Source organism: Shinella sp. GW821-FHT10F02 (genome assembly GCF_058809275.1).
This window is the reverse complement of record NZ_JBXASL010000001.1, coordinates 1,128,155-1,184,898: the sequence shown is the minus strand read 5'-3', so window position 1 is coordinate 1,184,898 and position 56,744 is coordinate 1,128,155. Positions and strand designations below refer to the sequence as shown.

The 56,744-nt window shown below is 65.3% G+C and carries 51 protein-coding genes (2 of these 51 running past the window's edge); 24 read left to right on the top strand and 27 right to left on the bottom strand.

What is annotated here, in order from left to right; translation table 11 throughout:
- From AC1RWL_RS05470 to AC1RWL_RS05455, 4 genes are all read right to left on the bottom strand, one after another.
- Positions 1-942, bottom strand: the 5' portion of a protein-coding gene (locus tag AC1RWL_RS05470; protein ID WP_493092892.1) for an ABC transporter ATP-binding protein. The gene continues 213 nt to the left of window position 1, outside the view; 942 of the gene's 1,155 nt are visible here — the first part of the coding sequence; it begins with the start codon at positions 940-942; its stop codon lies beyond the left edge, outside the window.
- 19 nt (positions 943-961) lie between these two features.
- On the bottom strand, positions 962-1,744 hold the full coding sequence (locus tag AC1RWL_RS05465) for an SDR family NAD(P)-dependent oxidoreductase (protein ID WP_493092893.1): 783 nt from the start codon (positions 1,742-1,744) through the stop codon (positions 962-964).
- A gap of 171 nt (positions 1,745-1,915) precedes the next feature.
- Entirely contained in the window at positions 1,916-2,854 is a 939-nt protein-coding gene (locus AC1RWL_RS05460) for a substrate binding domain-containing protein (RefSeq protein WP_493092894.1), read from the bottom strand.
- A gap of 170 nt (positions 2,855-3,024) precedes the next feature.
- The gene (locus AC1RWL_RS05455; protein WP_256114533.1) at positions 3,025-3,927 is read right to left on the bottom strand and encodes a LysR family transcriptional regulator; all 903 of its coding nucleotides are present in this window, start codon (positions 3,925-3,927) and stop codon (positions 3,025-3,027) included.
- A 112-nt stretch (positions 3,928-4,039) separates the two neighbouring features.
- Between AC1RWL_RS05455 and AC1RWL_RS05450 the strand changes: the two genes are divergently transcribed.
- On the top strand, positions 4,040-5,104 hold the full coding sequence (locus tag AC1RWL_RS05450; RefSeq protein ID WP_493092895.1) for an SDR family oxidoreductase: 1,065 nt from the start codon (positions 4,040-4,042) through the stop codon (positions 5,102-5,104).
- 72 nt (positions 5,105-5,176) lie between these two features.
- Here the strand turns inward: AC1RWL_RS05450 and AC1RWL_RS05445 are convergent, their stop codons facing one another.
- The 15 genes from AC1RWL_RS05445 to AC1RWL_RS05375 all read right to left on the bottom strand — a co-directional run bounded on the left by AC1RWL_RS05445 (position 5,177) and on the right by AC1RWL_RS05375 (position 19,024).
- Positions 5,177-5,473, bottom strand: a complete 297-nt coding sequence (locus tag AC1RWL_RS05445; protein ID WP_492647334.1) for a NifU family protein — start codon at positions 5,471-5,473, stop codon at positions 5,177-5,179.
- Positions 5,473-6,480, bottom strand: coding sequence for an amidohydrolase family protein (locus tag AC1RWL_RS05440; RefSeq protein WP_493092896.1), 1,008 nt, complete (start codon positions 6,478-6,480; stop codon positions 5,473-5,475). Before AC1RWL_RS05440 ends, AC1RWL_RS05445 begins: the two co-directional genes overlap by 1 nt.
- 115 nt (positions 6,481-6,595) lie before the next feature.
- On the bottom strand, positions 6,596-7,402 hold the full coding sequence (locus AC1RWL_RS05435) for an inositol monophosphatase family protein (RefSeq protein WP_493092897.1): 807 nt from the start codon (positions 7,400-7,402) through the stop codon (positions 6,596-6,598).
- A gap of 10 nt (positions 7,403-7,412) precedes the next feature.
- Entirely contained in the window at positions 7,413-8,312 is a 900-nt protein-coding gene (locus AC1RWL_RS05430; RefSeq protein ID WP_256114539.1) for a MurR/RpiR family transcriptional regulator, read from the bottom strand.
- Between the two features lie 71 nt (positions 8,313-8,383).
- Positions 8,384-9,262, bottom strand: a complete 879-nt coding sequence (locus AC1RWL_RS05425) for a sugar phosphate isomerase/epimerase family protein (protein ID WP_493092898.1) — start codon at positions 9,260-9,262, stop codon at positions 8,384-8,386.
- 10 nt (positions 9,263-9,272) lie between these two features.
- Positions 9,273-10,058 carry an SDR family NAD(P)-dependent oxidoreductase gene (locus tag AC1RWL_RS05420; RefSeq protein WP_493092899.1) on the bottom strand — a complete coding sequence of 262 codons (786 nt, stop codon included), beginning with the start codon at positions 10,056-10,058 and terminating at the stop codon, positions 9,273-9,275.
- A 3-nt stretch (positions 10,059-10,061) separates the two neighbouring features.
- Positions 10,062-11,384: an arsenate reductase/protein-tyrosine-phosphatase family protein gene (locus AC1RWL_RS05415; protein ID WP_493092900.1), complete on the bottom strand. Its 1,323-nt coding sequence runs from the start codon at positions 11,382-11,384 to the stop codon at positions 10,062-10,064.
- Positions 11,381-12,304 (bottom strand): phosphoglycerate dehydrogenase, encoded by a 924-nt coding sequence (locus tag AC1RWL_RS05410; RefSeq protein WP_493092901.1) that lies wholly within the window; start codon positions 12,302-12,304, stop codon positions 11,381-11,383. Before AC1RWL_RS05410 ends, AC1RWL_RS05415 begins: the two co-directional genes overlap by 4 nt.
- Positions 12,305-12,317: 13 nt before the next feature.
- Entirely contained in the window at positions 12,318-12,890 is a 573-nt protein-coding gene (locus AC1RWL_RS05405) for a glucose-6-phosphate isomerase (protein ID WP_493092902.1), read from the bottom strand.
- A 12-nt stretch (positions 12,891-12,902) separates the two neighbouring features.
- Positions 12,903-13,850, bottom strand: a complete 948-nt coding sequence (locus AC1RWL_RS05400; RefSeq protein ID WP_493092903.1) for a shikimate dehydrogenase family protein — start codon at positions 13,848-13,850, stop codon at positions 12,903-12,905.
- Between the two features lie 10 nt (positions 13,851-13,860).
- Positions 13,861-15,360, bottom strand: a complete 1,500-nt coding sequence (gene glpK, locus AC1RWL_RS05395) for a glycerol kinase GlpK (protein ID WP_493092904.1) — start codon at positions 15,358-15,360, stop codon at positions 13,861-13,863.
- A 19-nt stretch (positions 15,361-15,379) separates the two neighbouring features.
- Entirely contained in the window at positions 15,380-16,429 is a 1,050-nt protein-coding gene (locus AC1RWL_RS05390) for a galactitol-1-phosphate 5-dehydrogenase (protein WP_493092905.1), read from the bottom strand.
- A complete protein-coding gene (locus AC1RWL_RS05385; RefSeq protein WP_493092906.1) occupies positions 16,429-17,484 on the bottom strand; it encodes a zinc-dependent dehydrogenase in 1,056 nt (351 codons plus the stop codon). Before AC1RWL_RS05385 ends, AC1RWL_RS05390 begins: the two co-directional genes overlap by 1 nt.
- Positions 17,485-17,488: 4 nt before the next feature.
- Positions 17,489-18,322, bottom strand: a complete 834-nt coding sequence (locus AC1RWL_RS05380; RefSeq protein ID WP_439622193.1) for an SDR family oxidoreductase — start codon at positions 18,320-18,322, stop codon at positions 17,489-17,491.
- Between the two features lie 57 nt (positions 18,323-18,379).
- Positions 18,380-19,024, bottom strand: a complete 645-nt coding sequence (locus AC1RWL_RS05375; RefSeq protein ID WP_493092907.1) for a bifunctional 4-hydroxy-2-oxoglutarate aldolase/2-dehydro-3-deoxy-phosphogluconate aldolase — start codon at positions 19,022-19,024, stop codon at positions 18,380-18,382.
- A 183-nt stretch (positions 19,025-19,207) separates the two neighbouring features.
- On the opposite strand from AC1RWL_RS05375, the gene AC1RWL_RS05370 reads away from it, so the two are divergent.
- From AC1RWL_RS05370 to AC1RWL_RS05360, 3 genes are all read left to right on the top strand, one after another.
- Positions 19,208-19,843: an HAD family hydrolase gene (locus tag AC1RWL_RS05370; protein ID WP_493092908.1), complete on the top strand. Its 636-nt coding sequence runs from the start codon at positions 19,208-19,210 to the stop codon at positions 19,841-19,843.
- 96 nt (positions 19,844-19,939) lie between these two features.
- Positions 19,940-21,544 carry a GMC family oxidoreductase gene (locus AC1RWL_RS05365; protein WP_493092909.1) on the top strand — a complete coding sequence of 535 codons (1,605 nt, stop codon included), beginning with the start codon at positions 19,940-19,942 and terminating at the stop codon, positions 21,542-21,544.
- Between the two features lie 39 nt (positions 21,545-21,583).
- Positions 21,584-22,267 carry a GntR family transcriptional regulator gene (locus tag AC1RWL_RS05360; protein WP_435264924.1) on the top strand — a complete coding sequence of 228 codons (684 nt, stop codon included), beginning with the start codon at positions 21,584-21,586 and terminating at the stop codon, positions 22,265-22,267.
- A gap of 3 nt (positions 22,268-22,270) precedes the next feature.
- On the opposite strand, the gene AC1RWL_RS05355 is transcribed toward AC1RWL_RS05360, so the two are convergent.
- A complete protein-coding gene (locus AC1RWL_RS05355) occupies positions 22,271-23,803 on the bottom strand; it encodes an aldehyde dehydrogenase (protein WP_493092910.1) in 1,533 nt (510 codons plus the stop codon).
- A 66-nt stretch (positions 23,804-23,869) separates the two neighbouring features.
- On the opposite strand from AC1RWL_RS05355, the gene AC1RWL_RS05350 reads away from it, so the two are divergent.
- The 5 genes from AC1RWL_RS05350 to AC1RWL_RS05330 all read left to right on the top strand — a co-directional run bounded on the left by AC1RWL_RS05350 (position 23,870) and on the right by AC1RWL_RS05330 (position 29,590).
- Positions 23,870-24,733 carry a transketolase gene (locus AC1RWL_RS05350; protein WP_493092911.1) on the top strand — a complete coding sequence of 288 codons (864 nt, stop codon included), beginning with the start codon at positions 23,870-23,872 and terminating at the stop codon, positions 24,731-24,733.
- A gap of 1 nt (position 24,734) precedes the next feature.
- Positions 24,735-25,724 (top strand): transketolase family protein, encoded by a 990-nt coding sequence (locus tag AC1RWL_RS05345; RefSeq protein ID WP_493092912.1) that lies wholly within the window; start codon positions 24,735-24,737, stop codon positions 25,722-25,724.
- 80 nt (positions 25,725-25,804) lie between these two features.
- A complete protein-coding gene (locus tag AC1RWL_RS05340; protein WP_492647350.1) occupies positions 25,805-27,046 on the top strand; it encodes a sugar ABC transporter substrate-binding protein in 1,242 nt (413 codons plus the stop codon).
- Between the two features lie 62 nt (positions 27,047-27,108).
- Complete coding sequence (locus tag AC1RWL_RS05335; RefSeq protein WP_493092913.1) at positions 27,109-28,602, top strand: sugar ABC transporter ATP-binding protein; 1,494 nt, start codon at positions 27,109-27,111, stop codon at positions 28,600-28,602.
- Positions 28,592-29,590, top strand: a complete 999-nt coding sequence (locus tag AC1RWL_RS05330; RefSeq protein ID WP_493092914.1) for an ABC transporter permease — start codon at positions 28,592-28,594, stop codon at positions 29,588-29,590. The genes AC1RWL_RS05335 and AC1RWL_RS05330 overlap by 11 nt, the downstream gene beginning before the upstream one ends.
- Positions 29,591-29,643: 53 nt before the next feature.
- On the opposite strand, the gene AC1RWL_RS05325 is transcribed toward AC1RWL_RS05330, so the two are convergent.
- Complete coding sequence (locus tag AC1RWL_RS05325; protein ID WP_493092915.1) at positions 29,644-30,426, bottom strand: shikimate dehydrogenase family protein; 783 nt, start codon at positions 30,424-30,426, stop codon at positions 29,644-29,646.
- A gap of 98 nt (positions 30,427-30,524) precedes the next feature.
- Here AC1RWL_RS05325 and AC1RWL_RS05320 point away from each other — a divergent pair, with 98 nt between their 5' ends.
- Genes AC1RWL_RS05320 through AC1RWL_RS05310 form a run of 3 tightly spaced genes read left to right on the top strand, consistent with a single transcriptional unit; the run spans position 30,525 to position 33,348 of the window.
- A complete protein-coding gene (locus tag AC1RWL_RS05320) occupies positions 30,525-31,649 on the top strand; it encodes a glycerol dehydrogenase (RefSeq protein WP_493092916.1) in 1,125 nt (374 codons plus the stop codon).
- A 1-nt stretch (position 31,650) separates the two neighbouring features.
- Positions 31,651-32,361: an SDR family NAD(P)-dependent oxidoreductase gene (locus tag AC1RWL_RS05315; protein WP_493092917.1), complete on the top strand. Its 711-nt coding sequence runs from the start codon at positions 31,651-31,653 to the stop codon at positions 32,359-32,361.
- 12 nt (positions 32,362-32,373) lie between these two features.
- Positions 32,374-33,348, top strand: a complete 975-nt coding sequence (locus AC1RWL_RS05310; protein ID WP_493092918.1) for an alcohol dehydrogenase catalytic domain-containing protein — start codon at positions 32,374-32,376, stop codon at positions 33,346-33,348.
- A 5-nt stretch (positions 33,349-33,353) separates the two neighbouring features.
- On the opposite strand, the gene AC1RWL_RS05305 is transcribed toward AC1RWL_RS05310, so the two are convergent.
- Both AC1RWL_RS05305 and AC1RWL_RS05300 read right to left on the bottom strand, forming a co-directional pair.
- Positions 33,354-36,482: an efflux RND transporter permease subunit gene (locus tag AC1RWL_RS05305; protein ID WP_493092919.1), complete on the bottom strand. Its 3,129-nt coding sequence runs from the start codon at positions 36,480-36,482 to the stop codon at positions 33,354-33,356.
- Between the two features lie 3 nt (positions 36,483-36,485).
- On the bottom strand, positions 36,486-37,616 hold the full coding sequence (locus AC1RWL_RS05300; RefSeq protein ID WP_493092920.1) for an efflux RND transporter periplasmic adaptor subunit: 1,131 nt from the start codon (positions 37,614-37,616) through the stop codon (positions 36,486-36,488).
- Positions 37,617-38,084: 468 nt separating this feature from the next.
- On the opposite strand from AC1RWL_RS05300, the gene AC1RWL_RS05295 reads away from it, so the two are divergent.
- The 8 genes from AC1RWL_RS05295 to AC1RWL_RS05260 all read left to right on the top strand — a co-directional run bounded on the left by AC1RWL_RS05295 (position 38,085) and on the right by AC1RWL_RS05260 (position 46,465).
- On the top strand, positions 38,085-39,350 hold the full coding sequence (locus AC1RWL_RS05295) for a BtaA family protein (RefSeq protein ID WP_493092921.1): 1,266 nt from the start codon (positions 38,085-38,087) through the stop codon (positions 39,348-39,350).
- Between the two features lie 5 nt (positions 39,351-39,355).
- Entirely contained in the window at positions 39,356-40,015 is a 660-nt protein-coding gene (locus tag AC1RWL_RS05290; protein WP_493092922.1) for a class I SAM-dependent methyltransferase, read from the top strand.
- A 121-nt stretch (positions 40,016-40,136) separates the two neighbouring features.
- On the top strand, positions 40,137-41,612 hold the full coding sequence (locus AC1RWL_RS05285) for an NAD-dependent succinate-semialdehyde dehydrogenase (RefSeq protein WP_493092923.1): 1,476 nt from the start codon (positions 40,137-40,139) through the stop codon (positions 41,610-41,612).
- Positions 41,613-41,728: 116 nt separating this feature from the next.
- Positions 41,729-43,483 carry an alkaline phosphatase gene (locus tag AC1RWL_RS05280; protein WP_493092924.1) on the top strand — a complete coding sequence of 585 codons (1,755 nt, stop codon included), beginning with the start codon at positions 41,729-41,731 and terminating at the stop codon, positions 43,481-43,483.
- Positions 43,484-43,597: 114 nt separating this feature from the next.
- Entirely contained in the window at positions 43,598-44,023 is a 426-nt protein-coding gene (locus AC1RWL_RS05275) for a hypothetical protein (protein ID WP_493158247.1), read from the top strand.
- 2 nt (positions 44,024-44,025) lie between these two features.
- Complete coding sequence (locus AC1RWL_RS05270) at positions 44,026-44,712, top strand: ABC transporter ATP-binding protein (RefSeq protein WP_493092926.1); 687 nt, start codon at positions 44,026-44,028, stop codon at positions 44,710-44,712.
- A complete protein-coding gene (locus AC1RWL_RS05265; protein WP_493092927.1) occupies positions 44,709-45,974 on the top strand; it encodes an FtsX-like permease family protein in 1,266 nt (421 codons plus the stop codon). The genes AC1RWL_RS05270 and AC1RWL_RS05265 overlap by 4 nt, the downstream gene beginning before the upstream one ends.
- A 281-nt stretch (positions 45,975-46,255) precedes the next feature.
- On the top strand, positions 46,256-46,465 hold the full coding sequence (locus tag AC1RWL_RS05260) for a hypothetical protein (protein ID WP_439622239.1): 210 nt from the start codon (positions 46,256-46,258) through the stop codon (positions 46,463-46,465).
- Positions 46,466-46,573: 108 nt separating this feature from the next.
- Here AC1RWL_RS05260 and AC1RWL_RS05255 read toward each other — a convergent pair whose 3' ends face one another.
- Complete coding sequence (locus AC1RWL_RS05255; RefSeq protein WP_493092928.1) at positions 46,574-49,717, bottom strand: CHAT domain-containing protein; 3,144 nt, start codon at positions 49,715-49,717, stop codon at positions 46,574-46,576.
- A gap of 96 nt (positions 49,718-49,813) precedes the next feature.
- Positions 49,814-50,059 carry a hypothetical protein gene (locus tag AC1RWL_RS05250; protein ID WP_493092929.1) on the bottom strand — a complete coding sequence of 82 codons (246 nt, stop codon included), beginning with the start codon at positions 50,057-50,059 and terminating at the stop codon, positions 49,814-49,816.
- Between the two features lie 179 nt (positions 50,060-50,238).
- On the opposite strand from AC1RWL_RS05250, the gene AC1RWL_RS05245 reads away from it, so the two are divergent.
- From AC1RWL_RS05245 to AC1RWL_RS05230, 4 genes are all read left to right on the top strand, one after another.
- Complete coding sequence (locus AC1RWL_RS05245) at positions 50,239-51,348, top strand: PspA/IM30 family protein (protein WP_493158245.1); 1,110 nt, start codon at positions 50,239-50,241, stop codon at positions 51,346-51,348.
- Entirely contained in the window at positions 51,348-52,004 is a 657-nt protein-coding gene (locus tag AC1RWL_RS05240; RefSeq protein ID WP_256114577.1) for an OB-fold-containig protein, read from the top strand. The genes AC1RWL_RS05245 and AC1RWL_RS05240 overlap by 1 nt, the downstream gene beginning before the upstream one ends.
- 6 nt (positions 52,005-52,010) lie before the next feature.
- Entirely contained in the window at positions 52,011-53,711 is a 1,701-nt protein-coding gene (locus AC1RWL_RS05235) for a flotillin family protein (RefSeq protein ID WP_435264900.1), read from the top strand.
- Between the two features lie 77 nt (positions 53,712-53,788).
- Positions 53,789-54,391 (top strand): HI_0983 family protein, encoded by a 603-nt coding sequence (locus AC1RWL_RS05230; protein ID WP_493092931.1) that lies wholly within the window; start codon positions 53,789-53,791, stop codon positions 54,389-54,391.
- Between the two features lie 4 nt (positions 54,392-54,395).
- Here AC1RWL_RS05230 and AC1RWL_RS05225 read toward each other — a convergent pair whose 3' ends face one another.
- Both AC1RWL_RS05225 and AC1RWL_RS05220 read right to left on the bottom strand, forming a co-directional pair.
- Positions 54,396-55,679: a cystathionine gamma-synthase family protein gene (locus tag AC1RWL_RS05225; RefSeq protein WP_439615201.1), complete on the bottom strand. Its 1,284-nt coding sequence runs from the start codon at positions 55,677-55,679 to the stop codon at positions 54,396-54,398.
- 82 nt (positions 55,680-55,761) lie between these two features.
- Positions 55,762-56,744, bottom strand: partial view of a GMC family oxidoreductase gene (locus AC1RWL_RS05220; protein ID WP_493092932.1) — the 3' portion only. Its footprint extends 601 nt past the window's final position; the window shows 983 of its 1,584 coding nt (coding positions 602-1,584); the start codon falls outside the window, past its right edge; its stop codon occupies positions 55,762-55,764.

Below are 56,744 nucleotides of genomic sequence, written 5' to 3'. Positions count from 1 at the left end.
CAGCGTCTCCACGGCAAAGACCGTGCCCTGCACGCGGCAGGGATGTGTCGTATCCGGCGGGCAGAGGTGAAGCTGCTGCGGCCGCAGCCCCAGCAGATAGTTGCCGCCGGGTTTTACCGCCTCGCCGTCCTGCATCCAGTCGTGGTCGACCTCGATATAGGCGTCGCCGACGCGCAGCGAATGGCAGCCATTGGCCTCGGAAATCACCGCTTTCATGACATTCATCGGCGGCTCGCCGACGAAGGTGGCGGCAAACAGCGTTTCCGGCCGATCGAACAGGTCCTGCGGGGCCGCGATCTGCTCGATGCGGCCCTTGTTGATCAGCACGATCCGGTCGGCCATCGTCATGGCCTCGAGCTGGTCGTGCGAGACATAGAGCATCGTCGCCTTGAACTCGCGCTGGAGCCGCTTGAACTCGACACGCATGCGGGCGCGCAGTTTTGCATCGAGATGGGAGATCGGCTCGTCGAGCAGGAAGACATCCGCATCGCGCACAAGCGCCCGGCCGATCGCGACGCGCTGCATCTGCCCGCCGGAGAGCTGGTTTGGCCGGCGTTCCAAGAGCTTCTCGATCTGCAACGTCTCGGCGACACCGGCGATGTGGCGGCGGATCTCGGCCTCCGCCATCTTTCGGATCCGCAGCGGATAGGCGAGGTTTTCGAAGACGCTCAGATGCGGAAAGAGCGAGTGTTTGTCGTAGACCATGGCGAGGTTGCGCTCGCGCGGCGTCCACTGCGTCACGTCGCGGCCGCCGATCATGATGCGGCCGGCGCCCGCCTCTTCCAGCCCGGCGACGAGGCGCAGCGTCGTGGTCTTGCCCGCACCGGACGGACCGAGCAGAAACACAGCCTCGCGGTCGGCCACATCGAGCGAGATGCCGCGCACCGCCTCAAAGCCGCCCTTGAATGTTTTTGCCAGGTTGTCGATCTGAAGGTCAGCCATTGTCTTTTCCGGTTGAAGATCAAAGAATTGCGCGAATGGTGCCGCCTTCGGCCCGCATCGCCATGCCGTTCAGCGCGGGCGAGGCCGCAAGGTGCACGACGCTGGCGGCAACCTCCTCCGGCGCGATCATCCGGCGGATGAGCGAGGTCGGTTCGGTCTCGTCGAAATAATCGGCGACCACCTGCTCGCGGGTGACGCCTTTTTCGCGGGCGATCTGTTCGTGGTAGCGCCGCACGGCCAAGGTATCGGTCGGCCCGGGCAGGATGGTGTTGACCCGCACGCGTGTACCCTGGGTGAGTTCGGCAAGTGCCCGCGAAACACCGAGAAGGCAGGCTTTCATCGCGCCGTAATGCGGCATCCAGGCCTGCGGCTTCACCGCGCTCTCGCTGCTGATGAAGACGATGGACCCCTCGCCCCGCGCCAGCATGTCCTGCAACAGCAGCCGCGACATGCGCACGCCCGTCATGACGTTGACGTCGAAGAAGCGGAACCAGTCCTCGTCGCGCGTTTCAAAAAACGGCCGTACTTCGAAGATGCCGACGGAGTTGATGAGAAAATCAACGGGCGCTGCGGCTCGCGCGAAATCGGCAAGACGCCGGTCCTCGCCGGTGACGGTGAGGTCGCAGACCATGCCGCGCGCATCAGGCCCGAGCTTTGCGACCGCATCGGCAACTTCCGCCTCGGCAAGCCCGCTCACCGTCGCCCTTGCGCCCTCGGCGACGAAGGCCTCGGCCACCGCGAGGCCAATGCCCGTGGCGCCGCCGGTGACCAGCACATGCTTGCCTTTAAGACCATAATCCATTGCCCAAACCTCCCATGGCAATCGGGGACCAGCCCCGGCGCACCACCCCTCCAGGCGGTCCGCTCACTCCCTCCATCCGGCCTACCCGGCCGCCAGCCCTGTCGGCCGGAGGGAACTTGCCTCGGCCGATAGAACTAATTTCTTTTCATAACTTTTGCAAGAAAATAAATTTTACACTATTTCGCAGAGACTGCCCTGCGACGACATCGCCAGATTTCCCCGCACGCCAAGCGGCGCCCGGACATGGGCCTGGGCGAAATCGATGAATTCCGACGTCCTGGCCGGCAGCCGGCGCCGGCTGTCGCTGAGCAGGCAGACCGTCTGCGGCTCCGGCTCGAACGCACCGAGCACCGGCACCAGAAGACCGGAAGCCAGTTCCGTTTCGACATCGGCCAATGCCGTTCGCAGGATACCAAGGCCTTGAACAGCAAAGTTTTTCAGCGTGGCGGGATCGCTCGCCCGGAAACGCCCGCCGACCGAAATGGCGCCCGCGCCCTCGCGAAAGGCCCAGTCATTGCCGGCAAACCCGGAACCGTCGAGCCGCAGGCATTCATGCCGACAGAGGTCGGCCGGGCGAGCGGGAACGCCGTGTTCCGCCAGATAGGCGGGCGCTGCACAGGTCACCGTTTCCATCGAAAACAATTTCCGGATCGTCAGGTTCGAATCCCGCACCGGCCCGACCCGCAGCGCCGCATCGAAAGGAATTTCATGCAGGCTGCCCGGCGGATCGAATCGGAGCGAAAAGTGCAGATCCGGGTGGGCGCGCGAAAAGCTGCGCACCAGCGAGAGAAGCTGCACGCGGCTGATATCCGCGGCACAGGAGAGCACGAGGCCGCCCGAGACGGCCGTGCGCCGGCCACCCATGTCGCGTTCCAGATCGGCAAAGCCCGACAGCACCGGCCTCGCCCGCTCCAGCAGCAGCTTGCCCTCCTCCGTCAGCAGCAGCGAGCGTGTCGTGCGCCGCACCAGCGCCACGCCATAATGATCCTCCAGCGCCTTCAGCCGTCCGCTGATCGTTGCCGGCGCCATGCCGAGGCGATTTGCGGCGCTTGCCATGCTCTGCGAGCGGGCGATTTCCGAAAACATCCTGAGATCGGCCAAACCATTCATTCCGGATCCTCCTGTCAGGCATGTCTGCCTGGCGGCTCCGGATGCCCGGCGCCCGCAGCGGGGCGCCCTCCTTCAGGGCAGGCGGAACCTCTGATCCAAGGAGTAACACCACAGCCCGGCCAGGTGCGGTGAAGATTGGTCATTTGATCCTGTACGTTTCGTCACAAATCCTAAGCGACGATATGTCGGGCCAGATAGTCAATGAAGGCGCGGATGCGCGGGGCAAGCGGCGACTGGTCGGCATAGATGATCGAGACCGGCTCGCGATCGCCTGGATTATAGGTATCGAGCACCGCGACGAGCCGCCCCGTCTTCAGGTCCTGGCCGATGTGGAACTCGGACAGGCGCGCCAGCCCCACGCCATCCAGCGCGAACCGCCGCAGGCTCTCGCCATTGTCGAGGCTGAGATTGCCCTTCACCGCGAGGTCGAGCTGCGTGGGAATGCCGTCCTGCTCGATGCGGAACGGCCACTTGCCGTAGCTGCGGCTGAAGCCGAGCGTCAGGCAATTGTGCTCCAGCAGGTCGCGCGGTTCGGCCGGGATGCCGTGTTTGTCGAGATAGGCGGGCGAGGCCACCACCCTGCGCGGCGAGGCGACGATGCGCCGGGCGCGAATCGTGGAATCTGTCAGAACGCCGGTGCGGATCGCCACGTCGATGCCATCGCCGATGAGATCGGTGGTGCTGTCGGACAGCGAAAATTCCAGGCTGATCTCGGGATAGGTCTCCAGAAAACCGGGCACCAGCGGCGACACGCAATGCAGGCCGAAGGGCACGTTGCAACTGACGCGCAGCACGCCGCCGACCTGGCCGGCACTCTCCTTCACGCCGCGCTCCAGGCTGGAAATATCCTTGAGGATCTGCTTGCCGCGGGCGAAATAATCCTCGCCCTCCGAGGTCAGCCGCAGCTTACGCGTCGAGCGCACGGCGAGCGGCAGGCCGAGCCGCGTTTCGATGCGGGCGATGATCTTGCTGACCGCCGACGGCGAGAGATGTAGCGCATCGGCGGCTGCGGTGAAGCTGCCCGTCTCCACCACCTTCACGAAGACCTCGATCTCGGAAATCCTGCCGGCCATGATCCGTCTCCATTCATGAACCTTTGTCACCTCACTTATGCCAGTGCTCCGCTTTTCGGCACAAGCGAGAAATGACAGACACGAGGTCGAACATCATGGAGGAGACATCAGCATGTATCAGAAGCGGGCACTCATCGCCGGCGCCACCGGCATTGTCGGGCTCAATGTGGCCGAACACCTGCACGACAGCGGCGGGTGGGAGATCACCGGCCTCAGCCGCCGACCACCAGCCGGCGCGTCCTACATGCGCTCGATCGCCGTCGACCTTCTCGACCGCGAAGCGGCGCTCAAAACGCTCGGCGCGCTCAGGCCCACCCATGTCTATTATTGCACATGGACGCTCGGCCGCAACGAGGACGAAAACATCCGCCTGAACGGCGGCATGCTGCGCACCCTGCTGGACGGCGTGGCGGCGGCGGGCACCGTCAAGCACGTCGCGGTCGTCACCGGAACCAAGCACTATCTCGGCCCCTTCGAGGACTACGGCAAGGGGACGCCCGTCACACCCTTCCGCGAAGATGCCCCGCGACTGGAAAAGAAGAACTTCTATTACGAGCTGGAAGACATCGCGATGGATTATGCCGCGCGCCATGGTTTCGGCTGGTCGGTGCATCGCTCGCACACGATCATCGGCTATGCGGTCGGCAACCTCATGAACATCGGTGCGACGCTCGCCACCTATGCCTCGATCTGCAAGGCGACCGGCGCACCCTTTATCTTCCCCGGCACGCCGACCGCCTATCACGGCATCAACGACATCACCGATGCGCGACTGCTCGCAAAACACATCGTCTGGGCCTCCACCGAGCCCAACGCCCGCAACGAAGCCTTCAACGCCACCAACGGCGACGTCTTCCGTTGGCAGCAGCTGTGGCAGCGCATCGCCGACTATTTTGGCGTGGAAGCGGCCTATCCCGGCGAATACAACTCACTGACGGAGCGCATGAGCAGCCTCGGCTCGCAATGGGAGGCTCTCGTCGTAGAACACGGCTTGCAGCCGAACGCGCTCGACCGCCTCGCCTCGCCGTGGCACACCGACCTCGACCTCGGCCGCCCGATGGAATGCCTGCACTCCATGGCCAAAAGCCGCGCGCTCGGTTTCTCCGATTTCCAGGACACCGAACAGTCCTTCATCGACGTCTTCGACCGGCTGCGCGCCGAGCGGATCATTCCCTGATCAATAAGACGCGCGCAAGAAAGAGCCCGGAGGATCCAATCCTCCGGGCTTTTTTGCATTCCGTGGCGATGATTAGGCGACGGGGTAAGGATGCGCGTGCAGCAGGTTCGCCAGCCGTGACAGCGCGCGTGGCCCGGCCTTCACCTGCTCGCAGCGAACCTCCGACACGCCGGGAACCGCCATGAGATAGCTGCGCACAGGGCCGACAAAGGTCATGGCAAGGTTCGGGCACGCGCGGCATGCGCCCGAGAGGGCGACGTGCACGACACCCTCTCCGGTCACATCGGTGATCTCGATATCGCCACCATGGCCGAGGACGAGCGGCCGCGCCCGATCGAGCGCGGCTTCAAGAGCGTAAGGATCGATCATCAGACGAGCCCCAGTTCGCGTTTCTTGGCTTCCAGATCGATACCCATGCCGCGGGCAAAGGCCTTGCCGAGAATGTTCTCCTTCATCTCGCGGGTGATTTCCGGATAGCCGTATTTGTCCTGAAGCTCGTCGGGCATGACGAGGTTGGCGAGCGTGTCGATATAGGTCTGCACATGCGGCCAGATGAACGCTTCAGAACCGTAGCAGATGCGCTCCGAGCCGACGTAGAGCAGCGCTTCGCCGAGACGCTGGAGCATCTTGTAGGGCTGCAGGTAGTACTGGTTGAACCAGAGCGGCAGGATCAGGTAGACGTTCTCGAAGCGGCTGGCGATGGAAATGGTTTCGTCGACATAGGGATCGCCGAGGTGGTGGATGCCGAAATTCAGCTCCGGAAAATCGGCCGCCGCATATTGCAGATCGTTCGGCTTGAAGGCTTCGACGGGGCCGAGTTCCAGCGGAAACCCCTTGTGGAACTGCACCATCTTGATGCCGAGTTCCATCGCCTTTTCCCAGAGCGGATAGGCGATGTCGCGGTCGTCGGCGCGCCAGGCGGAGCCGCGCGACTGGTACTGGTAGAATTTGAAGCTGACCGCCCCGAGTTCGTGCACTTGCCTCTCCATCTCCTTCAGCGCCGGGCCGAGGCCGTGATAGACCGGATCGACGCCGCCGGTCAGCACGATGCGAGCCGGGTCCTTCTGGGCCAGCGCATGGCTGAGTTCGACGGGGCCGAGGCCGGCGCGCCAGTGGGAAAACAGCGGCACCGAACAGGCACAGGCCATGTCCGTGTCGGCCTTGCCGAACAGCATGTCGACGCCCCAGTCGAGGTCCGGGTCGGAAAAGGTTTCCGGCTCCGGCGGCGGCCCGCGGCGGCCGGTCAGGTTGATGAAACCGGTCAGCTGTTCGCGCAGGATGCGCACCCGCCTGCCATCGCTTCCGTCCTTGATCTGGCCATCGCTGAAATCCTGGCAATGCACCGCCGCATCAAAGACAAACATTCCGTCCTTCATGAAGTCTCTCCCATCGATCCGAAGGCGCGTAAGCGCCGTGGCTGGCTTGAAAAGCCAGTCGGATCAATACCATGGGGAGAAGAGCGCCGGTCTTCGGATTATCGGAAGACTGCCTTCAGGCAACGTCGAAAAGGTCTGAAAGCGCGCCGAACAGACTCGGCCCACTCGCCAGCACGAGGCCACCCGCCGCAAGCGATATCTCGCCGGACGGATAGGGCGCAAAACGTCCGCCGGCCGCCTTGATGAGGGCAAGACCGGCAACCGCATCCCATGCCCACATCTGGCGCTCGAAATAGCCATCCACCCGTCCGGCCGACACATAGGCCAGCATCAGCGCACCCGCGCCGACCTGCGAAAAACTGCCGCCGGCCGACAGGAGGCGCTCGGCATCGGCCGCAAAGACGGCCGGCGGAACGCGGTGGTTATGGCCGATGCCAAGCCGTGTCCGGTCGATGCTGTCGATGGTGCTGACCGCGATCGGCACGCCGTTGATCGCGGATGGAATGCCTTCGGCGCCGGCAAAGAGCTCGTCGCGCAGCGGGTCATAGATCACGCCGAGAACCGGCGCACCCTTCGACCAGAGGCCGATGGACACGCACCAGTTATGCGCGCCCTTCAGAAAATTCGTGGTGCCGTCGAGCGGATCGACGCACCAGACAAACTCGGCGCCTTCGATGGCGGAGGCACCCGTCTCCTCACCTAGAAACCCATCCTCGGGAAAAGCCGGCGTGAGGATGGCGGCGATCGCGTCTTCCGCCTCGCGGTCGGCGTTGGAGACAAAATCGTTCAGCCCCTTCTGCTCGATGGCGAGCCCCTCGCGGCGGCCGTAATGGGCGAGCAGCAGGCGGCCGGCTTCGCGCGCGGCGCGTTCGGCAACGACCAGGCGCGGCTTCAGCCGCTCGGCGAAAAAGGTGTCGGACATCGGATTTCCTTCAATAACGGGTCAGGGCGGTGACGTCGGAGGTCTTTTCCAGGCCCTCGATGGCGCGGCCAAAATTGCGCACCGCATAGAGCGAATAGAGCACGTCGATGACCTGGAGCTGCGCGATCTTCGACACCATGGATTCATGGTATTCGCCCGGGCCGACGACGCCGGTAATCGTCGGCGTGAACAGGCAGATGTCGGCGTGACGGACGATCGGCGAATCCGGGAACGAGGTGATGGCGAGCGTCGTCGCGCCCTGCAATTTCGCCTGCTGGAGGCTGTCGACGGTCGAGATGGTGCGCCCGGAATTGGAGACGCCGATGGCGAGCGATTTCGGCCCGAGCGTCGAGGTGGAGATCTGCCTGATGCCGAGGTCGCGGAAGAACAGGCAGCGCTTGCCCACCCGCATGAACCGCAGCAACGCGTTTTCCACGCAGATCAGCGAGGCGCCCATGGCGAAGAAGCCGAGCACATCCGCCTCCTCGATCGCCGCGACCGCGCGTTCCAGTTCGCTTTCGGCGAGCCCCGCCCGCGTGTCGGAGACCGTCATCGCATAGCGTGCGGCGACCTTCGACAACACAGAGCCGACGTCGTCCTCGGCGGTGATGTCCTCATAGACGTGGCGTTCGGAGGGCGGCTGGGCGGTTGCCGTGCCCTGCGACAATTCCTCGGCTATCAGGATCTTGAACTGCTGGAAACTCGGCACCTCGATCTCGCGTACGAAGCGGGTGACGGTCGATTCCGAGACGTCGCATTGCAGGGCAAGATCCTTGATGGAGATCGACTTGATCTCTTCCGGCGCTTTCAGCACCCGGTCCGCGATGCGGCGCAAGGCCGGGTTCATGTAGCCCGCCTTCCAGCGGATCCGCATGAGGATGGATTGCCTGTTGTCCGCTGAACTGTCCATCGGACCATCACTCCCGTTGCATCGTCGCAATTCTATAGCTTGCAACGAGGGGAAAATGAAATTCCTTTTTGTTACCACACAGTGCACCCGGCCCGCGCGCTTTCCCGCGACACGCGCAAGACATCATAGGCCGCCTTCGCCGCTGCCAGCGAATCCTGCCACGCCTCCCGCCACAGCCGCACGCCGCCGACCAGCCCCTCGCCGAGCATTTTGGAGGAAAACGCCTCGACGGTGAGATCGCCGCGATAGCCGGCGGATTCGAGAGCGCGGCAATAGCCGAGCACATCGAAATGCCCGCCGCCGAGCAGGCCGCGGTTGCTGTCGGCGACATGGGCGTAGCCGAGCAGCGCGGCATTGCGGTGGATGGCGGCCGCAATATCCCCCTCCTCGATGTTCATATGGAACGTGTCCATGTGGATGAAGACGTTGGAGCCGCCGGAGGCGCGGATCAGGTCGGCCGCCTCATCCAGCGTGTTAACGAGGTAGCTCTCGTAGCGGTTGACCGGTTCGAGGCCGAGGCGCACGCCGAGTTCGCCGGCGCGCCGATCGAGGCGGGCAAGGCTTGCCGCGACCTGCGCGCGCTGCGCCTTCGTTGCCGGTACCGCATAGTTGGCGAAAGCGGCATAGGTGATGCCGGAAACGGCAGGCGCCTCCAGTTCCGCGGCGATCTCCAGGCAGCGGGCGACGCTCGCCTCGCCTCGCGCCGCAATCTCCCGATCGCCCGAGGCGATATCGGTATCCGGCCCGAGCGCCATACCGAGGCGAAGCTCCAGCCCCGCTTCCCGCGCCACCCGCCTGGTCAACGGAATGTCGAGTGCGGCCGGGTCGAACAGCAGCACCTCGATCAGTTCGAAGCCGATCTCGGCGGCAGCGCGGCAACTCGCCTCCGCCGCGGCGGGCGACCAGTCATCGGTGAAGACCAGGCTGTGAATGCCGAGTTTTCCGCTCATGTCGCGCTCCTCAGCCGAAAATGGAGCGGATGGTGCCGCCGTCGGCACGGTGGCAGACGCCGTTCATCGCGTTGTTCGTCATCAACTGCACGACGCCGCGCCCGTGCATGGCCGGGTCGATCAGTTTTTGCGTGAGGTTGGAGGGCTGGACGTCGCGGTAGAAATCGGCGAGCGCCTGCTCCACGGTCTTGCCCTGCTGGGCGGCGAGATCGGCGAAATAGGTCTCCACCGATTCCGTCGCGGTGCTGCCGGGCATGTAGCTGTTCACCCGCACATTGGTGCCGCGCGTCAGTTCGGCGAGTGAGCGGCTGAGGCCGAGCATCGCCGTCTTCGTCGTCGAATAGGGGATCATGTTGCCGATGGAGCGGATCGCCGCTTCCGAGGAGATGAAAACGATGCTGCCGTCGTTGCGCGCCAGCATGTCCTTCAGCACGATGCGGGAGATGCGGATCGCCGTCATCAGGTTGTGCTCAAAATATTCCCGCCAGCGCTCGTCGCTGACCTCGAAGAAGTCGTTGACGTCGAAGACGCCGATATTGTTGACGAGGAAGGAGATCGGGCCGAGCTTGCCGGCGACGTCCGCAAGCGTTGTGGCACCCTCGGGCGTCAGCAAATCGGCGACGACGCCATGGGCGCGCGGGCCGATCGAGGCGCAGGCCTTGTCGAGCTTGGCCTGGTCGCGGCCGTTGATGACGACGACGGCGCCCTCGTCATGAAATGTCTTGGCGATGGCATAGCCGATGCCCGTGGCGCCACCGGTGACGATGGCGATCTTGCCGTTGATCCCGAAATCCATGTCCTATTTCCTCTCCCTGTTTGTCGTGCTGCCCGCGCGGGCGAACTGCGCGAGCCGGTCGCAGACCGTCTTGATCTGGTCGAAGACGGCCTCGAAGGTCGCGCGGGGTTCGCCCCACGGGTCGGTGATATTGGTTTCCTCGCCGGGTGCCGCGAAGGCGCCGAGCCGTCCGATCCGCGCCCGGCTCGTTGCGGGCCGCAAGGCGTGGATCGCGTCCATGTTGTGATCGTCCATGCCGAGGATCAAGTCGAATTCTTCGAAGTCTGTCTCTCGGATCTGGCGTGCCACCAGCGTGTCGAGGCGGATGCCGCGACCCGCCGCCACCGCGATGGTCTCGCCATGTGGCGGCTTGCCGACGTTCCAGTCCATGATGGCCGCGCTGTCGATGCGATGATCCGGCAAGGCCGCCCGCAGGATGCCGTCGGCCGTCGGCGAGCGGCAGATATTGCCGCGGCAGACGATCAGCACCGACAAGGGTGGGCGGGCGACCGGGGCAACATGATAAGCCGTCCCCGTCTCGACGAGGCGCGTTTCCGCCTCCGGAGAGAGAGGGGTGAGCCGGCGGGCGCCGTCCTCGGGATCGAGCGTGTTAAAATCGAAAAGCCCAAAATGGTGGCCGAGCATGGCGCGCGCGCCGAGTTCGTCGGCAAGCGCCACCGCTTCTTCCAGCGTGAGGTTGCCGGGCACGCCGTTCGCCGCGCGCTCCGCATCACGGCCATTGACCGGCAGCAGGGCGAGATCGACGCGGAACGGCATCAGCCATTCCGCAAGCCCCGGAAACGGGATCGTATCGCCGGAATGCCAGAGCGTCACGCCGCCGCCCGTGAGCACGTAGCCGAGGAACAGATGGCCGTCCTCGGTCTTGCGCAGATCCTCGTGCGCCGCAGGCGTGGCGGTGGCCAGCACGCCGCCGAGATCGATGCTTTCGCCGGCATCGATCAGCACGAGCCGGTCTTCCGGCACGCCGCGTTCGATGGCACGCGCCCGTTCCGCCCGCGGGGCGAGGACGCGCGCAGCGGGATTGGCCGCCAGCAGGGCCGGGATCGTGCCGGGGTCCATATGGTCCGTGTGGCCATGGGTGCAGAGCAGCCAGTCGATGCCGGTGAGATCGCCGGGCGCGATGATCGGGGGCGTCATGCGCGTGTGCGGGAAACGCGTGCCGCGGTATTTTTCCGCAAGCGAATCCGAAAGATAGGCATCGATTACGATGCGCAATCCGCCCTGAGCGATCAGGAAACCCGCCTGCCCCAGCCAGGCCAGCGTGGCGCCGTCGCCCGGTTCAAGGCGATCGACGCTGGCAAGGGGGCAGGTCTCCAGAATGCTCATGGGCACACCAGGTTCTTCAAGAGATTGTCGACGGCGACGCTGGTGGCGCGGTAGACGCTTTCCTCGGTGAAACCGCCGGCATGGGGCGTCAGGATGACCCGCTCGTGGCTGAGCAGCGCGGAGGCGGAGGGCGGTTCCTGGTGAAAGACATCGGTCGCCAGCGTGGAAACCTGCCCGCTTTCGAGCGCCGCCAGCATGGCGCCGTCGTCGATGAGTTCCGCCCGCGCCGTGTTGACGACGATGACGCCCTTGCGCATCCGCGAAAACATCGCGGCGTCGAGCATGGGCCTTTCGCCCGGCGGGCAATGGAAGCTCACGGCATCCGCCCCGCACAGCGCCTCTTCCAGGCCGACATAGCGAAAACCCGGCCGCACGAAGCCCGCATTCGGATAAGGATCGTAGCCGACCACCTCCATGCCGAGGCCGAGTGCCATGTCGGCGACTTCGCGGCCGATGGCGCCACAGCCGATGACGGCGAGCGTGCGCCCCTTCACCTCGCAGCCGATGCGCCGGCGCCATTCCCCCTTGCTGAGATGCTGGTGCGACCAGGGGATATGGCGCGAGGCGGCGAGCAGCAGGCCAACGGCAAGCTCGGCCACGCCGCGGGCATTCGCCCCCATCGCCCGCTCTACGGTGATCCCGCGCGCCTCGGCTTCGAAAATGTTGATATTGTCGACGCCCGTGCCGTTGCGGCTGATGACCCGCAGGCCGCTCGCCGCATCGAGCACGCGCAGGCTGATCGGCTCGACGCCGGCAAGCCAGCCGACGCAACCCGGAATGCTGCGCAACAGGTCCTCCTCCGACGGCATCTTGCCCGGCGCGGGATAGACGATTTCGAACCCCTGCTCCACGAGCCGCGACAGGACGGGATGGCCCGCGCCGGAGAGCGAGCGGGGCGTGACGGCGATCTTACCGGTCATCGGCCTCGTCCGCTCAGCCGTTCCAGCGGGGATTGTCGATGACGGTCGGCTTGCCGTCGCGCTCGACCATCAGCTTGCGGAAACCCTTGCTCTCGATCGTGCCATAGTCATGGCCGGCATTGCCGGGAAAGGCGAAGAAGGTGACGAGCGGCTCGGTCGGGTGCACGTTGATCGAGCGGTGCGCCCAGCGGCCGGGCACATAGACGGCTTTGCCCGGCAGGAACTGCAGCCACTGCGTCTCGCCTTCCGGCGTCTCCATCATCATGTAGCCGTGGCCGCGCAGGCAGTAATAAACTTCTGCGGTGTCGATGACGGTGTGAAAATGGCCCTTGGTCATGTGGTACTCGTCGCCCACCTTGCCGGGATAGGTGATCGAGGTGCCGTAGGCGACATCCTTCTCGCTATCGGGAACGCCCATGTCGTAGAATTCGTAGAGCAGGCTGTCGCCCTTGGCGAGCTGCGCCTCGAAGGCCGCCTCGTCGTGGAACATGCCCTTCATCTTGGAGAGCGTGCGGCGGATCGGCTCGCGGGTGGAGCTCAGGCCGTTGTTGAGGTTGAATTCATGCAGGCTTGGCAAAACGGTCATGTCCTGTTCCTTTCAGGCGGTGGCGTCGCGGGCGATGCGGCTCAAGTCGTCGAAGGCCGGCCCGGACATGGGGATGTCGATGTCGAAAACTTCCGCGATCACGCGGGTCCAGCCGTGGATGAAGTAGACCCATCCATCGTGGACCGTGAGGTTGCGCTCCCTGGCTGCGGCGCGCGCCTGGTCGAGGAACACGAGGTCGCCGCGATAGTTGAATTCCCAGACGAGCCCGTCCTGCGGGAATTTGACCGCGTCCGTCAGCGGCGAGCCCGGCCCGTCCTTGCCGAGCCCGGTGGCGTTGACCACCATGGAGCCCGGCGGCAGGTCAGCGACCACCGCGTCAGCCTCCGTGGGCGTCGGCGCGAGGCGATACTCGATGGGAATGCTAAAACCGATTTCTTGGTGAACGTGGCGCATCTCGGCCAGCGAAGCTTCGCGCCGCGCCGTCACGACGATGCGCTGCGGCGTGTCGCCTCCGGCCAGCATCTTGTTGTGCAGGTAGAGCGACAAGGCGAGCGAGGAGCCGCCGGCGCCGAGGATGCAGAGTGTCGCCCCCGTCCTGGCCCAGTACCCTTCCGGTGCAATGGCCTCGAAACTCGCGCCGGCCGTGATCGGATCCTTGGCGTGACCGGCAATACGCGGGCCGCGCTTGGAGATCGAGCTGATCTCGTGCAGGGTCTCGGCATAAGGGTCGAGGTCGTCGAAGAGATCGCGCGCGGCCTTGAGCAGGTTGACCTTGTGGGTGGTTATCAGCGCGCCAAGCGACAGCGGGTCGTGCTTGATGAAATCCACCGCGCCGCGATAGGCCGATGGCTCCGAATTCGGCGCGAAATCGATGCCCTTCATCTCGGCATCGAGACCGAGATGCGCCGACCAAGCCGGAAAGACCTTCATGATCGAGGATTTCCCGGTGGTCACGCCGATGAAATACATCGTGCGCCGGCTTGCTGGTGTGTAGGTCATGGTAAAAGTCCTAGTCGTGTTCGGCCCAGTCGCGCGACCGGTCCACGGTGCGGCACCAGCCGCGATAGAGCGTGTCGGCGATCGCGCGTTCGACGGTCGGCTCGAACGCCTTATCGAGGGCGAAGGCGGTGTGAAGTTCGGCCTGGTCCTTCCAGTAGCCGACGGCGAGACCGGCGAGGAAAGCGGCACCGCGCGCCGTCGTGTCAATGACTTTGGGCCGCAACACGCGCACGCCCAGCTGGTCGGCCTGGAATTGCAGGACGAAATTGTTCATCGCCGCGCCGCCATCCACCTTCAGTTCGGCGAGCGCGATGCCGGAATCGGCCTCCATGCGGTCGATGACGTCGCGGATCTGGTAGGCCATGGATTCCAGCGAGGCGCGGATGAGATGGTTGCGATTGGCGCCGCGGGTGATGCCGACGATGGTGCCGCGGGCATATTGATCCCAGAACGGCGCGGAAAGCCCGGTGAAGGCCGGCACGATGTAGACGCCGTTGGTATCCGGCACGTCCATCGCCGCCGCTTCCGTCTCGGAAGCACTGTGGATGATCTTCAACTCGTCGCGCAGCCACTGCACCACCGAACCGACGGAAAACAGCGTGCCCTCCAGCGCATATTCGAGCTTGCCACCGAGCCGCCAAGCGACCGTGGTCAGCAGGCCGTTGTCGGACGTGCGGATCTGGCTGCCGGTGTTCATCAGCAGCGTGCCACCAGTGCCATAGGTCGCCTTGACCATGCCCGTGTGGAAGCAGGATTGGCCGAAAAGCGCGCCCTGCTGGTCGCCGATCGAGGAGGCAACGGGGATTTCGCCGCCGAAAAGGTCAGGGTCGGTCATGCCATAGACGTCGGAGGAATCACGCACGTCCGGCAGGATCGCGCGGGGCACGTTTATTTCCGCAAGTAGGCGCTCGTCCCAGTCGCCGGTGCGGATGTTGAACAGCAGCGTGCGCGAGGCGTTGGAGGCGTCCGTGACATGGGCGCGGCCGCCGGTGAGGTTCCAGATCAGCCAGGTATCGATGGTGCCGGCGGCAAGTTCGCCGCGCTCGGCGCGACGGCGGGCGCCGGGCGTGTTGTCGAGCAGCCAGGCGAGCTTGGTGCCGGAGAAATAGGCGTCGATGACGAGGCCGGTATTCTCCTTCACGTAGGGTTCGAGCCCGCGCGCCTTCAGCTGGTCGCAGATGCCGGCGGTGCGGCGGTCCTGCCAGACGAGGGCGTGGTGCAGCGGCACGCCGGTCTTGCGATCCCAGATCAGGCAGGTCTCGCGCTGGTTGGTGATGCCGATGGCGGCGATCTCGGCGGCGGAGATGCCGACGTTCTGCATCACCTCGCGGGCGACGGAAAGCTGGGTGGCCCAGATCTCGTTGGCATCGTGCTCCACCCAGCCGGGCCGCGGATAGATCTGGCGGAACTCGCGCTGCGCGAGCGAGACGATGTTGCCGCCCCGATCGAAAAGGATGGCCCTTGCACTGGACGTTCCCTCGTCCAGCGCCATGACATAACGCTCAACCATGTCTTCCTCCCCCGCATCGTCAATCGTTCGGCTTGAACAGGATCTTGTGATACCTGCCGAAGCTGCGGTCCTTCAGTGCCTTGAAAATGGACGGCGCCTCCTCAAGCGTCGCCCGGTGGGTAATCAGCGGCTCGACCGTCAACCGGCCGTCGCCAAGCAATCCGATGATGTCAAACCATTCCTTGCCGGGGAACGGCAGGGAATAGGAATTCCACGAGCCGACCACCTGCAATTCCTCGCGCACGATCTTCGCAAAAGCCTTTTCCGCGAAGGTGACGTCGCCATAGGCGGTGCCGTAGAGCATGACCGCGCCCTGCTTGGCCGCGACCATGATCGAGAGGTCCCGCCCCGGTGCGGAGCCAGCGCATTCCAGCGACACGGCAACCCCACGCCCGCCGGTCGCCTCGTGGACGCGGGCGATGACGTCGTCGCGCGTCGGGTTGAGGCAGAGATCGGCGCCAATGCTTTTCGCCAGCTCCAACTTGTCGTCGTCCACGTCGATGGCGATCAGCGGCCGTGCGCCGGAAAGTCGGGCGAACTGCAAGGCAAAATAGCCGAGCGCGCCGCAGCCGACCACTGCCACCGCATCGCCGAGCTTCAGATCGAGTTTGTGGATGCCGTGCAGGATGATCGCCGCCGGTTCGATCGTCGCGGCAACCTCGTAGGACACAGTGTCCGGCACCTTCAGCACGTTGGTGGCCGGCGCGCAGAGATATTGCGCGAAGGCGCCGTCGCTGCGCGAGCCGACGAAATCGTAATCGTCGCAAAGCTGGAATTTTCCCGCCTCGCACCATTGGCATTTTCGGCAAGGCATCAGCGGCGCGACAGCCACGCGGTCGCCGGCTTTCAGATGGGAGACGGCGGCGCCGACCCGCTCCACCCGGCCGGCAAATTCGTGGCCGGGAATGGTCGGGAAACGATAGGTGCCCGTCACCATGACGCGGCCGATATCCGAGCCGCAGATACCGGCGGCTTTCACCTCGATGAGAACCTCGTCCGGGCCAATGTCCGGCACGGGCACGTCCTCGACGCGCAGATCCCCCGGCGCATGCAAAACGGCCGCCTTCATCACAGGCTCTCCTCCTGAGGGTAGATGATGGTCTTCATGCCCTTGCCCGAAAGTGCATGGTCGAAGGCGGCGACCGCATCGGCCATGCCGAAGCGATGGGTCACGATATCGGTGACGCGGATCTTGCCGGTCTCTACGAGTTTCAGCGCCCGGGCATAATCCTCGACGCTCGACCCGGTCGAGCCGAGCAGCTTCAGGCCCCAGTAGTGCACCTTGTTGGTGTCGAGTTCGACCTTGGTGCCCTTATTGAGGCCGGAGAAGACGTTCATGCGGCCGAGGCGCGCGAGGCAGGCCATCGCCTGGATTTGCAGTTCCGGCGCCGGGGCGCAGGTCAGCGCGACATCGACGCCGCGGCCGTCCGTCAGGCGCAGCACTTCCTCCACCACGTCGACGCGGCTTGAATCCACCGTGTCCGTCGCGCCCTGCGGCGCGATCTCTTCGAGCCGTTCCGCCCGCCGGCCGACCACGATCACCTGCCTTGCGCCATAGGCCTTCGCCAGTTGCAGGAACAGGCCGGCGATCGGACCGGTGCCGAGAATGAGGACGCGGTCCTCGGGCGTCACCATAAGGTCCTTCCAGGCATTGAAGCAGCAGGAGAGCGGTTCGACCAGCGAGGCCTCCTCGTAGCTCATGCCGGCGGGGATCTCGAAGAGGTTGCCGCCGTAAAGCGCCTTGGCTGTGACGGTCATATATTGCTGGAAGCCGCCGTCGATATCGATGCCGAAGGCCTCGTAGTCGGGGCACATATTGTTGAGCCCGCGGCGGCACATCTCGCAATGGCCGCAGCCGATGTTCGGCACCGCGGAAACCCGCTGTCCCTTCCTCCAATGCCCGACATGCCGGCCGACCTCGACGATTTCGCCGGCAAGCTCATGGCCGAGCACGCGCGTGTCGTTTTCGCCGACACGGAAATGGCCGCCGCGGATGACCTTCAGGTCCGTGCCGCAGATCGAGGCTGCGAAGATGCGGATCAGAACCTCGTCGTCCTGCGGCACGGGGCGCGGGCGCTCTTCGAGCGCGATCCGGCCCCTGCCCTGGTATACGGCGGCCTTCATCGGCTTACACCTCCATCCCGTAGCGGTGCGCCTTGTGGGTGGGATAAAGCGAAATGGTCGGGATGGTGACGTCGGGCGTCCGGGTCGCGACGTAGAGGGCGAGCCAGGCGACGTTGTCGACATCGATGCAGGAGGCATGGATGCCTTCCTTGATCTCCTTCTCGTCGAGCCAGCCGTCGACATAGGCTTCGAGGTCGCCGTCATAGAGACCCTTGTCGATGATCTCGGTCATCGGCGTCTTGACGTGGCTCGGGTTGAGCACGGTGACGCCGATCTTCTTGTCCTTGCCTTCGAGCAGGATGTTCTTTGAAAAGCCCAGCATGCCGTGCTTGGAGGCGCGATAGGGGCTGTGGCCGGGGCCGGAGGCAACGCGGGTCGAGGAGGAGCCCATGTTGATGATGCGCCCGCCCTCGGCCTGCTTTTCCATATAGAGGAAGGCTTCGCGGCAGCAGAGGAAGACGGCGGTCAGGTTCGGGCCGATCGTCTTGTTCCACTCTTCCAGCGTCACGCGAGTGACCGGCGGGGCGAGGCTGTCGCGGCCGGCGGAGTTGACCACCACATCGACCGAGCCGAAGGTGTCGTTGACCTGCTTGAAGAAGGCGCGAACCGTCTCCTCTTCGCAGACATCGGCATAGATCGGCAGGACCGTGCCGCCGTCGGCCTCGATCTCGCCGGCAATGCGCGTCAGGCGCTCCCGGTCGAAATCGATCATGGCGACCTTGGCGCCGTTCTGGGCATAGATGCGGGCAACGGCTTCGCCGATCCCGGATGCTGCACCCGTGATGATGCAGGATTTCCCTTTGAGGGACAGCCCCTCCGACAGGGTATTGCTGGGCATTGGAACCTCCGTTTTGTGCCCCGATCGAGGCGTGTCCAGATTTTCGATGAAACCGTTTCAGGCCGTGCGGGCGAGAGCGACCGCCTCCGCCGTGAGCCGGGAAATCTCGTCAAAGCGCCCTTCCCGGATGAGCTTCGCGTCCACCATCCAGGAGCCGCCGCAGGCAAGCACGGCGGGCAGAGCGAGGTAATTCGCAAGGTTCGCGGCACCGATGCCGCCCGTCGGCACGAAGCGCATGGCCGGATAAGGCCCCGTCAGCGCCTTGAGGAAGGGCACGCCGCCGCTCGGCTCGGCCGGAAAGAATTTAACGGCCTCCAGCCCGAAGGACATGGCCTGCTCGACGCCGGTCGGGTTGTTGATGCCGGGCACGATCGGCAGGCCGAACGCCTGCGCCGCCGTGACGATCGCCGGATTGAAACCCGGTGTGACGATGAATTGCGCGCCGGCTTCCGCGGCCATGTCGAGCTGCTCGGCCGTCAAAACCGTGCCAGCACCGAGCAGCATGTCGGGAACCTCGGCGCGAATGCGGCGCAGCGATTCCGCCGCCGCTGCCGTGCGGAACGTCACCTCGGCGACGGGCAACCCGCCATCGACCAGGGCGCGCGCCAGGGGAACAGCGTCTTCGGCCCGCTCCAGGACGATGACGGGCAGGATGCGCGCCACCGCAATCCGCTTCACCACCTCCGCTCCGGTCAAACCCATGTTCCCCTCCATCGAATTTCCTACCGTGACTAACAAATAGAATGAAATTCGTTATTGTGCAACACCAAAAAAAATGATTTTTATTTTTTGCACTGGCGATCGAGAGAAATCCCGTGCGCGCGCCCTCACGCCGTCTTGCGAGGCGGCCTCCTCCGGAAATCAAAATTGGCATTGGAAAACAACATGATCAGAGCAGTCTTGTGGGACATGGACGGCACCCTCGTGGATAGCGAGGACATCGCGGTCGAGGCGCTGGGATACGCCATGCAGGAGGCCGGCCTGCCGCCGCCCGCGGACCTCAAGGCGCGGGTCGTCGGCCGCTCGGCCGACGAGATCTACGCGATCATCGCCCGGGACTTCGGCTTGCAGGCCGATCCGCTGGAATGGGAGCGCCGCAAGCACCACCACTATTTTCGCGCAGCGGAAAGACTGAGAGGCTACGACGCCGCCGTGGCGACCTGGCACCACCTCGCGGCGGCCGGCATCCACCAGGCCGTCGTCTCCAACAGCGACCGCGCCATCGTCGACGTGAACCTGAGGTCCGCCGGCCTGGTCTGCCCCGGGCTTGTCACCGTTTCTCGCAACGATGTCCTTCTCGGCAAGCCCCACCCGGAAGGGTATTTCCGGGCCGCCTATTTGCTCGGCGTCGAACCGCACGAATGCCTGATCGTCGAGGACAGCGGCAGCGGCGCGGCGGCAGCGCTTGCCGCCGGCATCGAGACGGTCTTCGTGCCGCACAGCCACAGCGCGCCGCCGGAGGGTGTGCGCTGGCTCTCCTCGATGGCCGAACTCGAAGAGCGGGTGCTGGGCGCGCGATGACCGGGACAGCCGACGGGTCGTGCCAAGACACATTGACGATCCTCCCCGAGATCAATAGATATATCATATATTATCATGAAATCCCGGGAGGAAGCGATGGCGGATTATATTGTTGTGGGCGGCGGTTCGGCGGGCAGCGCGCTGGCCGGCCGGCTGGCGCTCGGCGATGCGGGAAAGGTGCTGGTGATCGAAGCCGGCCCGCGCGACAGCAATCCGTTGATCCACATTCCGGCGGGTTTCGTGAAGCTGCTCGATTCGGACCTTCTCTATCACTACAAGACGGAGGCGCAGCCGGCGCTAAACGGCCGCGCGCCCGTGATGCCGCAAGGCGCGGTGCTCGGCGGCGGCGGTTCGGTCAATGCCGCCATCTACATTCGCGGCCAGCGCCGCGACTATGACGACTGGGCGCGCCTCGGCGCCGATGGCTGGGCCTACAGCGACGTGCTCCCCTATTTCCGCCGGGCGGAAGACAATGACAGGCTTTCGGACGCCTATCACGGCGTCGGCGGCCCGCTCGGCGTCTCCGACCTCCGCCAGGTGACCGACCTGACGCGCGCCTTCGTGCGCGCCGCCCAGGAGGCCGGCATTCCCTACACGCCGGATTTCAACGGCACGCGCCAGCGCGGCGTCGGCTTCAACCAGACCACCACCCGCAACGGGAGGCGGTGCAGCGCCGCCGTCGGCTACATGCGCCCGGCTATGAAAACCGGAAACCTCGAAATCCGCACCGGCTGCCTCGTCACACGCATCCTCTTCGAGGGCGACCGCGCCAGCGGCGTCGAATATGTCCGCAACGGCAAGGTCGAGACGGCCCTGGCCGACAAGGAGGTCATCCTCTCCGGCGGCGCGGTGCAGACGCCGAAGCTGCTGATGCTCTCAGGCATCGGGCCCGAAGCGGAACTGAACCGCCACGGCATCGCTATCAAACATCGGCTGGAAGGCGTCGGCCAGAACCTTCAGGATCATCTCGAATTCCCCGCCATCCGCTTCTGCACAGGCCGCTACGGCTATTACGGTGAGGACAGTCTTTTGCGTTCCGTGAAAAACGGGCTGCAATACCTGCTCTTCAAGTCGGGGCCGGTCATGTCGAATGTCACGGAGGCCTGTGCCTTCATGAATGTCGACGACATGGAGGCGGAGCCGAACATCCAGATGCATTTCGTGCCCATCGTCTTCATGGACAGCGACCAGGAGCAGGTGAAACGCGCCGGCGCCACCGTGAACCCCTGCGTGCTCAGGCCTGAAAGCCGCGGCGAGATCCGGCTGAAATCCACCGACCCGGCAGCCCATCCGATCGTCGACCCGCGTTACCTGACGGCGCCGGAGGACATGCGGCTTTCCGTGAAGGCGCTGAAGCTCGCCCGCAGCATTCTCGCGCAGCCCTCCTTCGCCGATTTTGTGGAAGACGGCGAGGCCTATCCCGGCAAGGCGGTGGACGACGATGCGGCGCTCGGCGCCTATATCCGCTCCAAGGGCAAGACGGTCTATCATCCGGTCGGCACCTGCCGGATGGGGCGCGACGCGATGTCGGTCGTCGATCCGGAGCTCCGCGTGCACGGCCTGCGCAATCTGCGCGTTGTGGACAACTCCGTCATGCCGACACTGATTTCGGGCAATACCAACGCAACCGCGATAATGATCGGAGAGAAAGCTTCGGATATCATCCGCGGCCTGGCGCCGCTTGCGCCATCGAACGCTTGATGCGTAAGTGCCAGGATAGGAAACGCCACGGGTCCCCGCATGAGCCAGCTGCCGAAAATCAACAAGGGAAATCTCTCCGAGCAGGTCTACGGCACCATTCGCGCATCCCTGATGGACGGCCGCTACGAGCCCGGTGAACGGCTGACCATCGCCAGCCTCGCCGACCAGCTCGGCGTTTCCATCACGCCGGTGCGCGAGGCGATCTTCCGCCTCGTTACGGAGCGGGCACTGGAGATGCGGGCTGCAACCTCCATCCAGGTCCGCAGCCTCACGGCCTCGGAACTGCGCGAGATCCAGCTCATCCGCCACCATCTGGAGGGCGAAGCGGCGGCCCAGGCGGCCGTCAAGATCTCGGCAAAGGATCTGGCCGTGCTTGAAGCGCTACACGCCGATTTCGCCAAGACCGCCGCCACCGATCCGCTCGAAGCCTCGCATATCAACCGCGAGTTTCACTTCAAGCTGGCGGAAGCGGCGGAAATGCCGATGCTCTATTCGACCATCGAAGGCATGTGGGCGCAGATGGGGCCGCTCATCCATCTCTACCACCTGCACACCCCTCCCCGCGTGCTCGTCAGCGGCAAACACGGTCATTACGACGTGCTGCGCGCACTGGCCGCCCGCGACCCGGAAGGCGCACGCCGCGCCATCCAGGCCGATATCGGTGTCGGCGTCGTGATGGTCGACTGGCTGGAAGCAAAAGGGGCGGCCGAAGCCGCCCCGTGAATGTCAAAGCTCGATCCACGTCGTCTTGAGTTCCGTGTATTTGTCGAGCGCGTGCAATGACTTGTCGCGTCCGTTGCCGGATTGCTTGAAGCCGCCGAAGGGAACGGTCGCGTCGCCGTGGTCGTAGCAATTCACCCAGACCGTGCCGGCCCTGAGCTTGCGGGCGATCTTGTGGGCGCGTGACAGGTCACGCGTCCAGACGGCCGCCGCAAGACCGTAGGACGTGTCGTTGGCGACGCGCACTGCCTCCTCGTCGTCCTCGACCGTGATCGTCGACAGCACGGGACCGAAGATTTCCTCCTGCGCGATGGTCATGTCATTGCGCACATCGGCAAAAATCGTCGGGTTGATATAGTAGCCATCCGGCGTATCGCCCGGCCGGTCGCCGCCGAGCACCAGCCGCGCGCCCTCCGCCTTGCCTTTGGCGATGTAACTCTCAACACGGTCGCGGTGGCCGCTTTCCACCAGCGCGCCGAGCTTCGTCGCAGGATCGAGCGGATCGCCCGGCCGGATCGACTTCGCCGTTTCCACGACGATATCGAGGAACTGCTCTTGGATGCGCCTGGAGAGGATGAGGCGCGACGGCGCCACGCAGACCTCGCCCTGGTTGAAGCAGATCGCCGTTGCCGCCCGTTCCGCCGCGACGCGCAGCTCTGGCACGTCATCCAGAATGATGTTCGGCGACTTGCCGCCGCATTCGAGGAAAACGCGCTTCATGTTCGACTGGCCGGCATATTGCAGGAACAGCTTTCCGACTTCGCCCGAGCCAGTGAAGGCTAGGCAATCGACATCCATGTGCAGGCCGAGCGCCTTGCCGGCCGTCGGGCCGAAACCCGGCACGACGTTAAAGACACCATCGGGAATGCCCGCCTCCGCCGCAAGCTCGGCCAGCCGGATCGCGGTTAGTGGCGACTGTTCAGCCGGCTTCAGCACGACGGAATTGCCCATGGCGAGCGCCGGCGCGAATTTCCATGTCGCCATCAGCATCGGGAAATTCCACGGCACGACCGCGCCGACGACGCCGATCGGCTCGCGCGTGATCATGGCAAGCTGGCCGGGACCGGTGGGCGCGATCTCGTCATAGAGCTTGTCGGGGCACTCGGCATACCATTGCAGCGTGTCGAGCACGACGTTCACGTCGATGTTGCGGCTTTCCGACACCGGCTTTCCCATGTCGAGCGTTTCGAGCACGGCAAGCTCGTCCATGTGTTTTTCGAACAGCGCGGCAAAACGCTGGAGCACCTTCTTGCGTTCCTTCGGCGACCGGTCGCGCCAGTCCCCCGCCTCGAACGTCCGGCGCGCCGCCTTCACCGCGCGGTCGACATCTTCCGCATCGCCCGCGGCAACGCGCGCGATCGCCTTGCCGTCGCGCGGCGAGATGTCGTCGAACGTCTCGCCGGAGGCCGCATCGACGAAGCGGCCGTCGATGAAGGCCTGTCCCTTGATGGCGATCCGGCTGCGGATCGCGGCCACATCCGCCTGTGTCAGTGCAAGATTCACGTCATCTCCTCCATTTTTGTCAGTGACATATATCATATATCATGTTATCTCGCCCCATCGCAAGGAGTTGTTGCCGGGATCGGCACAGGAAGGGAGGAGCGTGTGACGCAGCCAGTGAGAAACGATTACCGACCCACGGAGGCCGAGGTCGCGCGGCTCAGGGACCGCGCCCAGTTCGTGCGCCTGGAGACCATCCGGCTCATCGAGATCGCCAAGGTGGGCCACTACACCTCGGTGTTTTCCGCAGCCGAAATCTTCGCCGCGCTCTACTATGACGTGATGTCGCTCTCGGCGGACCCGAAATGGCCCGACCGCGACCGCTTCCTCATGGGCAAGGGCCACGCGGCCGTCGGCCTGTTCCCTATCCTCGCCGAACTCGGCTACATCCCGACCGAGGTGCTGAACGGCTACACCCGCCTCGGCAACCCGCTCGGCGACCATCCCGACATGCGCAAAGTGCCCGGCGTCGACTTCTCGTCCGGCTCGATCGGCCATGCACTGTCGAACGGCCTCGGCATGGCGGTGGGCGGCCGCATGCAGGGCCGCGACTTCACCACCTTCGTCATGCTCGGCGACGGCGAAATGCAGGAAGGCCAGGTCTGGGAGGCCGCCATCGGCGCCGCCCACCACAAGCTCAACCGCCTCGTCGCGATCATCGACCGCAACGGCTACCAGCTCGACGGCGCGGTGGACGACGTGATGGGCATCGAGCCCATCGACGAGAAATGGCGGGCTTTCGGCTGGGAGGTGCATGTCGTCGACGGCCATGACATCGCCGAACTCACCGCGCTGCTGCGCCGGGTCAAGGCCGATGCGTCGCGCGAAAAACCCTGCTGCATCATCGCGCGCACGCTGAAGGGCAAGGGCGTCTCCTACATGGAAACCGAGCCCGGCTGGCATCTCGGCTATCTCGACCCCGTCGACGCGGACGCCGCGCGCCAAGAAATTCTGTCCAAGGTGATCTGAGATGACCCAAGCCAATCTGCGACCGACCTCGCCGAATTCCTGGCACTACCGGGAACTGAACATGAAGAACCCCGGCCTCGACCACCTGTCGAACGGCCTGATCTCGTTGACCGAGGCCGGCCACCCGATCGTCGCGGGCTCCGCCGACCTGCAATATTCCAACGGCCTCAACCGCTTCGCCGCGCGTTACCCGGACCGCTATGTCAGCTTCGGCATTTCCGAGCAGAACATGGTGTCGGCCGCCGCCGGCCTCGCCACCACGGGCATGATGCCCTACGTCGCGACCTTCGCCTCGTTCCTCGGTCTTTTGACCTGCGAACAGATCCGCATGGACGTCGCCTATTGCGCGCTGCCCGTGCGCCTCATCGGCCACCACACCGGCATCGCCATGGGTTTCTACGGCACCTCGCACCATGCGACGGAAGACATTGGCACCATGCGTTCGATCGCCGACCTGACGATCGTCTCGCCGGCAGACGGCCCACAGCTTGAAGCGGCGATCCTTGCCTCGGTCGAGCACGACCGGCCGATTTACTTCCGCACAGGCCGTGGGCGCGAGCCGGAGCTCTATAACAGCAAGGCCGATTTCGTCTTCGGCAAAGCTGTCGAGCATGCGCAGGGCGAGGAAGTGACAATCATTGCCTGCGGCCTGCCGGTCCATCCATCGGTGCAGGTCGCGAAGAAACTCGCCGCCGAAGGCCGGAGCGTCGGCGTCATCGACATGGCGACGGTCAAGCCGATCGACCGCGACGCGATCCTCGCCGCCGCCGCGCGTTCCAAGGTCATCCTGACCATCGAGGAGCACAACATCCTCGGCGGCCTCGGCTCCGCCGTGGCCGAAGTGCTGGCGGAGGAAGGCGGTCCGGCAAGGCTGGTTCGCCACGGCATCCGCGACGAATACGCGCTGATCGCCCCGCCGACGCATCTCTACGCCCATTACCGGCTCGACCAGGCCGGCATCGAATCCGTCGTCCGCGACATCATCGGCTGACGGCCCGCGCCGGGAGGGCGCGTTATTCCGCTCCGGGTTTCCGGGGCGGACGATCCAACTTCAACTGAGGGAGAGAGACCATGACGTTCCTGAAATCGGCATCGCTGATGCTGTGCACGGCCGCACTGGCCATCATGACCAGCACCGCCAATGCCGCCGAAAAACACGAAATCTACAAGCTGCTGCCGAATTCCGCCCTTTCCGGCGTCATCGATCCGGAAATGGCCGACCGTTCGGATGTCGCCAAGGCGCTGCCGACGACGCCGCGCGATGCGAGCAAGAAGCTGGTGATCGGCTGGACCGAAATCACGCTCGGCAATCCGTGGTTCGTCAGCGTCATCGACACCGCGAAGGCCAAGGCTGCCGAATACGGCTATGAGCTCGACGTGCAGGTCGCCGATGGCGACCCGGCGAAGACGTCGGCGCAGATCGACGCCTTCATCGCCAAGAAGGTCGACGTCATCGTGCTCGACCCGACCGACCTCGCAGCGGCCGCGGCCGATGCACAACGCGCCGTCGATGCCGGCATTCCGGTGATCGCGCTCGGCACGGTGCCGGATGACAGCCCGATCGTCACCACCGTGCTCTTCAACCCCTACGGCAACGGTTTCGAGGCGGGGCGCTTCGTTGCGCAGCACTATGGCGCCGACAAGCCGATCACGGCGGCCGCGATCCTCGGCACCGTCGGCAACTCCACCTCGGAAAGCCGCGTCAACGGCATGATCACCGGCATCATCTACGAGCGCTCGCAGCAGCTCGGCCTCAACCTTTCCAAGGAAGACGCCATGCTCGCCGGCTTCAACAAGTTCCAGGAATTGAAGACCGGCGGCGCCTTCGACTATCCGGAGGTCAAATTCAGCGTCGTCTCGATGGGCGTCGGCTTCTGGACGGAGGAAGGCGGGCTCGATGCGGCGGAAGACATCCTGACGGCGCATTCCTCCAAGCTCGACATCATTCTCGCCGAAAACGACTTCATGGGCATGGGCGCGCTGCGCGCGCTGGAAAACCAGGACCTCAAGGGCAAGATCCAGGTGGCGAACGCCGCGGACGGCTTCCGCACCGCGCTCGATCTCGTCAAGTCGGGCGACATGCTGGTGACCGGCCTTTGCTCCGGCTCGCACACCGGCGAAGGCGTTATCACCCTGATCAACCAAATCTTCGACAAGGGGTTCGACGCCAACAACCTGCCGCTCGGCTCCTACTACCCCTCGCAGATCGTGACCAAGGAGAACGCCGACCAGTTCATCGACCCGGACACGGCAAACCCGTTCTTCCGCTACACGGTCCCAGCCTTCAAGACGATCGGCGAACTCAAGAGCTGATCGGCACGGGGATGATGCGGCGGACCTTGCGGGGGTCCGCCGCGATGAAAGGGAGGCAGGACATGGATCGCCTGGACATGCGGCAGATCTCGAAGGAATTCGGCGGCATCGCCGCTTTGAGCGGCGCCGGATTTTCGGCACGCGCGGGCGAAGTGCATGCCCTGATGGGCGAAAACGGCGCCGGCAAATCGACCCTGATGAAAATCCTGGCCGGCGCTTATACCCACGACGGCGGCGAGATCCGCATCGGCGGCGAACCTGTCAGCATAACGAACCCGCAGGACGCGATCCGCAACGGCGTCTCGATCATCTACCAGGAGTTTTCGCTCGCAAGCGACCTGACGGTTGCCGAAAACATCCTGATCGAAACGCTGGGACACGGCCTGTTCGTCAACCGGCGGGCCATGCATGCCCGCGCCGCGGAACTGCTCGCCCGCATGGGTTTCGACGACATCGATCCCGGCGAGATCGCCGGCGGGCTCACCATCGCGCGCCAGCAGGTAGTGGAAATCTGCAAGGCGCTGTCGCGTGACTGCTCGATCCTCGTGCTCGACGAGCCGACGGCCGTGCTCACCACGCACGAGACGGAAAAGCTCTTCGACCTCGTGCGGCGGCTGCGCGACCAGGGCGTCTGCATCGTCTACATCTCGCACCGGCTGGACGAGATCTTCAGCCTCTGCGACCGGGTGACCGTGCTCAAGGACGGCGCGACCGTCGGGACCTGGGAAACCGGCACGCTCGACCACACGTCGCTGGTCAACCTGATGATCGGCCGTGAACTGAAGGACTTCTTCCCCGAACGGCAGATCACCCCCGGCCCGGTGGCGCTGGAGGTGAACGCGCTCGCGGCCGGCGGGCTGGTCTCCGACGTCAGCTTCACGGTGCGCCGCGGCGAAGTGCTGGGCATCGGCGGCCTTGTTGGCGCGGGGCGAACCGAGGTGCTGCGCGCGATTTTCGGCGCGGACCCGGTCTCGGCCGGCGAAATCCGCATCGATGGTCGTGCCCGCACCATCCGCTCGCCCGGTGACGCCGTCCGGGCGGGCATCGGCCTCGTGCCGGAGGATCGCAAGCAGCAGGGCTGCCTGCTCGACCTGCCGATCCTCAACAATGCCATGCTGACGCCGGTCAACCCGCATCTCGGCTTTTGGGGCCTCATCCGCGAAGCGCGCGAGCGCGGCGCCACCGAGGCTCTGCGCAGCCGGCTGAACCTGAAGGCCGCGAGCATAAACGCCGAGGCCGGAACGCTGTCCGGCGGCAACCAGCAGAAGGTCGCGATCATGAAGTGGCTCGTCTCGGGCTGCGAGATCCTGCTGCTCGACGAACCGACGCGCGGTGTCGATGTCGGCGCGAAGGTCGAAATCTACCGCGTCATCAACGAGCTGGCGGCCAATGGCGCCGCCATCGTCATGGTCTCCTCGGAAATGCTGGAGCTGATCGGCATGTGCGATCGCGTGATCGTCATGCGCGCCGGCCGCCTCGCCGGCGAACTTTCCGGCGAACAGCTCACCGAGGAAGGCATCATCGAACTGGCAATGGGGCGCAAGCATGTCCAATAATCCGAAGGCTCCTGGCCTCGTTTCCCTCCTCGTCACCTACAATATCTACATCATGCTGGCCGCACTGGTGGTGATATCCACGCTGCTGTCGGAACACTTCCTGACGCTGCAGAACCTCTTCAACCTGCTGCGGCAACTGGCACCCCTCGCCCTCGTCTCGATCGGCATGCTGCTCGTCATCCTCACCGGCGGCATCGACCTTTCGGTGGGTTCCATCGCGGCGATCGGCGGCATGGGCGTGGCGATGGCAATGCCGGCGATGCCCTTCGACGGCCCGACGGCCCTGCTGGTATGTGTCTTCGGTGGCATTCTTTTCGGCGCGCTGCTCGGCGCCATCAACGGCGCGCTCGTGGCGGGCTTCGGCATGGCGTCCTTCGTCGCGACGCTCGCCATGATGACCATGGCACGCGGCCTCGCCTATATGCTGTCGAACGGCCAGCCGGTGCGCTTTCCGCGCGACCTGCCGACCGCGCAGATCCTGACCGGCTTCGGCAGCAAGGGAGTTCCCGGCATCGGCCTGCCCTGGCCGGTGCTCGCCGTGCTCATCGTCATCGCGCTCTTCGTCTTCCTGCTGCGCCGCACGAACTGGGGACGGCTGACCGTCGCCACCGGCAGCAACGAGAATGCCGTCCGCCTCGCCGGCCTGCCCGTCTGGCGCTACAAGTTCCTCGCCTTCACGCTGAGCGGCGCGCTCTCTGCTTTGGCCGGCATCTTCGTCACCGCCCGCACCGCCGTGGGCACGCCGGTCACCGGCATCGGCCTGGAGCTCGACGCGATTGCGGCCTGCGTCATCGGCGGCGCGTTGCTGTCCGGCGGACGTGGCACCGTGACGAACACGATGATCGGCGTGCTGATCCTCGGCCTGATCGGCAACATCATGAACCTGATGAGCGTGCCGGCCTATCCGCAGCAGATCATCAAGGGCGTCATCATCATCCTCGCCGTGCTGATGCAGGGCATCGGCGCCCGGGCGAAACGCCGCGTGTGAACCTCCCGCACGCGAAACTGGCCCGCATCACGAAGCGCGATGCGAGCCTTCTTTCATTTCAGGAAATCGACGAGCAGGCGCACCTGCTGCTCGATCATGTGGATGCCCTTGTGAATGACACAGCCCCGCGCCTCTGCCGCGGCAAGAAGCGGCGTCACGTCCGGCTGCATCACCACCTCGCCGACGACCGTGCCGGCGTCGAGCCGGTCCACGTCGACGGGCAGCGCATCGCCCGCATGCATGCCAAGCGCGGTGCCGTTGATGACGATGTCGAAGCCGCGGGGATCGGGCGGGCCGGTCTCGACGCGGGCGTTTTCAAAGAGGCCGCGCAGCTGGCCCGCCAGGGTTTCAACCTTTTCAGGCGACCGGTTGGCGATCGTCAGGCCGGCCACGCCGGCGCCGAGCAGCGCATGCGCCACACCGCTCGCCGCACCGCCGGCGCCGACGAGCAGCACGCGCTTGCCGGCGGGATCGTGCCCACGGTGGAGAAGGCCGGCAACAAAACCCTCGCCGTCGAACATGCCGCCGGTGAGGCTGCCGTCCTTCTCCCGGCGAACGATGTTGCAGGCGCCGATGAGGGCTGCCGCACCGACGAGACGGTCGCACAGCGCCGCAATCGGCCCCTTGTGCGGAATGGTGATCACCATGCCGGCGAGGTTTTCGATTGCCCGCAGGCTGTCGATGGTTGCGTGCAGCCGCTCAGTCAGAACGTCGAGCGGCACCATGACGATGTCCTCCCCCTGCCGTTCACATTCGGCATTGAACAGCGGCGGCGTGCGCACATGGCGGCAGGGATGGGCGAGCAGGGGGACGAAGCGGGTATGCCCGGTAATCATGGGAGAATCCTCGAAAACGACAAGAAGGCGCTTGCGCGCTCGGCTACATAATATATGATATATGAAATATCCATAGAGACGCCTGCATGAATTCCCCTTTGACCATTTTTGACGCCGATCTCAAGGTTTTCGGAGCGCCCGGACGCTATGTCCAGGGACGCGGCATCCTGCCCCGCATCGGCGACTTCGCCGCCCAGATCGGCCAAAGCGCGGTGCTTGTGGCGGATGTACACATCCTGCCCCTCGTCGAACAGACGATCCGCCGCTCCTGCAAGCAGCGGGGCGTTTCCCTGACGGTGCTTCCCTTCGAGGGCCGGCTTGGCCCTGAGACTGGCCACGATCTCGAAGCCAGGCTCGGCGATGCGACACCCGCGATCGTGCTGGCAGCGGGCGGCGGGCGGGCGATCGATGCGGGCAAGGCGCTTGCCGATACGCGGGGCCTGCGGCTGATCACCATTCCCACCGTGACCTCGAACGATGCACCGACGAGCAAGAACTATGTGCTCTATGATGAGGACGACATGCTGCTGGAGGTCCGGCACCTTCCCCGCAACCCGGACTTCGTGGTCGTCGACACGGTGCTGCTGGCCGGCGCGCCAAAAGCGATGTTCGCGGCTGGGCTGGGCGACGCCCTCTCCAAGAGGGCCGAAGCGCTCGCCTGCGCCGCCGGCAGCGGCCTCACCATGTTCCGCGCAAGGCCGACGCGGCTCGCCGGTACGATCGCGACGGCCTGCTACGATACGCTGATGACGCATGGCCGGGCGGCCTACGACGCCGCCGGCACGGGCGAGCCGACCGAGGCTTTCGAGGCCGCGGTCGAAGCGATGATCCTGATGGCCGGGCTCGGCTTCGAAAGCGGCGGTCTGTCCGTGCCGCATGCCTTGACGCGCGGCCTGCCCCTGCTCCCGGGCGTCAAGGCCAGGCCGCACGGCTTGCAGGTCGCCTATGGTCTCGTCGTGCACCACCGGCTGATCGGCGAGGCCATGCCCGACGCCCTCCTGGAGCTCTACCGCCATGCAGGGCTGCCGCTCTGCCTTGCGGACCTGACCGCCGCGCAGGTCGATCGGTCGCAGCTCACTGCGGTAGCGGAAGCGTCGATCGCCGTGCCGCACATGCTCAATTTCCCGAAAACGCTGACCGTCGCCGATCTGGTTGACGCGATGCTCGCCATCGAGGCGGAGGCCGCTACACGCCCCGCCATCGCCAATCGAAGAGGAAGATGAAATGCCCCAGAATGACCGGGAAACGCCCCTCGCCGTCGTCACCGGAGGCGGCACCGGCATTGGCCGGGCCGTCGCGGAACTCCTGACCGCAAGCGGCTACGCGGTGGTCGCCCTGGGTCTCGACCGCGACGACGACCTGCCCGCCGGCATCGCCTTCCACACCGTCGATATTACCGACACGGCAGCAAGCATCGCCACCCTGCCGGACGGGCGGCCGGTCGCGGCACTGGTCAACTGTGCGGGCATGCTGCGCCACCAGCAGGAATGGGAAACCGAGGCGTTCGAACAGGTCATGCGCGTCAACCTGACCGCCGGCTTCGCGCTCGCCAATGCGCTCGTCGAAAGGCTCGAAGCCGGCGGCGGCGCCATCGTCAATGTCGCCTCGATGTGGGCGATCTTCGGTTCGCCTGGCGCGCCCGCCTATACGGCGAGCAAGGCCGCGGTCGCCGCCGTCACGCGCTCCCAGGCGGTGGCCTGGGCCGGCCGCGGCATTCGCGTCAATTCCATCGCGCCGGGCTGGGTCGAGACGAAGATTTCCGAAAAGGCCCGCACCGATGCCGCGCGCGCCGAGCGCATCAATGCCCGCATCCCCATGGGGCGCTGGGCCAAACCCGCCGAAGTCGCCTCCGTCGTGCGCTTCCTGCTTTCGCAGGATGCCGCCTATATCACCGGCGCGATGATCCCCGTCGACGGCGGTTATTCGGTCTGCTGAGGAGAAGTGCACATGAAAGCTTGGGTTCACGACACGACCGGTGATCCGGACGTCCTGCAACTGCGCGACCGGCCGAAGCCGGAGCCGGGTCCGGGCGAGTTGCTCGTCCGCAACCGCGCCGTCGGCCTCAACCCCGTCGACTGGAAGTTCATCCTCTGGGGACATGACGCCTGGGAATGGCCGCATATTCCCGGTGTCGATGGGGCCGGCGAGGTCGAAGCCGTGGGCGATGGCGTGCACCATATCGCCGCGGGAACGCGGGTCGCCTACCATAATGACCTCTTGAAGCCCGGCTCCTTCGCGGAATACACCGTCATCCCGGCACGCGCGGCCATTCCGCTGCCGGCCGCCCTGCCCTTTGCCGCGGCAGCAGCGATCCCCTGCCCCGGCCTTACCGCCCGGCAAGCCATCGACAAGGTCGCCTTATGGCCCGGCGCCCATGTGCTGGTGACCGGCGCTTCCGGTGCGGTGGGCGGTGCGCTCCTTCAGCTTGCCCGCGCGCGCGGCTGGATCGTGCACGCCGTCGGTTCCGCCTCGCAATCGGATCGCCTGCTTCGCCTCGGCGCTGCAACCGTTAACGACTATCGCCGGGACGGCTGGAAGGAGGAATGGGCGCAAAGGGCAAGGCATCAGCCACTGAACGCCGTGTTCGACATGGTCAGCGGCGCTCATGCTGCCAGCCTCGCGCCGCTGCTGACAGCAAACGGCCATCTGGTATGCATCCAGGACCGGCAGGAAACCGCGCCGCTGCCCGCCTTCTCGACGACCATCTCGCTGCACGAGGTCGGCCTCAACGCCATGCACCACCACGCCTGCGATCGCCAGTGGGCACGACTCGTCGCGGCCGGTGCCGAGATCGCGCAGCACATCTCGGAAGGGCTCTTCGATCCGCAGCTTATCGAGGTAACCGCCTTCGATGAGCTGCCCCAAGCACTGACGCGCCTGAAAACCGGCCCCAATCCCGGGAACCGCGTCGTCGTGCTTTAGCGCCCTTACGCCTCCTGCTCCTCGCGCCGCTCCTTTGGCCCCTTCGGGAACCATCCGGCGATGCGCGCGCCGAGCGGGTCGAGAAAGGTCAGGACGACGGGCACGAAGACGAGCGTCAGCAGCGTCGAGGAAATCAGGCCGCCGATGACGGCGTGCGCCATCGGCGCACGCTGTTCGCCGCCTTCGCCAAGGCCGATCGCCATCGGCAGCATGCCGAAGATCATCGCCAGCGTCGTCATGACGATGGGGCGAAGGCGCACGGCACCGGCATCGGCCAGGCTGTCCTGCAGGCTCTTGCCGGCCTGGCGTCCCTGGTTGGAATAGTCGACGAGCAGGATGGCGTTCTTGGTGACGAGGCCCATCAGCATGATGAAGCCGATGATCGAGAACATGTTGAGCGTCGAGCCGGTGACGAGCAGCCCGATAAGCACGCCGATCAGCGACAGCGGCAGCGTCATCATGATGGCGATCGGCTGGATGAACGAGCCGAATTGCGAGGCCAGGATGATGTAGATGAAGATCACCGCAAGTGCCAGCGACTGGAGCGCATAACCGAAGCTCTCTTCCAGGTTTTCCGCGTCGCCGCCGAAGCTGATGCGGTAACCGGCCGGGATCTGCATCTTGGCGATCGCGGCATTCAGGTCCGCCGTTACGTCGCCGAGCGCGCGGCCTTCGATATTGCTCTCGATGCGGATCTCGCGCGAAAGGTCTTTTCGCGTGATGGCGTCCGGCGCGGTGCTCTCGATGACATCGGCCACCTGGTCGAGCAGCACGGTGATCGGCTTGCCATCGTCGTCCGTGCGGCCGGTGGCAATCGTGAGATCGCGAAGCTGCACGGCATCGCGCCGGCCCGTTGCCGGCAGGCGCACCATCACGTCGTAGGATTCGCCGTCCGGTGCATTCCAGACGGATATGGCGTCGCCTGCGACGAGCGGGCGCAGCGTATCGCCGATGGTGGCAATCGAGACGTCGAGGTCGGCCGCGGCTTCCGACCGGATCCGCACGGCAAGCGTCGGGCGCTTGTTCTCGATCGAGGATTCGACTTCCGTGGCACCGGGAATTGCCGAAAGCGCCGTGGTGATCTCGGTGGAAATCCGGCGTAGTTCCTCCTCGCCGTCGCCGAGCACGGACAGTTGCAGCGGTTTTTCGGACGAGCCCGTGCCGGAGTTCTGGCCGATCGAGATTTCGAGGCCGGCAATCGAGGCCAGCCGCTTGCGGATCGGCTCTATGCTTTCGGCGGTCGTCACCGTGCGCTCGTCGCTCGGCTTGAGCTGTACCGCGACCGATGCCTCGTTGAAGCCGCGCGCGCCGCCGGCGTTCACGGTGGAGTAGATCGTCTCGACGTAGTCGAATTCGCGTAGCGCCCGCTCGACCTGGCTGACCTTCGCGGCCATGTAATCCAGCGAGGCGCCCTCGGTGGCCTTCAGCGCGATGGAGACCTCGCCCTGGTCGGCCGGCGGCAGAAATTCCGCGCCGATGCGCGGCACGAGCATCAGGCTTGCGACGAACATCGCAACCACGACGAAGACCGTGGTCTTGCGAAAGCGGAACGTCCAGTGGATCAGCCGGCGGTAGCGGTCCGCAAGACGCTCGAACCAGCGGTCGAAACGGGCGATCAGCCGCCCGAGCGGCCCCCGCTTTGCGTTCTGCTCCGACTGCGGATCGTACCAGACGCTCGACAGCATCGGATCGAGCGTGAAGGATATGAACAGCGAGATCAGCACGGCGACGGCGACCGTCACGCCGAATTGCAGGAAGAACCGGCCGATCAGGCCGCCCATGAAGGCGACCGGCAGGAACACCGCGACAATGGACAGCGTCGTGGCGAGAACGGCAAGGCCGATCTCGTTCGTGCCGTCGAGCGCGGCATCCACATGGTTCTTGCCCATGTGCAGGTGGCGGGTGATGTTTTCGCGCACCACGATCGCATCGTCGATCAGGATGCCGATCGACAGCGAGAGCGCCATCAGCGTCATGGTGTTGAGCGTGAAGCCGAGCGCATAGATGACGGCGAAGGTGCCGATCACCGAGATCGGCAACGTCAGCCCGGTGATGACCGTCGAGCGCCAGGAATTCAGGAACAGGAAGACAATGACGACGGTGAGCACGCCGCCCTCGATCAGCGTGCGCTGCACCTCCTGCACCTGGGCGGCGATCGGGCGGGAATTGTCGCGCGTCACCTTCAGCTCCACCCCTTCCGGGGCGAGTTCGATGTTGAGCGCGGCGATTTCCTTGCGCAGTTCGGACGCCACTTCCACGGTGTTGGCGCCCTGTACCTTGACGATATCGAGCCCGAGCGACGGCACACCCTGATAGGTCGCCCGGCTCGTCACCTCTGCGCCAACGTCGAGCACGGTCGCGACATCAGAGAGATAGACCGGATATCCGCCGCTCTGCGCCACGATGATGCCGTTGAAGCCGGCAACGTCGGGAATGCGGCCCTCGACGGTGACGATGCGCTGGTTGATGCCGGAGATCAGCGTGCCGGCGGCGCGGTCCTGGTTCTCCTTGCGGATGGCGTCCATGACCGATGTGACGGCGATGCCATAGGCTTCCAGCCGATCCGGATCGACCATCACCAGCACCTGCCGCTCGCTGCCGCCGACCAGCGAGATCTGGCCGACGCCGGCAATCACGCTCAGCCGGTTGGTGATGACGCGGTTGGCGAGCGTGGTGATTTCCGAAAGCGAGCGTTTCGACGAGGAGGCCGCAATCGACAGGATCGGGGCGTCATCCGGATTGAAGCGGGTGACCTGTGGCGTGTCCACGGCATCCGGAAAGCCTGCCTCCAGCCGCGCCACGCGGTCACGGACCTCCTGGGCGGCCACCTGCGAATCCACGTCGAGTTCGAACTGCACGACGACGACCGAGCGGCCCTCGTAGGATTCAGAGATGATCGTGTCGATGCCGCCGATGGTGTTCAGCGCGGATTCGATCGGCCGCGACACTTCGCTTTCGACCGTCGAAGGCGACGCGCCCGTATAGGTCGCCGTGACGACGACGATCGGCAGGTCGGTTTCGGGAAACTGGTCGACGCCGAGGCGCGAATAGGAAAACAGCCCGATCACCAGGATCGTCACCATCATCATCGTCGCGAAGACGGGGTATTTGACGCTGATACGCGTGAGGAACATGGCTTACAGCCCCTCGACGACGACGGGCATGTCGGCTTCAAGTGCCGGCAGCGGCGCGGAGACGACGATTTCGCCGGCTTCAAGCCCGGACACTTCCACGAGGCTTCGATCCGTCCAGGCCGTGCCGAGCTGGACCGGCTGGCGGCGCAGCACGCCGTCCTGCACCTTCAGCACGAAACTGCCCGCCTGATCGGTGCGGATCGCCGAATTGGGCAGCGCGATGATATTCTTGCGTTCGTCGACCTTCAGGATGCCTGTCGTGAACATGCCGCCCTTGAGGATACCGTCGTCATTCTCGATCGCCAGGAACACCCGGACCGCGCGCGAGCCCGCGACCGCCGTCGGCGAGATGCGCGTGACCTTGCCGGAGAAGGTCCGGTCGGGAAAACCCTCGACGTTCAGTTCGACGGGCTGGCCGATGCTCACCATGGGGATGCGGCTGGTCGGCACGCCGGCATCGACCTCCATCTTGCTGAGGTCGACGATGGTCATGAGCTCGGTGTTCAGCCCGACCGTCTGGTCCTGCTCGACAGGGCGCGAGGCGATCACGCCGTCGAAAGCGGCGCGGACCTCCGCATTGGCGAGGTCGCGCTCGGCATCGGCGATCTCGGCCTGCTTCGACCGGATCTGCGCCTGGAGGTTGGCGACATTCGCCTGGGCTTCGAGCTGAGCGGCCTCCGAGGAGGCGCCGCGCTCGCCGAGAGCCGCGGTTCGTCGCTGGACGGATTCGGCAAGTTCCAGCTGCGCGCGCATCGCCTCCGCCGAAGCCTGGCGAACGGTCAACGTGGATTCGAGCGCCATCTTGTCGAAGCGGATGAGCAGGTCGCCCGCCTTCACCACGTCGCCGACCTTGACCGGCAGTTCGACGATCGTCGAGGCGACCCGCGCGGCAAGCGTCGAGCGGCGGATCGGGGTGAGCGAGCCGGCAATGCGGACTTCGCTTGCGATATCATGCGGTTCGACCTTGGTGATGTCGACCTGCGCGAGCTCCATCGTCGGCTTCGCAGCCTCCTGTGCCTGCGCCGTTCCCGCCGCGACCCATCCCGCCAGGCAGGCGATGCGGATTGCGCGTGACCAGGACAACCTGCGGAAGGGCATGGAGTTTTCTGAGGTGTGGATGGTGCGCTCGCTCATGAAATCCGTCTTGCTTTAGAGTTTTTGCCCGCAACAGGCCTAGTCATGCGGCAGATCGCGTCCCGTATTAAGGGCCGCACATTGCCGTAACATTGTAAAATCAATCAGTCCGGCCTTGTAGAAACGTCGATCGTGTCGGGACTGGGGCATCGCCTCGCCGCCTGCACATTTTTTCGGCGACCGACAACTCTCGCTCGCGCAAGTTGATCCTTCGCGACTATCGGGCATCAGCGCCCGCGCGGCCCTGTGGACATCCTCGCCGGATGTCATGCGCGTGTCATGGCGATCTGTTGAAACGCTGCCCCATGCCATCAGGCGATTGTGACGACTCAAACAGGGGCTCAGCGCATCGATTGCGCGGTCTTGATCATCGTCCTTCCCCGCAGGAGGCATGAGCACTTCGCCGCCTTCCGGTCCTGTCGCGGCGACGGGTGATGACGGACACTCCAGCGTAGGAAACGTGCCCAGATGATCGAGACAATCGCCCCCACCGCCACTTCCCCGGCCCCGGTCCTCAAGGGCGGCGTCGGCAAGCGCCTCAACCGCGCCGTTCGCCGCAATCCGCTGCTCTCGCCCTCGGGCATGTCCGAATATGTCTTCTCGCGGCTGTTCCGCAATCTCGTCTATGCGCAGATCTGGGAAGACCCGGACGTCGACATGGCCGCGCTGCGGATCGAACCGGGCAACAGCATCGTCACCATCGCGTCCGGCGGCTGCAACGCGCTGTCCTATCTCGTCGCCGATCCCGCCCGCATCGAGGCGGTGGACCTCAATCCGGCTCACGTCGCCTTCAATCGCCTGAAGTTCGCAGCCGCAGCGCACCTGCCGGACTACGAGACCTTCTATCGCTTCTACGGCCAGGGCGACGACAAGCGGAACCTCGACGCCTATAGGCTCTACCTGCGCCCGCATCTCGACGAAGAGACCCGCGATTATTGGGAAAGCCGCACCGTCACCGGGCGCCGCCGCATCTCGATCTTCCACCGCCGTCTCTATCGCCATGGCCTGCTCGGCGGCTTCATCGGCCTCGGCCACAAGATGGCCCGGCTCTACGGTGCCGATCCGCGCGACCTGCTCCAGGCCCGCACGATCGAGGACCAGAAGCGCTTCTTCGACGAAACGCTGGCGCCGCTCTTCGAAAAACGCCTGATCCGCTGGGCGACGACGCGCAAGACCTCGCTGTTCGGCCTCGGCATACCGCCGCAGCAATATGAAGCGCTTTCGGGCGCCGGCAGCGACATGGCGACGATCCTGCGCGAGCGCGTCGAAAAGCTCGCCTGCGGCTTCCCGCTGTCGGAAAACTACTTTGCCTGGCAGGCTTTCGGGCGCGGCTACGGCAGCGGCGAGCTTGCACCGCTGCCGCCCTATCTTTCGCGGCAGAACTTCGAGGCGGTGCGCAGCCGCGCCTCGCGCATTTCCATCACCAACACCTCGCTCACCGAATTCCTCGCGGCAAAGGCCCCGCAGTCCGTCGACCGCTTCATCCTGCTCGATGCGCAGGACTGGATGACCGACGCCCAGCTCAACGGTTTGTGGACCGAGATTACCCGCACGGCCGCCCCCGGCGCGCGCGTCGTCTTCCGTACAGCGCCCGCCGAAAGCCTGCTGCCCGGCCGCCTCGACGAGGCCCTCCTCGGCCGCTGGACCTACCACGAGGCGGAATCGCGCGCGCTGCACGACAAGGATCGCTCGTCGATCTACGGCGGCTTCCACCTCTACGAATTCAAGGGCTGAGCGAGATGAGCGCCGTTTCCGACCACGCCCTCCTGATGGATCGCATCTACCGCTGGCAGCGGCGGTTCGGCATCTACGACGCGACGCGCAAATATTACCTGCTCGGCCGCGACCCGATGCTTGCCGGCCTTCGCCCGCTGCCGGGCAGTTCAGTGCTGGAAATCGGCTGCGGCACCGGGCGCAATCTCGTCAAGGCGGCGGCGCTCTATCCGGAGAGCCGGTTCCACGGCATCGACATCTCGCAGGAGATGCTGAGCGCGGCGGAAAAAGCGGTTGCCGGCGCCGGCCTGAAGGACCGCGTCCGACTTGCCAGGGCCGACGCCGCCAGCTTCGACCCGCGGGCGCTCTTCGGCGAACAGAGCTATGACCGCATCTTCATCTCTTACGCCGTGTCGATGATCCCGCAATGGCAGAAGGTCATGGCGGAGGCCACCAACCGGCTTGCCCCCGGCGGCGAGCTGCATATCGCCGATTTCGGCGATATGCGCGGCCTGCCCGGCTGGTTCAGAAGCGGCGTGACCAAGTGGCTCGGATGGCACCATGTGACGCCGCGCGACGATCTCTTCGAGATGGCCGCGGAGCTTGCAGCCGCGCATGGCGGACGCAGCGAGGAGAAGCGGCTGCATCGCGGTTTTTCGTGGATCGCGATCGTTCGCAAGCGCTGAACGCGCTCCTGTCGTGACGGCGTCGGCGATCCTGCCGACGCAAGCATTGTTTGGCCCGCAATTCGCCTGTAGCTCTCGAAGAAAGGGAAGAATCGTCCCTGGATTCGAGAGGAGAAGCGAATTGGCCCTGTCACAGACCCTTATCCGGCGGCTGAAGGACCCAAAACCCTTCGAAACCATCGTCACCGCGCCCTGGCTGGTCAGCCCGGCGAGCGAGCGCACATTCGAGGTCTTCAATCCCTCGACCGGCGAATTGCTGGCGGAACTGCCCGACATGGGCGTCGCGGAAACCCGGGCGGCGATCGACCGCGCCGCGGTCGCCCAGCCCGAATGGGCGGGGCTGACCGCCCGTGACCGCTCCGACATGCTCTGGCGCTGGCACCAGTTGATCGTCCTGCACACGGATGACCTGGCCGCCATCCTGACGGCCGAGATGGGCAAGCCGCTGGCGGAGGCGAAATCCGAAGTCTCCCACGCCGCCGCCTACCTGCAATGGTACGCCGAGGAAGCCAACCGCATCTATGGCGAGACGATCGCGGCGCCGTCGCTGGATCGTCGCATGCTGGTCATCAAGCAGCCGATCGGCGTGGTCGGCGCGATCACGCCATGGAACTTCCCGGCCTCCATGGTAGCGCGCAAGATTTCGCCGGCACTGGCGGCCGGCTGCGCGGTCGTGCTGAAGCCCGCGGAGCAGACGCCGCTGGTGGCGGGCGCCATGTTCGCGCTCGCCCATGAGGCGGGTTTTCCACCGGGCGTGGTCAACCTGATCTATGCTTCGGAGGGCGATGCCGTCGGCCGCGAGCTCTGCACTCACCCCGCCGTGCGCAAGATCAGCTTCACCGGCTCCACCGAGGTCGGCCGCCTGCTCATGCGCCAATGTTCCGACCAGGTGAAGAAGCTCAGCCTGGAACTCGGCGGCAACGCGCCCTTCATCGTCTTCGACGACGCGGATGTCGATGCGGCCGTGGACGGCGCGATTCAGGCAAAATTCCGCAATGCCGGCCAGACCTGCGTCTCGGCGAACCGCCTCTATGTGCAATCCGGCGTTCACGACGAATTCGCCCGGAAATTCATCGAGCGGGTGCAGACGCTCTCGGTCGGCGACGGTTTCGAACCCGATGTCGCGATCGGCCCGCTGATCGACACGCGCGCGCTCGCCAAGATCGAGGGCCATGTCGCAGATGCGCTGGACAAGGGCGGCAGCGTGCGCTGCGGCGGCCGGCGGATCGACGCCGACGGCACCTTCTTTGCGCCGACCGTGCTCACCGGCATCACCCGCGACATGCGCGTGGCGCAGGAGGAGACGTTCGGGCCGCTCGCCCCCATCATCCGTTTCGATGACGCCACCCAGGTCGTGCGCGAAGCCAACGACACGATCTACGGCCTCGCCGCCTATTTCTATGCGTCCAATCTCAGCCGGGTCTGGCGCGTCGCGGAAGCCCTGGAATACGGCATGGTCGGCATCAATACCGGCCGCATGTCCTCCGAGGCGGCGCCCTTCGGCGGCATGAAGCAATCCGGCATGGGCCGCGAGGGTTCACGCCACGGGTTGGAGGACTATCTGGAGATGAAATATCTCTGCATGGGCGGCATCTGATTGCCGGCGGGCCGGTGCGTGGCGGGATAACGGGTTTTAAGACGGTTTGGTAATACGCGTGTCATGTGAGTTTCTTATGCGGAAGGGGTAACGCACCGCTCAAGAGAGGCTCTCCCATGCGCAAACTCATCCTCGCCCTGGCATCGGCTACGGTCCTCGCCGGCGCCGCCAATGCCGCGACCGTCTACCCGATCGATCGCGCCACCATCCTCGTCGGCTCCCCCTTCGACTTCAAGGTCGAGTTCGACGCCGTCGTGAAGCCGGAAGATGTGAAGGTCACCGTCAACGGCCAGGACTACGAGGCCGTCTTCGGCAAGAAGGCTGAATTCGTCGCGGAAGAAAAGGGCGCCGAGGACAAGGTTCTGGGCTCCGCGCTGACGCTGCGCGGCCTGACGATCGCCACCGCCGGCGACTACAAGGTCGAAGTCACGGCCGGCAGCGAGACCAAGTCGGTCAACTGGGACGTTTACGGCACCGCTACCGAGGCGAAGGCCAAGAACATCATCTTCCTGGTCGCCGACGGCCTGTCCGTCGCCCACCGCACGGGCGCGCGCATCATGTCCAAGGGCATGACCGAGGGCAAGGCAAACGGCCGCCTCGCCATGGATGACATCCCGCCGGTCGCCTTCATCGGCACGTCCTCGACGCACTCGATCGCCACGGACAGCGCCAACACCATGTCGGCCTACATGACCGGCCACAAGTCGCGCGTCAACGCGCTCGGCGTCTATGCCGACCGCACGCCGGCAAGCCTGGACGACCCGAAGGTCGAGACGATCGCCGAGGCGCTGCGCCGCACGACGACGAAGTCCATCGGCATCGTCACCACGTCGGAACTCGAAGACGCGACGCCTGCCGCCGTCGTTTCGCACACCCGCAAGCGCGCCGACAAGGAACAGATCGTCGGCATGCTGTTCGACGTCAAGCCGGATGTCCTCTTCGGCGGCGGCTCGGTCTTCTTCCTCGGCAAGGACACGCCCGGCTCCAAGCGCAAGGACGACAAGGACTATATCGCTGAGTTCAAGAATGCCGGTTATGCGCTCGCAACCGACAAGACGGAACTCGCTGCCCTGACCACGTCGAACCAGGAAAAGCTGCTCGGCCTGTTCCATCCCGGCAACATGGACGTGACGCTCGACCGTGAATTCCTCAAGAAGGGCACCGTCGACAAGTTCCCGAACCAGCCGGGCCTCGTCGAAATGACCAAGGTCGCGCTCGACAAGCTGTCGAAGAACCCGGAAGGCTTCTTCCTCGTCGTCGAAGCCGCGTCGGTCGACAAGATGAGCCACCCGCTCGACTGGGACCGCGCGCTCGTCGAAACGATCGAATTCGACAAGGCGATCGCCGTTGCCCGCGAATTCGCAGCCTCCAACCCCGACACGCTGATCGTCGTCACGGGTGACCACACCCACGGCGTCGGCATCATCGGCACGGTCGACGACGAGAAGCCGGGCGATGAAATGCGCCAGAAGGTCGGCACCTATGACGAGGCCGGCTTCCCGAACTACGAGGACAAGAACGGCGACGGTTACCCGGATCGCATCGACGTCTCGCGCCGCCTGTTCCTGTCCGCCAACAACGGCCCGGACCACTACGAGACCTTCCGTCCGAAGCTCGACGGCCCGTTCGTTCCGGCCGTGCAGAACGAGGCGAAGGAATATGTCGCCAACGAAGCCTACAAGGACGTTCCCGGCGCGGTCTTCGTGCAGGGCAACATCCCGAAGGACGGCGACACCGGCGTGCACGCCGTCGACGACATCGTGCTCCAGGCGATCGGTCCCGGCTCGGAAGGCTTCCGCGGCTACATGGAACAGAGCGACGTCTACCGCGTGTTGGTCGACGCTTTCGCCCTCGGCGCGCCGAAGGAATAAGGGGTCTTCATCCCTTGACGGACAGGCGGTCCCGCGCCGCCTGTCCGCTTTGCCGTTGACAGAAGGAAGCATGCCATGACGGAAACGCACCCCGCATTTTTCAACAGGCGGCGAATGCTCTGCGCACTGGCTGCCCTGCCCACCCTAGCCCTTACGCGTCCGGCCCTTGCCAGCGACACGCTCGGCTTCGGCGAGCTCTACAAGAAATTCGGCATCCTTGGCCTCGAATTCTCCGACAAGGTGAAGCGCCTTGCCGGCCAGGAAGTCACCGTCAAGGGCTTCATGGCACCGCCGCTGAAGGCCGAAGCGGACTTCTTCGTGCTGACGGAAATCCCGATGTCGCTCTGCCCGTTCTGCTCGTCGGATGCCGACTGGCCGGACAATATCCTCGTCGTCTACCTCGCGCGAAAACAGACCTTCGTGCAGTTCAACGCGCCGATCGAGGCGCAGGGCGTGCTCGAATACGGCTCGTGGATCGATCCGGATACCGGCTTCGTCAGCCAGTTGCGCCTGCGCGAAGCCGCGTTCAACACGGCATGAGCATGCTTGAACTCGATATTTCCGGCCTGGAGATGCGTTTTCCCGGCCTCAACGCGCCTGTGCTGGCGATCGACCGGCTTCACCTTCCCGCCGGCGGGCGCCTCGCGGTCACCGGCGCCTCCGGCTCCGGCAAGAGCACGCTGGTCAATGCCGTGACCGGGCTCGAAACCGCGACAAGCGGCACCGTTTCCTGGGGCGGCACGGATATCACCCGCCTGCCGGTCGGGCGCCGCGATGCCTTTCGCGCTACGCATATCGGCCTCGTCATGCAGGATTTTCATCTTTTCCCCGGGCTTTCCGCCTTCGAGAACGTCGTGCTGCCGGTCCGCCTTGCCCGCCGCCTCACGCCCGCCGAGCGCGAACGCGCGCTGTTCCTCCTCGAAACGACCGGCATCGCCCGCCCCGGCCAGCATATCGAGACGCTGTCTCGCGGTGAGATGCAGCGCGTCGCGGTCGCCCGCGCGCTTCTGTCGAAGCCCGGCGTGATAGTCGCCGACGAGCCGACCGCCAGCCTCGACCGCAAGACCGGCGAAGAGGTGGCCGACCTCCTTGTGCGGCTGTCCCGCGAAGAAAAGGCGACGCTCGTCGTCGTTACCCACGATCCGGCGCTGACGGAACGGCTCGACCGGCGCATCGCGCTGGATGGCGGCCGCATCGTCGACGATAGCGGGGAGAAAATCGCGGCATGATGAACTTCATTCTCGCGGATCTGCGCCGCTTCAAGGGCGGTGCGCTTGCGGTCATTGTGCTGATCGCGCTGTCCGTGGCGCTCAGCGTCACCGTCACACTGCAGGAGCGCGCCGTGCGGCTCGGCAGTGCCCGGGCCGCCGAAAAATTCGACCTCCTCGTCGGCGCTGCCGGCAGCGAGACGCAGCTTGCCCTTTCCGCCGTCTTCCTCCAGCCCTCGCCCTTGCCGCTGATGTCCGGCGCGGTGCTGGCAAAGCTTGCCGCGGATCCACGCGTCGAATTCGCCGCGCCCGTCGGCTTCGGCGATTCCGAGGCCGGCCATCCGGTCGTCGGCACGACGACAGCGCTCATCTCCGCCCTGTCGCCGAAACTCGCGGAAGGCGCGCTCTTTGCCAGGCTCGGCGATGCGGTGGTCGGTTCGGATGTGCCCAAGCAGCTCGGTGCCGAGATCAAGCCGATGCACGGCCTTGCCGATATCGGCGGCGAAACCCATACCGAGATCGTCTACAAGGTGAGCGGCCGCATGGCGCCCACGGGCACCGCCTGGGACCGGGCGATCCTCGTGCCGATCCGCGCCGTCTGGCAATTGCACGGCATGGCGGGCGAGCACGACCATGATCACGACCACGCCGGCGAGACGCCGGAGGTTGCCGCTGCGGAAGAGCACGATCACGAGCATGCGCCTGTCGACGCCGATGCCGCCATCAACGAGCAGTTCGACGCCGAGACGCCAGGCCTTCCCGCCGTACTCGTCAAGCCGAAGACGATCGCCGATGCCTACCGCCTGCGCCAGGAATATCGCGGCGAGACGACGCTCGCCGTCTTTCCCGCCGAGGTGCTGACGCGCCTCTACGCCACGCTCGGCGATGCGCGCAGCCTGCTCCTGGCGATCGCCATCGGCACGCAGGTCATCGTCATCGCAGCCATCCTGCTCGTCACCATCATGCATGTCGGCGCGCGCCAGCGGCAGATCGGCGCGCTCAGGGCTTTTGGCGCGCCGCGGCGCTCGGTGGTGGCCATCGTCTGGGGCGAGCTGCTCCTGCTGTTTCTCGCCGGCCTCGTGCTGGGCATCCTCATCGGCTATGCCGGGGCGCAGCTCATCTCCGCTTCGCTGACCGCCACGACCGCCGTGCGCATGCCCGTGGAATTCGCGCGCGAGGACTTGTCGCTCGCGGTCTGGTTCGTGGTGCTGGCGATGCTGGTGTCGATCCTGCCGGCCCTCCTGACGCTGCGGCTCAGCCCGGCAAGGGCGCTCAAGGCCTGATACGTCGCCGAAGCCACGGCGTTGCAGGTTTTCGCGTCTGACGTGCACCCTATTCCGCACCGAAGACGGCGCGCGCCGGCGCACAACGCCTGCCCGTTCCGTCCTGAGGCAAGGCCGCGCCGCACGATCCCCATTCGAGACAATTTTAATAAAAACGGCAGGTTTCCGTTCATCCTTCGCGCACCCTGTCGCCGCCCGCAATCGACGGTAGGTGGGACGTTCGCGATGGCGGGGTAATTTGGCGCCGCTCCATGACGGAGCAGCGATTCGAGGTACCATTCATGCCAATGCAGACAACCCAACGTCTGACCAACGACCCGACACCCACCCAGCGTCTAGCACGCGCCATCAAGGACATCGACCGGCGGCTGGACTGGGTTCACCTGAACAACCAGCCGGTGCCGATCAACGCCTATCGCGCCCGGCGCATCCTGCACGAAGCGCTCGCGCGCTGCCGCGAACGCACCGTCATTCTCCCGCCAGCCCGCTGACGGGAGATACCGACGACCGGGTGCAACGCGCCCCAAGCCGTATCCGGTCGCGCGGGGACCCGGTTGAGCGATACGAGGCGCTCCCGGGTCTTCTCCTCCACGAAGGCCTCAGTTCTCGAACAGCACGAAGGCGGCCCAGACGAGCGGGTCGCGCGCCGTGGGGATTTTCCCGTCGATGGCGTCGCGCCGCGTGTTGCGCAGGGCCTCCGCAAAAGTCTGCCCGCCCTTCAGATGCTCGTAGTAGCGCACCATGAAATCTGCCGTGCCGTCGTCGGCGACGGGCCAGAGCGTCAGCAGCGCGCGTTTCGCCCCGGCAAGGCTTGCCGCCGTTGGCAGGCCGCGCACGCCGCCGACGAAAGCCTCGTCGCCGCGGCCCGTTTCGCAGGCCGAGAGCACCAGCAGGTCGAGGCCGGTCAGGTCCCAGCCCATCAGTTCGAAGGCGTAGAGTCGCCCGTCCTTCTCGTCGCGGCGCATGGCGCGCTCATCCCCGGAGCGCGCGAGGATCACCTCGCTCTGCCACAGCGTATCGACATTGCTGGCGCCGCCGTTCTTCGGGCTGCCATAGGCGCCGTGCGTGGCGAGATGGGCGAGCGTCGCCCCCTTCATGCGCTCGCGAAGCGCGCCTTCGCTCACCCCCGCCCCGGTCATGGTCTCGATCTTGAGGCCGGGGCCGCCGAGGACCTTGCCGATCGCCTCCACCTCGCGCAGCGTGCCCGGCAGCGGCATGGCCCCCGCCTCCTCGCCCTTCGCATAATCGATGCCGCCGGCCAGCACGACGGTGCCTTCCGCGGGCAGCGCGCGGTCCTCGACAGCGCGGTAGAGCGCTTCCGGTTCCGTCAGCAGCCGCAGGGTGAAGCGCTCTTCCAAAAGCTTGCCGGCGGGCTCTTCCAGCAGGGAGAAGGGCAAGGCGAACAATTGCCCGTCCGGCACGATGAACACCGTTTTCGCGCTGCTTATGTCGCCTTCGACGGGTGCGATCAGCCGGTCGTAGAGCCGCGCGAATTCGCGCTTGCTCGCCTCAACGAGCAGGCCGCGTCCATCGCCGCCGCTGCGATCACGCGTCTGGAGCGCCGTGACGACCTCCTGCCCGCTCGACAGCACCTGACGCGGATCGCCGAGCGCGCGCAGCACCGGCGCCGCGCCGCCGCGCCAGACGATGGCGTAGAGCCTGGAATCCGCGATCGGATCGGCGCTTTCACGGTCCACCTTCCATTTGCGGGTCACGAAATACTGGACGAGGGCCTGGTCCTTGCCGAGCAGTTCTCCCGGCGTCGGCAGTTTCTGGTTCAGCAGCTTTTCACGGTCCAACTGGTAGCGTCCCACGATGCGCTCGTGCAATTGCTGTTCCAGCGCCTTGGTGTCCGACAGATAGGCATAGGCGAGATCCTGCTCGACATCGGCCGCGAAGATTTCGCGGGCGATGCGCGACAGGCGCGTGATGCGGTCGAGCAGGCGGGCGGTCTCCGTGTCCCACTTGTCGATCATGCGGCCGAGCTTCAGCACGTTGTCCGCGTCCGCGGTGGCGAGCGACGGCCAGCGCCGGGCGGCATCCGCAAAGGCCGGAACGGCTGCGGCATCCTGTTCCGCAAAGCGCGCATAGTCGTAGAGCATGCCGTCGGCCATGGCGCGCACCGCCTCGCCGACCTCGCGCCCGCCGGCGACCGACACCTGGAGATGCACCCAGCGGAGCATCTCCTCGTCGATCCCGGCAAATTCGCTCGCCGCCGTCACCTTGTCCGTGCCGGCTTTCGCTTTGGCGATTGCGATGCGCCCGGCAAAGGCCAGCGGGTGGCCCATGCTCATCTCGCCGGCCGCGATGCTGAAGGCCTGCTGCAAATGCTTGATCTGCCGCGCCGCATCGCCTCCTTTGGCAACGTGATCCGCCATCAGGTAGGCCGCCTTCATGCTGAGGATCGCCGGATAGTTGGAATCGGTGATCATCGCCTCGATGCGCTTGGCGGCCGCAGCGTCCATCGGCTTGGCGCCCGAAAGAAGGTCGGTATAGTCGATCCAGGCCTCCATGCCGGCGATCGTCACCGGGTCGCCGAGCGCCTTGGAAATATCGAGGCACAGCGCGAAATAGCGGCGCGCTTCGGGGTAGTTGCCGAGATCGAGATAGTTCTGCGCGGTGTTGTTGGCGCTGACCAGCGTGTTGAAATGGTTCTGGCCGTAGTGGCGGGTGCGGTTCTCCAGCACCTTGAGGTCGTATTCCAGCGCCCGGGACGGCGAGCCCATGCCGCGCAGCATGTCCGCGAGATTGTTGGCAATGCGCCAGGTCACGGTGTCGTCGTCGCCGAGCGATTTCTGCGCGATCTCGTAATTGCGGCGTTCGAGGTCGATCGCCGTGCCGTATTGCCCGACGTCGGACAGCGCGGTGGCGAGCTTGTCGGTGGCATGGATCAGCTCGGGCGATTCCGTGCCGTAAAAGCGCGCATAAAGATTGGTCGCCATCGTATAGAGCGGCACGAAATGCTGCTCGTTATCCGGCACCGCCGTGCGGAACTCCGCATAAGCAAGATAGAAGTCGGCAAGCTCCTTTACCTCGGCGCGGATCGCCGCCGTCTGCTCGGCCGCCTGGAACAGGCCCGCCGCGTCGTCGTTGAGCCCGCTTGCCTGAAAGCTGCGCCCCGCCTGCGTATAGTGCCGCAGCGTCACGGCATGCAGGTCCGTCTTCGCCGATGCATCGAGCGCTGCGCGGAGCCTCTTGCGGCCATCCTCCAGGCGTCCGGCTTCCAATACGCTGTAGGCGGTGCGCACCCGGGCGTCGATGTCCTGCTCGCTGTCCTTGCCATGGGCCTTGCGGATGCGTTTCTCGTAGAGTTGCACCAGTTCGTCCTGCTTGCCCGTCTCCCCGAGCCGGCCCTTGGCATCCATCAGCAGCGAAATCAGCAGGTTGGCACGGGTTTCTTCAACCGGATCGAGCACTTTGAGAAGTGCGCGCATGCGCGGATAATATTCGGCATCGACGCCGGCGGCGTCGCCCATGCGCATGGCGTAGTCGGCGGCGGAAACGGCATAGCTCGCCGCGAGCCAGGTCTCCCCCTCAGCCTTGAACGCCGCGCTTGCCGCCTCCGCCTTGCGGCGCGCGCCTTCGGCGTCACCGCTGTCGACGAGCGCCTTCATCTCCGCCGCGATCACGTCGGATCGCGCGATTGCCGCCTGCGTCGGCGCCTGTGCGAAAACGGGCGAAGCGAGGAAAACGATAACGAGGAGGGAAACGGCGGGACGGAGGAAACGGGAAAAGAGCTGCATGAATGGATTTCTCGGAAAATATCGAACTGCATCTAAGACGATCAACATAAAGGGCTTATTTCAAAATCAAGGCCGGATCGGCCATCATGCGTCAATTTAGGGAAATCGCCGGTCCTCGTTGCCGTGGTTGCGGCAGGTTTCGAGAAAATCGTCCGCGGCGTCCGGGTCGCTGCGATAGAGTTCGAACTCGCCGGCGCTGATGCGGAAATAGGCCTCGTATTCCACCGCACGGTTGAAGCCGCTCACCGGCATCGAAAGAAAGTAGGTGCCGGTTTCTTCCTCCAGCCCCAAGCTGAAGCGATGGGAGCGAAAGACGACGATGTCGACGAACCGGTGCGGCATCCCTGCTCCCTGACGGTTGGCGCCGCCTGTGTGCGGGCAAGCAGTCATAAAGGATAATGCGGCTCGCCTGAAAAAGAAGGGCCGCGCGGCCGAAGGTTCCGCCCACCTCATCCGTTGAAGAGAGAGCCAGTCAGGAATCCCTCTTGAAAGCACCAATGAAGTGCTTTATATATTTAAGCATGGCAACGAAGTTCACATCCAGTCTCAGGCTCGTCCTCCAACCCACGCCCGACATGCGTCAGGCGCTATCGGAGACGCTTGCCGCCTATCAGCAGGCGATGGCGATCCTCGACAGGACGCCGGGCGCCAATGTCGTGACGCTGCACCAGGCAGCCTATGAGCAGATCCGCACGGTGACGGGCCTTCCCGCCCGCCTGGTGACGCTCGCGCTGCGCGATCACGGCCGGCGAAAGCCCGGCGAGATCGTCGCGGATATCCCGCTCGACTCGAAGCTTTTCGCCGTGAAAGGCCCGGACAGCGTCAGCATTGCCACGCTCAACGGCCGGATCGTGCTGCCCTATGCGGCGAGCGGCTACCAGGAAGGCTGGGCGGATTTTGCCGAGGCGCGGCTGGTCTTTGCCGGCACGTCCATCTGTCTCTACGCCGGCATCCAGGCCGGCGTTCACCCGAAAAAGGAGGCTTCCATGTCCAATGAAGGTATTCTTGCCCGCCTCGGGCGCGTCATCGCCGGTGTCGTCAACAATGCGGTGGATGCCGCCGAAACCTCGAACCCGGTCGCGGTCGCCCAGCAGGCCGTGCGGGAAATCGGCGCCATCGCCGAGGAAGCACGCGCCGCTCTCGGCGTCGCCATGGCGGCCGGCCACCGGTTGAAGGCCAAGGCCGACGACCTCGACGCGGAAATCAGCGACCTCGACGAGAAGATCAAGGTGGGGCTGGAAAACGGCCGCGAAGACCTCGCCCGCGCCGCCACCGGCGTTCAGATCGACCTGGAAGCCCAGCGCGACGCGCTGTCGAAGGCCATTCTCGAAAATGCCGGCGAGATCGCCGATGCCGAGGCGACGCTGCGCAGCATTTCCTCCGCCCGCGCCGACGCGATGAAGCGGCTGGAAGACGCCAAGCGCGCCGAGCGCACCGTGCCGGCGGCCGCAACCCCTTCCCAGCGCAACGACCAGCGCCTCGCCGATGCGCTCCAGGCCGTCGAGCGCGTCACCGGCGTGCCCTCGAAGCCCGCCATGGAAGGCACGGCGGAGGTCGAGGAACTCGGCCGCCTGCAACGCCAGAAGGCGATCGAGGCGCGCCTTTCGGCCTTCAAGCACGGTGAGCGCTGATGGATTCCATCGTCCATCCGGGCACCGCGCCTTTCTGGATCGCGCTTCTGACAGTCGCGGGCCTCGGCATCGTCGAGCTCGTCTCGGTCCTGCTCGGGGCGTCCGCCTCGGGCCTGATCGATGACGGCTTCGACCTGAACGGGCCGGGCGACGTGGAACATGGCCTGCTTGGCGGGTGGATGTCCTGGCTCAACGCCGGCGGCGTGCCGATCCTCGTGCTCGCCGTCATCCTGCTCTCGGCCTTTGCGGCGGCCGGCTTTGCCCTGCAGGGCTTCATTTCGCAGTTCCGCGAGCCGCTGCCGCTCTACGCGGCGGTCACAGGGGCGCTCGCCATCGCCATTCCCGTCACCCGCTGGTCCAGCCGGGGGCTTGCAAGGATCATCCCGCGCGACGAGACCAGCGTGCAGGAACAGGCCGATTTCATCGGCCTTACAGGAACCGTGACACTCGGGCCGCTCGACCAGGGCCATCCGGGCACGGTGCGCATCAAGGACCGCTACGACAACATCCATACGCTACGCGCCCGGGCCGTGCCGGGGCATGTGATCGAGACGGGCGCATCCGTGCTGATCGTCGACGGGGCAAACGGCCTTTTCCAGGCCATCCCTGCGCCGGCGGCACTGGGGGACGACCTTTATTCCAACAACGGAGGGTAAACGAACATGGACTTCCTCTCGGTAGGAATCATCGCCGGGGTCATCGTGACGGCTATCGTCGTCATCGGCATCATCATGACCTCGCTCTATACCCGCGCCACGCGCGACAAGGCCTATGTACGAACCGGCCTCGGCGGCAAGAAGGTCGTGCTCGACGGCGGATCGATCATCCTGCCGATCTTCCACTCCTATTCCTGGGTGTCGCTCAGCACGCTGCGCCTTGAGGTCAAGCGCGCGGAAAACGAGTCGCTCATCACCAAGGACCGCATGCGCGCCGACATCACCGCGGAATTCTACGTCCGAGTGAAGCCGGATGGGGACAACATCGCGCTCGCCGCCCAGACGCTCGGCGACCGCACCAACGATGCGGATGCGCTCAAAGCGCTCGTCGAGGCGAAATTCGTCGACGGCCTGCGCTCCGTGGCCGCGACCATGTCGCTGCGCGACCTGCAGGAGCAGCGCGCGGAATTCGTCAAATCGGTGCAGGCAGCCGTCGCGCACGACCTGCAATCGAACGGCCTGGAGCTGGAATCGGTATCGCTGACCCGCCTCGACCAGACGGACATCAAACATTTCAACCCGAACAACACGTTCGACGCCGAGGGCCTGACGGCACTCACGAAGATCACCGAAGAGCGCAAGCGCGAACGCAACCAGATCGTGCGCGACAACGAGGTGGAGATCGCGACCAAGGACCGCGAAGCCTCGCTCCGCCGCCTGACGATCGAGCGCGAACAGCGCGACGCCGAACTGTCGCAGGAACGCGATATCGCCAACAAGACGGCGGAAACCCGCGCGGAAGCGGCACGGGCCGAGCAGCTTGCCCGCCTCAGCGAAGAAACTGCCCGCCTCGACACCGAAAAGGGCATTGCCGAGCGTGACTCCCAAGCGCGCCAGGCCAAGGAAACCGCCCGCATCGACGCCGAGCGCGGCATTGCGGAGCGGGAAGCCGAGGCCCGGAGGGTGACGGAAACCGCCCGCATCGACGCCGCGATCGCCGTCGCGGAAAAGAGCGAGCAGGAGCAGGCCGCGCGTGCCAAGGCGGACGAAGCCAAGGCCTCGGCCATCACCGCCGAGGAACAGGTAACGACCGCCCGCGAAGTCGAGATCGCCGAGCGCGCCAAGCGCATCGCCGTGCTCGATGCGCGCAAGGAAGCCGAACAGGCGGCGACCGCCATCACCGTGAAGGCGGAAGCGGAGCGTCAGGCGGCGGAAAACCTCGCGGCCGCGATCAAGATCCAGGCCCAGGCCGATGCGGAAGCCGCCAAGATCAAGGCGACCGGCGTCATCGAACTCGGCCAGGCAGAAGCCCAGGCGGAGCGCGCGCTCAACGAAGCCCGCAACGCCCTGTCGCCCGCCATCGTCGAATTCGAGTTGGCGCGGGCACGCATCGCCATCATCCCGCAGGCGCTGGAACAGGCGATGAAGCCGATCGAGAAGATTTCCGACATCCGGATCTTCAGCGCCGGCGGCCTTGCAGGCGCGCTGGGCGGCAATGGCGGCGACGGCGCGGGCAATCCGGTCGGCGACCTCAGCAGCCAGCTTTTGAACTTCACCGCCCAGAAACCCATCCTCGACGAGATTCTCGCGCAGGCGGGCTTCAAGGGGGCGGACCCGACACAGGCCCTGCTCGGCGCCGCCATCGGCAATCCCGCGGCAAGGACACTCAATGGAAGTGCCCGGGTCCAGGCTGACGATGCGGATTGAGCATCCCGAACAAAGCAAGGCCACCGGCTGAACCCGGCGGCCTTGCCATTTTCCGGACCGGACGCAGGAGACAGGCCATGCCAGCCACCCTTTCCATCGCTCGCCTCTGTGCAGCCCTTCTGACCCTCGCGCTGATGGCGACATCCGCTTTCGCGCAGGCGACGGACCGGCTCGGCGTGCCCGGACCGATCGATTTAGAGGGCGAGGCCTTTGTGCTCGCCTGGAGTTCACAGCCCTCCAAAACCTACATCAAGCAGGAATACCTGCCGGCCGGCCAGAGTGCCGAGCGCTACGAGCAGATGGTGCTGGTGGAGACGGTGACCAGCGGCATCGCCGTCATGGATGCCGTTCGCGCGCAGATCGACTTGCTGAACCAGCGCAAGGCGACCGACCCGCTCGTCAACATGGAGGTGATCCAGAACGAAGCGGCCGGCGAGGCCTTGCTCGATTTCATTGTTAGCAGCAAGGATGCCAACGGGCAGTATATCGTCGAATGGAACCGCTACCGCTATGCCCGATACAGCGATGCCGGCGGCAACAGGGGCGTCATGCTCCTCGGCATCAGCCGGCGCGCCTACGGCAACGACGCCGCCAAGAGCCTACTGACCCAGCTGAAGGGACTGCGGCCCGGCCGGATCAAGACACTGACACAAGTGCGCCTCCCCCGGCCGGCGCCCTGAAACTTCACGCCTCGTCAAGCGCCAGCGTCAGATCGGCGATCAGGTCGTCGGGATGTTCGATGCCGATCGACAGCCGGATCGTCGATTCCAGCACGCCGATGCGCTGGCGCACCTCCAGCGGCACGCCGGAATGGGTCATCGTCGCCGGATGGGAGGCGAGCGATTCCGTTCCGCCGAGACTGACGGCAAGCTTGAAGATCTTCAGCGCATTGAGGAACTTGAACGATGCCGGCTGGCCGCCCTTGATGTCGAAGGAGAACGTCGATCCGGCACCGCCGCACTGGGCGGCGAAGGTGCGGCCGACGGGCGAGTCCGGCGCGTTGTACGGCAGGTAGTGGATGCGTTCGACCTTGGGATGCTCGCGCAGGAAATCGGCGACGGCCTTCGCATTGTTGTTGGCCCGCTCCATGCGGAGCTGCAGCGTCTCCAGCGAGCGGCCGAGCATCCAGCAGGAATGCGGATCGAGCTGCGTGCCGATCGCGCCGCGCAATGCCTTGATCTGCTTCATCACCACCTTGCGGCCGAGCGCCGCCCCGGCGATCAGGTCGGAATGGCCGCCGACATATTTCGTCAGCGAGTAGAGCGAAATATCCGCGCCGTGCTCGAGCGGCCGCTGGAAGACCGGCCCGAGCAGCGTGTTGTCGCAGGCGATGATCGGCGTGTGGCCCTGCTTCTCACCGATCGCGTCCGCGATGCGGCGGATCATCGCGACGTCGACGATGCTGTTCGTCGGGTTGGCCGGCGTTTCAATCAGGATGACCGAGACGCGGCCCTTGGCCACCGCTTCGTCCGCCGCCGCCTTTACCGAGGCTTCGTCGACCCCGTCGGCAAAACCCACGGCGGAGACGCCGAGATTGAGGAACGTCTTGGCGAGCAGCGTTTCCGTGCCGCCATAAAGCGGCTGGGAATGCAGCACCGTATCGCCTGGCCGCACGAAGGCGAGCAGCGTCGTCGCGATCGCCGACATGCCGGACGAGAACAGCGCACAGCTCTCGGTGCGCTCATAGACCGCCAGGCGATCCTCGACGATCTCGCTGTTGGGATGGTTGAAGCGCGAATAGACAAGGCCTGCGCCCCTGCCCTCCGGCGGCTCCTTGCGGCCGGACACATAGTCGAAGAAATCCCGGCCGTCCTCCGCCGACGCGAAGACAAAGGTGGACGTCAAAAAGACCGGCGGCTTGACGGCCCCTTCGGAGAGTTCGGGGTCGTAGCCATAGTTCAGCATCTGCGTTTCGGGATGCAGGGCGTGGTTGCCGATATGGGTTCTGGAGGGGTGCGGCGCAGTCATCAGACGTCTCCCTTGATGAGTCACGGGCTGTGCGTCGCAAGTTACACGATATAGACCGGCCCCGCCCCGTTATTTGGTGCCCTCAATGCGCTTGCCGGATCATGTCGGCAGCCTTTTCGCCGATCATCATCGAGGGCGCGTTGGTATTGCCGCTGAGCAGCACCGGCATGATCGAGGAATCGGCGACGCGGAGCCCTTCCACGCCGCGCACCCGAAGCTGCGGATCGACGACGGAGATCTCGTCGATGCCCATCTTGCAGGTGCCGACAGGGTGATAGTCGCAGCAGGCGTATTGGCGCACATAGGCCATGATATCCTCCTTCGTCTTCGCATCCGGCCCCGGCAGGCGCTCGACCTTGATGTACTTGGCAATATCGGGTTGGCTAAGAATTTCGCGGGTCGTCTCGATCGATTTCAACGACATGGTCCGGTCGTATTCCGCGCCGTGATAGTTCGGGTCGATCAGCGGCTCGTCTTCCGGCCGCGCCGAGGCGAGCTTGATCGAGCCGATACTTTGCGGGCGCAGGAATGTCGTGTTGACGGTAAAGCCGTGGCCGTCGAGTTGCGTCTGCCCACCGCGCACCACCATGGCCGGCGCGACGTGGATCTGCATGTCCGGCCGGCCATTGCCCTCGCTGGAGGCAAAACCACCGCCCTCGACGATGACGGAGGCTGCCGGGCCATTGCGATAGAGCAGCCAACGGATGCCGTGCAGGATCGCCTTTGGATAGCGGTCCTGCCCGTCATAGCTGATCGGCTCCTTGAGCGTCACATGCACGTTGGAGCAAAGGTGATCCTGAAGGTTCTTGCCGACGCCCTTGAGGTCAACCTGCGGCTTGATGCCGAGCGGCTTCAGCTCATCGGCATCGCCGAGGCCGGAGAGCATCAGCAGGCGCGGCGAGTTGAGCGCACCGCTGGTGACGATGACCTCGCGATCCGCGCGAAAGGTCTGGACGGAGCGGCCCTGCGCGACTTCCAGTCCCACGGCGCGCGTTCCCTCCATAACGATGCGGATGGCGCGGGCACCCGTCATCACGGTGAGGTTTTTGCGCGAGCGCACCGGAT

Excerpts from the sequence above, each read along its gene's own strand:
- AC1RWL_RS05325 (WP_493092915.1), bottom strand. The coding sequence starts at position 30,426 with ATGATTACCGGGCATACCCGCTTCGTCCCCCTGCTCGCCCATCCCTGC.
- AC1RWL_RS05355 (WP_493092910.1), bottom strand. The coding sequence starts at position 23,803 with ATGATATATGTCACTGACAAAAATGGAGGAGATGACGTGAATCTTGCA.
- AC1RWL_RS05255 (WP_493092928.1), bottom strand. The coding sequence starts at position 49,717 with ATGCAGCTCTTTTCCCGTTTCCTCCGTCCCGCCGTTTCCCTCCTCGTT.
- AC1RWL_RS05295 (WP_493092921.1), top strand. The coding sequence starts at position 38,085 with ATGATCGAGACAATCGCCCCCACCGCCACTTCCCCGGCCCCGGTCCTC.
- AC1RWL_RS05345 (WP_493092912.1), top strand. The coding sequence starts at position 24,735 with ATGACCCAAGCCAATCTGCGACCGACCTCGCCGAATTCCTGGCACTAC.
- glpK (WP_493092904.1), bottom strand. The coding sequence starts at position 15,360 with ATGGTTGAGCGTTATGTCATGGCGCTGGACGAGGGAACGTCCAGTGCA.
- AC1RWL_RS05405 (WP_493092902.1), bottom strand. The coding sequence starts at position 12,890 with ATGACCGTTTTGCCAAGCCTGCATGAATTCAACCTCAACAACGGCCTG.
- AC1RWL_RS05360 (WP_435264924.1), top strand. The coding sequence starts at position 21,584 with ATGAGCCAGCTGCCGAAAATCAACAAGGGAAATCTCTCCGAGCAGGTC.
- AC1RWL_RS05455 (WP_256114533.1), bottom strand. The coding sequence starts at position 3,927 with ATGGCCGGCAGGATTTCCGAGATCGAGGTCTTCGTGAAGGTGGTGGAG.
- AC1RWL_RS05305 (WP_493092919.1), bottom strand. The coding sequence starts at position 36,482 with ATGTTCCTCACGCGTATCAGCGTCAAATACCCCGTCTTCGCGACGATG.
- AC1RWL_RS05385 (WP_493092906.1), bottom strand. The coding sequence starts at position 17,484 with ATGAAGGCCGCCGTATACCAGGGCAGGGGCCGGATCGCGCTCGAAGAG.
- AC1RWL_RS05365 (WP_493092909.1), top strand. The coding sequence starts at position 19,940 with ATGGCGGATTATATTGTTGTGGGCGGCGGTTCGGCGGGCAGCGCGCTG.
- AC1RWL_RS05270 (WP_493092926.1), top strand. The coding sequence starts at position 44,026 with ATGCTTGAACTCGATATTTCCGGCCTGGAGATGCGTTTTCCCGGCCTC.
- AC1RWL_RS05340 (WP_492647350.1), top strand. The coding sequence starts at position 25,805 with ATGACGTTCCTGAAATCGGCATCGCTGATGCTGTGCACGGCCGCACTG.
- AC1RWL_RS05235 (WP_435264900.1), top strand. The coding sequence starts at position 52,011 with ATGGACTTCCTCTCGGTAGGAATCATCGCCGGGGTCATCGTGACGGCT.
- AC1RWL_RS05400 (WP_493092903.1), bottom strand. The coding sequence starts at position 13,850 with ATGACCTACACACCAGCAAGCCGGCGCACGATGTATTTCATCGGCGTG.
- AC1RWL_RS05290 (WP_493092922.1), top strand. The coding sequence starts at position 39,356 with ATGAGCGCCGTTTCCGACCACGCCCTCCTGATGGATCGCATCTACCGC.
- AC1RWL_RS05300 (WP_493092920.1), bottom strand. The coding sequence starts at position 37,616 with ATGAGCGAGCGCACCATCCACACCTCAGAAAACTCCATGCCCTTCCGC.
- AC1RWL_RS05250 (WP_493092929.1), bottom strand. The coding sequence starts at position 50,059 with ATGCCGCACCGGTTCGTCGACATCGTCGTCTTTCGCTCCCATCGCTTC.
- AC1RWL_RS05225 (WP_439615201.1), bottom strand. The coding sequence starts at position 55,679 with ATGACTGCGCCGCACCCCTCCAGAACCCATATCGGCAACCACGCCCTG.
- AC1RWL_RS05415 (WP_493092900.1), bottom strand. The coding sequence starts at position 11,384 with ATGAGCATTCTGGAGACCTGCCCCCTTGCCAGCGTCGATCGCCTTGAA.
- AC1RWL_RS05440 (WP_493092896.1), bottom strand. The coding sequence starts at position 6,480 with ATGAAGGACGGAATGTTTGTCTTTGATGCGGCGGTGCATTGCCAGGAT.
- AC1RWL_RS05265 (WP_493092927.1), top strand. The coding sequence starts at position 44,709 with ATGATGAACTTCATTCTCGCGGATCTGCGCCGCTTCAAGGGCGGTGCG.
- AC1RWL_RS05445 (WP_492647334.1), bottom strand. The coding sequence starts at position 5,473 with ATGATCGATCCTTACGCTCTTGAAGCCGCGCTCGATCGGGCGCGGCCG.
- AC1RWL_RS05230 (WP_493092931.1), top strand. The coding sequence starts at position 53,789 with ATGCCAGCCACCCTTTCCATCGCTCGCCTCTGTGCAGCCCTTCTGACC.
- AC1RWL_RS05375 (WP_493092907.1), bottom strand. The coding sequence starts at position 19,024 with ATGGGTTTGACCGGAGCGGAGGTGGTGAAGCGGATTGCGGTGGCGCGC.
- AC1RWL_RS05240 (WP_256114577.1), top strand. The coding sequence starts at position 51,348 with ATGGATTCCATCGTCCATCCGGGCACCGCGCCTTTCTGGATCGCGCTT.
- AC1RWL_RS05275 (WP_493158247.1), top strand. The coding sequence starts at position 43,598 with ATGCTCTGCGCACTGGCTGCCCTGCCCACCCTAGCCCTTACGCGTCCG.
- AC1RWL_RS05410 (WP_493092901.1), bottom strand. The coding sequence starts at position 12,304 with ATGACCGGTAAGATCGCCGTCACGCCCCGCTCGCTCTCCGGCGCGGGC.
- AC1RWL_RS05450 (WP_493092895.1), top strand. The coding sequence starts at position 4,040 with ATGTATCAGAAGCGGGCACTCATCGCCGGCGCCACCGGCATTGTCGGG.
- AC1RWL_RS05380 (WP_439622193.1), bottom strand. The coding sequence starts at position 18,322 with ATGCCCAGCAATACCCTGTCGGAGGGGCTGTCCCTCAAAGGGAAATCC.
- AC1RWL_RS05460 (WP_493092894.1), bottom strand. The coding sequence starts at position 2,854 with ATGAATGGTTTGGCCGATCTCAGGATGTTTTCGGAAATCGCCCGCTCG.
- AC1RWL_RS05425 (WP_493092898.1), bottom strand. The coding sequence starts at position 9,262 with ATGAGCGGAAAACTCGGCATTCACAGCCTGGTCTTCACCGATGACTGG.
- AC1RWL_RS05390 (WP_493092905.1), bottom strand. The coding sequence starts at position 16,429 with ATGAAGGCGGCCGTTTTGCATGCGCCGGGGGATCTGCGCGTCGAGGAC.
- AC1RWL_RS05335 (WP_493092913.1), top strand. The coding sequence starts at position 27,109 with ATGGATCGCCTGGACATGCGGCAGATCTCGAAGGAATTCGGCGGCATC.
- AC1RWL_RS05465 (WP_493092893.1), bottom strand. The coding sequence starts at position 1,744 with ATGGATTATGGTCTTAAAGGCAAGCATGTGCTGGTCACCGGCGGCGCC.
- AC1RWL_RS05330 (WP_493092914.1), top strand. The coding sequence starts at position 28,592 with ATGTCCAATAATCCGAAGGCTCCTGGCCTCGTTTCCCTCCTCGTCACC.
- AC1RWL_RS05260 (WP_439622239.1), top strand. The coding sequence starts at position 46,256 with ATGCCAATGCAGACAACCCAACGTCTGACCAACGACCCGACACCCACC.
- AC1RWL_RS05430 (WP_256114539.1), bottom strand. The coding sequence starts at position 8,312 with ATGGACAGTTCAGCGGACAACAGGCAATCCATCCTCATGCGGATCCGC.
- AC1RWL_RS05315 (WP_493092917.1), top strand. The coding sequence starts at position 31,651 with ATGCCCCAGAATGACCGGGAAACGCCCCTCGCCGTCGTCACCGGAGGC.
- AC1RWL_RS05370 (WP_493092908.1), top strand. The coding sequence starts at position 19,208 with ATGATCAGAGCAGTCTTGTGGGACATGGACGGCACCCTCGTGGATAGC.
- AC1RWL_RS05310 (WP_493092918.1), top strand. The coding sequence starts at position 32,374 with ATGAAAGCTTGGGTTCACGACACGACCGGTGATCCGGACGTCCTGCAA.
- AC1RWL_RS05245 (WP_493158245.1), top strand. The coding sequence starts at position 50,239 with ATGGCAACGAAGTTCACATCCAGTCTCAGGCTCGTCCTCCAACCCACG.
- AC1RWL_RS05420 (WP_493092899.1), bottom strand. The coding sequence starts at position 10,058 with ATGGATTTCGGGATCAACGGCAAGATCGCCATCGTCACCGGTGGCGCC.
- AC1RWL_RS05435 (WP_493092897.1), bottom strand. The coding sequence starts at position 7,402 with ATGTCCGACACCTTTTTCGCCGAGCGGCTGAAGCCGCGCCTGGTCGTT.
- AC1RWL_RS05280 (WP_493092924.1), top strand. The coding sequence starts at position 41,729 with ATGCGCAAACTCATCCTCGCCCTGGCATCGGCTACGGTCCTCGCCGGC.